Source organism: Arenibacter amylolyticus, from assembly GCF_002150785.1.
Taxonomy (GTDB): domain Bacteria; phylum Bacteroidota; class Bacteroidia; order Flavobacteriales; family Flavobacteriaceae; genus Arenibacter; species Arenibacter amylolyticus.
In genome coordinates, this window is the sequence record NZ_MTAZ01000045.1 from 1 (window position 1) to 57671 (window position 57671).

Annotated in this window: 49 protein-coding genes (1 of these 49 running past the window's edge); 22 read left to right on the forward strand and 27 right to left on the reverse strand. The window is 40.0% G+C overall.

The genetic code is table 11. The features are described 5' to 3' along the window. Window positions 1-166: 166 nt before the first annotated feature. The 4 genes from BV214_RS13770 to mnmE form a co-directional block, all read right to left on the reverse strand. A complete protein-coding gene (locus BV214_RS13770; RefSeq protein WP_176328520.1) occupies window positions 167-586 on the reverse strand; it encodes a lipocalin family protein in 420 nt (139 codons plus the stop codon). Window positions 587-598: 12 nt separating this feature from the next. Beyond that, window positions 599-2236 (reverse strand): T9SS type A sorting domain-containing protein, encoded by a 1638-nt coding sequence (locus BV214_RS13775; RefSeq protein WP_086478092.1) that lies wholly within the window; start codon window positions 2234-2236, stop codon window positions 599-601. 269 nt (window positions 2237-2505) lie between these two features. After that, window positions 2506-3660 (reverse strand): site-specific integrase, encoded by a 1155-nt coding sequence (locus BV214_RS13780; RefSeq protein WP_086478093.1) that lies wholly within the window; start codon window positions 3658-3660, stop codon window positions 2506-2508. Window positions 3661-3843: 183 nt separating this feature from the next. Further along, window positions 3844-5241: a tRNA uridine-5-carboxymethylaminomethyl(34) synthesis GTPase MnmE gene (gene mnmE / locus BV214_RS13785; RefSeq protein ID WP_086478094.1), complete on the reverse strand. Its 1398-nt coding sequence runs from the start codon at window positions 5239-5241 to the stop codon at window positions 3844-3846. A gap of 382 nt (window positions 5242-5623) precedes the next feature. On the opposite strand from mnmE, the gene BV214_RS13790 reads away from it, so the two are divergent. Together BV214_RS13790 and BV214_RS13795 are read left to right on the forward strand one after the other, a co-directional pair. Beyond that, window positions 5624-6076: a hypothetical protein gene (locus BV214_RS13790; protein ID WP_086478095.1), complete on the forward strand. Its 453-nt coding sequence runs from the start codon at window positions 5624-5626 to the stop codon at window positions 6074-6076. A gap of 203 nt (window positions 6077-6279) precedes the next feature. After that, window positions 6280-6618, forward strand: a complete 339-nt coding sequence (locus BV214_RS13795; protein WP_086478096.1) for a DUF4870 domain-containing protein — start codon at window positions 6280-6282, stop codon at window positions 6616-6618. A 71-nt stretch (window positions 6619-6689) separates the two neighbouring features. Here BV214_RS13795 and dnaN read toward each other — a convergent pair whose 3' ends face one another. From dnaN to BV214_RS13815, 5 genes are all read right to left on the reverse strand, one after another. Then, the gene (gene dnaN / locus BV214_RS13800; RefSeq protein ID WP_086478097.1) at window positions 6690-7808 is read right to left on the reverse strand and encodes a DNA polymerase III subunit beta; all 1119 of its coding nucleotides are present in this window, start codon (window positions 7806-7808) and stop codon (window positions 6690-6692) included. A gap of 143 nt (window positions 7809-7951) precedes the next feature. Continuing rightward, window positions 7952-9616, reverse strand: coding sequence for a gliding motility-associated ABC transporter substrate-binding protein GldG (gldG, locus tag BV214_RS13805; protein ID WP_176328521.1), 1665 nt, complete (start codon window positions 9614-9616; stop codon window positions 7952-7954). After that, window positions 9616-10347 carry a gliding motility-associated ABC transporter permease subunit GldF gene (gene gldF / locus BV214_RS16830; RefSeq protein ID WP_176328522.1) on the reverse strand — a complete coding sequence of 244 codons (732 nt, stop codon included), beginning with the start codon at window positions 10345-10347 and terminating at the stop codon, window positions 9616-9618. The genes gldG and gldF overlap by 1 nt, the downstream gene beginning before the upstream one ends. 20 nt (window positions 10348-10367) lie before the next feature. Beyond that, complete coding sequence (locus BV214_RS13810; RefSeq protein ID WP_086478098.1) at window positions 10368-10652, reverse strand: putative quinol monooxygenase; 285 nt, start codon at window positions 10650-10652, stop codon at window positions 10368-10370. An 11-nt stretch (window positions 10653-10663) separates the two neighbouring features. Beyond that, a complete protein-coding gene (locus BV214_RS13815; RefSeq protein ID WP_086478099.1) occupies window positions 10664-11494 on the reverse strand; it encodes an SAM hydrolase/SAM-dependent halogenase family protein in 831 nt (276 codons plus the stop codon). A 128-nt stretch (window positions 11495-11622) separates the two neighbouring features. Between BV214_RS13815 and BV214_RS13820 the strand changes: the two genes are divergently transcribed. Both BV214_RS13820 and BV214_RS13825 read left to right on the forward strand, forming a co-directional pair. Beyond that, window positions 11623-12576 carry a PhoH family protein gene (locus BV214_RS13820; protein WP_086478100.1) on the forward strand — a complete coding sequence of 318 codons (954 nt, stop codon included), beginning with the start codon at window positions 11623-11625 and terminating at the stop codon, window positions 12574-12576. Between the two features lie 9 nt (window positions 12577-12585). Beyond that, on the forward strand, window positions 12586-13542 hold the full coding sequence (locus BV214_RS13825) for a phosphoribosylaminoimidazolesuccinocarboxamide synthase (RefSeq protein WP_086478101.1): 957 nt from the start codon (window positions 12586-12588) through the stop codon (window positions 13540-13542). Between the two features lie 6 nt (window positions 13543-13548). Here BV214_RS13825 and BV214_RS13830 read toward each other — a convergent pair whose 3' ends face one another. Together BV214_RS13830 and BV214_RS13835 are read right to left on the reverse strand one after the other, a co-directional pair. Next, on the reverse strand, window positions 13549-14214 hold the full coding sequence (locus BV214_RS13830) for a 3'-5' exonuclease (RefSeq protein ID WP_086478102.1): 666 nt from the start codon (window positions 14212-14214) through the stop codon (window positions 13549-13551). Continuing rightward, window positions 14211-16127 (reverse strand): DUF294 nucleotidyltransferase-like domain-containing protein, encoded by a 1917-nt coding sequence (locus BV214_RS13835; RefSeq protein ID WP_086478103.1) that lies wholly within the window; start codon window positions 16125-16127, stop codon window positions 14211-14213. Before BV214_RS13835 ends, BV214_RS13830 begins: the two co-directional genes overlap by 4 nt. Before the next feature lie 296 nt (window positions 16128-16423). Between BV214_RS13835 and BV214_RS13840 the strand changes: the two genes are divergently transcribed. The 4 genes from BV214_RS13840 to BV214_RS13855 all read left to right on the forward strand — a co-directional run bounded on the left by BV214_RS13840 (window position 16424) and on the right by BV214_RS13855 (window position 21218). Continuing rightward, window positions 16424-16744: a four-helix bundle copper-binding protein gene (locus tag BV214_RS13840; protein WP_086478104.1), complete on the forward strand. Its 321-nt coding sequence runs from the start codon at window positions 16424-16426 to the stop codon at window positions 16742-16744. A gap of 134 nt (window positions 16745-16878) precedes the next feature. Further along, entirely contained in the window at window positions 16879-18699 is a 1821-nt protein-coding gene (locus BV214_RS13845; protein ID WP_086478105.1) for an SLC13 family permease, read from the forward strand. Between the two features lie 204 nt (window positions 18700-18903). Then, on the forward strand, window positions 18904-20484 hold the full coding sequence (locus BV214_RS13850) for an FG-GAP repeat domain-containing protein (protein WP_086478106.1): 1581 nt from the start codon (window positions 18904-18906) through the stop codon (window positions 20482-20484). 104 nt (window positions 20485-20588) lie between these two features. After that, window positions 20589-21218 (forward strand): LysE family translocator, encoded by a 630-nt coding sequence (locus BV214_RS13855; protein ID WP_086478107.1) that lies wholly within the window; start codon window positions 20589-20591, stop codon window positions 21216-21218. A 53-nt stretch (window positions 21219-21271) separates the two neighbouring features. Here the strand turns inward: BV214_RS13855 and BV214_RS13860 are convergent, their stop codons facing one another. Beyond that, window positions 21272-22138: a DUF808 domain-containing protein gene (locus tag BV214_RS13860; RefSeq protein WP_086478108.1), complete on the reverse strand. Its 867-nt coding sequence runs from the start codon at window positions 22136-22138 to the stop codon at window positions 21272-21274. A 327-nt stretch (window positions 22139-22465) separates the two neighbouring features. Here BV214_RS13860 and BV214_RS13865 point away from each other — a divergent pair, with 327 nt between their 5' ends. The 5 genes from BV214_RS13865 (at window position 22466) to cls (ending at window position 26254) form a co-directional block, all read left to right on the forward strand. Continuing rightward, window positions 22466-23002: a lipid-binding SYLF domain-containing protein gene (locus BV214_RS13865; RefSeq protein WP_086478149.1), complete on the forward strand. Its 537-nt coding sequence runs from the start codon at window positions 22466-22468 to the stop codon at window positions 23000-23002. A 214-nt stretch (window positions 23003-23216) separates the two neighbouring features. After that, the gene (locus tag BV214_RS13870; RefSeq protein WP_086478109.1) at window positions 23217-24035 is read left to right on the forward strand and encodes an SDR family oxidoreductase; all 819 of its coding nucleotides are present in this window, start codon (window positions 23217-23219) and stop codon (window positions 24033-24035) included. 53 nt (window positions 24036-24088) lie between these two features. Further along, window positions 24089-24550 carry a hypothetical protein gene (locus BV214_RS13875; protein ID WP_086478110.1) on the forward strand — a complete coding sequence of 154 codons (462 nt, stop codon included), beginning with the start codon at window positions 24089-24091 and terminating at the stop codon, window positions 24548-24550. Window positions 24551-24576: 26 nt separating this feature from the next. Beyond that, window positions 24577-24708 (forward strand): hypothetical protein, encoded by a 132-nt coding sequence (locus BV214_RS17080; RefSeq protein WP_262483080.1) that lies wholly within the window; start codon window positions 24577-24579, stop codon window positions 24706-24708. A 139-nt stretch (window positions 24709-24847) separates the two neighbouring features. Then, entirely contained in the window at window positions 24848-26254 is a 1407-nt protein-coding gene (cls, locus tag BV214_RS13880) for a cardiolipin synthase (protein ID WP_086478111.1), read from the forward strand. On the opposite strand, the gene BV214_RS13885 is transcribed toward cls, so the two are convergent. The 7 genes from BV214_RS13885 to BV214_RS13915 all read right to left on the reverse strand — a co-directional run bounded on the left by BV214_RS13885 (window position 26249) and on the right by BV214_RS13915 (window position 32271). Then, on the reverse strand, window positions 26249-27256 hold the full coding sequence (locus tag BV214_RS13885) for a 2-hydroxyacid dehydrogenase (protein WP_086478112.1): 1008 nt from the start codon (window positions 27254-27256) through the stop codon (window positions 26249-26251). The genes cls and BV214_RS13885 overlap by 6 nt on opposite strands. A 38-nt stretch (window positions 27257-27294) precedes the next feature. After that, a complete protein-coding gene (locus tag BV214_RS13890) occupies window positions 27295-28194 on the reverse strand; it encodes a mechanosensitive ion channel family protein (protein WP_086478113.1) in 900 nt (299 codons plus the stop codon). 59 nt (window positions 28195-28253) lie between these two features. Next, window positions 28254-28667, reverse strand: coding sequence for a hypothetical protein (locus BV214_RS13895; protein ID WP_086478114.1), 414 nt, complete (start codon window positions 28665-28667; stop codon window positions 28254-28256). Window positions 28668-28679: 12 nt separating this feature from the next. After that, window positions 28680-29519: a universal stress protein gene (locus tag BV214_RS13900; protein ID WP_086478115.1), complete on the reverse strand. Its 840-nt coding sequence runs from the start codon at window positions 29517-29519 to the stop codon at window positions 28680-28682. Between the two features lie 69 nt (window positions 29520-29588). Next, the gene (locus BV214_RS13905; RefSeq protein WP_086478116.1) at window positions 29589-30437 is read right to left on the reverse strand and encodes a universal stress protein; all 849 of its coding nucleotides are present in this window, start codon (window positions 30435-30437) and stop codon (window positions 29589-29591) included. A gap of 9 nt (window positions 30438-30446) precedes the next feature. Next, window positions 30447-31277, reverse strand: coding sequence for a universal stress protein (locus tag BV214_RS13910; protein ID WP_086478117.1), 831 nt, complete (start codon window positions 31275-31277; stop codon window positions 30447-30449). 142 nt (window positions 31278-31419) lie between these two features. Then, a complete protein-coding gene (locus tag BV214_RS13915; protein WP_086478118.1) occupies window positions 31420-32271 on the reverse strand; it encodes a universal stress protein in 852 nt (283 codons plus the stop codon). Between the two features lie 146 nt (window positions 32272-32417). Between BV214_RS13915 and BV214_RS13920 the strand changes: the two genes are divergently transcribed. From BV214_RS13920 to BV214_RS13935, 4 genes are all read left to right on the forward strand, one after another. Next, entirely contained in the window at window positions 32418-32651 is a 234-nt protein-coding gene (locus BV214_RS13920) for an SDR family oxidoreductase (protein WP_245806803.1), read from the forward strand. Window positions 32652-33087: 436 nt separating this feature from the next. Beyond that, window positions 33088-34170, forward strand: a complete 1083-nt coding sequence (locus tag BV214_RS13925; protein ID WP_086478119.1) for an efflux RND transporter periplasmic adaptor subunit — start codon at window positions 33088-33090, stop codon at window positions 34168-34170. Next, entirely contained in the window at window positions 34167-35429 is a 1263-nt protein-coding gene (locus BV214_RS13930) for an ABC transporter permease (RefSeq protein ID WP_086478120.1), read from the forward strand. Before BV214_RS13925 ends, BV214_RS13930 begins: the two co-directional genes overlap by 4 nt. Window positions 35430-35440: 11 nt before the next feature. Beyond that, window positions 35441-36115, forward strand: coding sequence for an ABC transporter ATP-binding protein (locus tag BV214_RS13935; RefSeq protein ID WP_086478121.1), 675 nt, complete (start codon window positions 35441-35443; stop codon window positions 36113-36115). Window positions 36116-36205: 90 nt separating this feature from the next. Here BV214_RS13935 and BV214_RS13940 read toward each other — a convergent pair whose 3' ends face one another. Both BV214_RS13940 and BV214_RS13945 read right to left on the reverse strand, forming a co-directional pair. Beyond that, complete coding sequence (locus tag BV214_RS13940; protein ID WP_086478122.1) at window positions 36206-37966, reverse strand: beta-N-acetylhexosaminidase; 1761 nt, start codon at window positions 37964-37966, stop codon at window positions 36206-36208. Between the two features lie 255 nt (window positions 37967-38221). Further along, entirely contained in the window at window positions 38222-38635 is a 414-nt protein-coding gene (locus BV214_RS13945; RefSeq protein WP_086478123.1) for a magnesium transporter CorA family protein, read from the reverse strand. A 508-nt stretch (window positions 38636-39143) separates the two neighbouring features. Here BV214_RS13945 and BV214_RS13950 point away from each other — a divergent pair. Then, window positions 39144-41429: a glycoside hydrolase family 20 protein gene (locus BV214_RS13950; RefSeq protein ID WP_086478124.1), complete on the forward strand. Its 2286-nt coding sequence runs from the start codon at window positions 39144-39146 to the stop codon at window positions 41427-41429. A 107-nt stretch (window positions 41430-41536) separates the two neighbouring features. On the opposite strand, the gene BV214_RS13955 is transcribed toward BV214_RS13950, so the two are convergent. Beyond that, window positions 41537-43939, reverse strand: a complete 2403-nt coding sequence (locus BV214_RS13955) for an outer membrane beta-barrel family protein (RefSeq protein ID WP_086478125.1) — start codon at window positions 43937-43939, stop codon at window positions 41537-41539. 114 nt (window positions 43940-44053) lie between these two features. Continuing rightward, on the reverse strand, window positions 44054-45745 hold the full coding sequence (locus BV214_RS13960; RefSeq protein WP_086478126.1) for a serine hydrolase domain-containing protein: 1692 nt from the start codon (window positions 45743-45745) through the stop codon (window positions 44054-44056). 278 nt (window positions 45746-46023) lie between these two features. Between BV214_RS13960 and BV214_RS13965 the strand changes: the two genes are divergently transcribed. Both BV214_RS13965 and BV214_RS13970 read left to right on the forward strand, forming a co-directional pair. Continuing rightward, on the forward strand, window positions 46024-47097 hold the full coding sequence (locus tag BV214_RS13965) for a sensor histidine kinase (RefSeq protein ID WP_176328523.1): 1074 nt from the start codon (window positions 46024-46026) through the stop codon (window positions 47095-47097). Then, window positions 47090-47803, forward strand: coding sequence for a LytR/AlgR family response regulator transcription factor (locus BV214_RS13970; protein ID WP_086478128.1), 714 nt, complete (start codon window positions 47090-47092; stop codon window positions 47801-47803). The genes BV214_RS13965 and BV214_RS13970 overlap by 8 nt, the downstream gene beginning before the upstream one ends. 101 nt (window positions 47804-47904) lie before the next feature. Here the strand turns inward: BV214_RS13970 and BV214_RS13975 are convergent, their stop codons facing one another. The 4 genes from BV214_RS13975 to BV214_RS13990 all read right to left on the reverse strand — a co-directional run bounded on the left by BV214_RS13975 (window position 47905) and on the right by BV214_RS13990 (window position 54033). Then, the gene (locus tag BV214_RS13975) at window positions 47905-48876 is read right to left on the reverse strand and encodes a hypothetical protein (protein ID WP_086478129.1); all 972 of its coding nucleotides are present in this window, start codon (window positions 48874-48876) and stop codon (window positions 47905-47907) included. Between the two features lie 332 nt (window positions 48877-49208). After that, window positions 49209-50117, reverse strand: coding sequence for an amidohydrolase family protein (locus BV214_RS13980; RefSeq protein ID WP_086478130.1), 909 nt, complete (start codon window positions 50115-50117; stop codon window positions 49209-49211). Between the two features lie 418 nt (window positions 50118-50535). After that, a complete protein-coding gene (locus BV214_RS13985; RefSeq protein ID WP_086478131.1) occupies window positions 50536-52008 on the reverse strand; it encodes a vanadium-dependent haloperoxidase in 1473 nt (490 codons plus the stop codon). 501 nt (window positions 52009-52509) lie between these two features. Next, window positions 52510-54033 carry a M20/M25/M40 family metallo-hydrolase gene (locus tag BV214_RS13990; RefSeq protein ID WP_086478132.1) on the reverse strand — a complete coding sequence of 508 codons (1524 nt, stop codon included), beginning with the start codon at window positions 54031-54033 and terminating at the stop codon, window positions 52510-52512. Between the two features lie 581 nt (window positions 54034-54614). Here BV214_RS13990 and BV214_RS13995 point away from each other — a divergent pair. Continuing rightward, window positions 54615-56996, forward strand: coding sequence for an outer membrane beta-barrel family protein (locus BV214_RS13995; RefSeq protein ID WP_086478133.1), 2382 nt, complete (start codon window positions 54615-54617; stop codon window positions 56994-56996). Between the two features lie 78 nt (window positions 56997-57074). Beyond that, window positions 57075-57671: the 5' portion of a dienelactone hydrolase family protein gene (locus tag BV214_RS14000; RefSeq protein ID WP_086478134.1), read on the forward strand. The gene runs 288 nt beyond the window's last position; only the first 597 of its 885 coding nucleotides appear in the window; it begins with the start codon at window positions 57075-57077; the stop codon falls past the right edge of the window.

A 57671-nucleotide genomic window follows, 5' to 3' on the forward strand; every position in this document is an offset into this window, starting at 1 on the left:
CAACAGAGTTGTCAAGTTTTGAGACAGTCTGACGGTCTCGTATAACCGTCAGTTACGGGTTAATATGCGTTAATTTTCGGTTTGGCACAGACGTTAGCAATTCCGAGTGGATTCGGACGTAGTCGAATCCGCCGTAATTGCGGTTATACATGGTTGTAAACAGTTTTTATTCCACTTTTTCGAACTTATAAGAACAACCTTCATCACAATTTAAATAGGTCGGTGTTAAAATTAGATGGTTACTTTCAAAGACATAATTTTCCACAAATGAACCAGGAGGATTTTCAATACCAGTATTAAAGCCATCACAATTATACTTTAAGGTTAAATTGGAAGAAGTTAATTCATACATTCCAGTTGAACACTCAGAAAATCTATTTGATGCAAATGAATTATCAGAGTTAAATGTATAAGTGTAACCATTGTTAACAGGATTCCATTGTGGACTATTACCTCCATCACTTCCGTATATTTCTACTAATTTCCAAGTTCCATATATAGAGTTTTCATTTTTTTGATTTTCATCATTTTGACTACAGGAACTAAATGATATAATAATAGTGAATAATAAGATTATGTTTTTCATGACCATAAATTTTTAGTTAATGATAATTTGATGTGTTTCTACATTTTCACCAATATAGATTTTAAGAATATACATTCCTTTTCTTAGGGATGAAACATTAATGGAATTTTTTTGTTTATCCAAGTTCCCTTGTAGAACGAGATTGGAATGAAAATCATACAATTTATAATTGGATTTTAGTTCGGTTTCGCTAAAAGTAGTATTTGCTTGGTTTGGATTTTTAAACTCAATATTCAGAGTTTCTGAACTTGGGTTTGGCGAAACAGTAAAATAACCTCCGAAGCAATAATTGTCCTTTTTAAAATATATTGTGTGCACACCATTACTACAGATACCTGTATAATCTATATCTATGGCATAAGTGTTGCCGTAGTTCATATTATTGGGTGTAAAGGCAATCTCATAAATGCCATATGAATAGGATGTCCAACCACTCGGGATAGTAGTATAGTTTATACTATTTACATAATTTGAATACATATTGATTACATATTCCTCACCGTCACAAATTAAATATGGGTCTAGCGAAGTGCCACTTCCAGTTAAATTGTTATAATTACTGTCCCGGACAAATACCTCGCTATTTGTTAAACTGGGATTATTGATTTGAACTTCTGTTGTTAAACCTGCACCAGAGCTTAGGTTTGCAGTTATCTGTCCAATACTTCCGCTACTGTACTTTGGTTTGACTGTAATCGAAGTGTCGTTGCTGCTTACAACCAATAAATTTGATGATACTTGCCAAGTTACGGGCGTCCCTCCATTTTGAAGGGTGAATGTTGAATTTGAAGGACTACAGATTGTATTTGGACCATTTAACGACGGGCAAGAATTGGCGGTTATATTTTGTAAAACAGATTCGTTTTGTATGGCATATCGCATTCTGTTACCTTGGCCATTTGTGAAATGGTCCCTATTATTGTAGTATGACATAATGTTTGTTAAATCAGGTGTGTAACCTCCTGAATTTCCAGCGTTTGAATCAGCAGGTGTATCACATACAACATCTCCGCAAGTACTACAATTTGACCCATTAATTGCTTCTGCACACCCAGAAGTATTTGGAGCAGTACCTTGAAAGGTATGGTAAAGATTTAAACAATGACCCAATTCGTGATGTGAAGTAGGTAGAAGAACTCTATCACTTCTTATGACTAAACTGTTTGATGGAATACTATCTGCTACACCAGTTACAAACCCTTGGTATACACCATTGATGTAAACATCCCATAATTCTTCAACTATATAGTAATTAATAGCATTCGGGACATCATAACCAGAATTCATTAATACTGTGTGTTCACCTTCATCTACTTGAATGAAGTCAGAATTATCAATAAAGTTAGTTCCTATATTATTAATTATGATATTATGTGGACTATAAAATTCGTTAAGTTCCACCGTTATATCATTTGTATCTGGCAATGGGAACGCATTCGTTCCATTTGTATTTCTTACAATATGGAAAAACACATTGATACAAGTATATGAACTAGAACTTTTGTAAGAGTTCGACTCTTTGCCTTTTGTGTTATTGTCCTCTTGGGGGTAAATTATTGGAGTAGTTGGAGGAGGTGTTCCACAAATTTGTCCAAATATTGAGTTGAAATTCCAAATTAAGAGTAGGATTAAAAGTAGTTTTCTTTTCATAATTTCTATTGTTTTTTATGGTTAATGTTTGTGTAAAAATTGTTTACAACATATATATATAACAACAAGTTACTATACCCTCATTTTATCGGTAACTAACATAGCTCTTATTTCCCAAAACATCCAGTGGATTATTGGAAAGCAATTAACAATCAGATGTTTATAAACAAGCGATATTGCGGAAAATATTGAATAGATGAGATCGAAAAGCGCATGGACTTGAAAAACCCTAAACTATGAGCACGTGATATTGTAACCTTAAACGAGTGTTACATCAAATCCAAATTCAACTTAGGAAGTAAGTTCGCGGCTTCCTTCATCTTCTTGTCAATGATTTTGGCATAGATTTCCGTAGTTCGTATTTCACGGTGACCAAGACGTTTGGAGACGGTATAGATATCCGCACCATTTTCCAGTAATAGCACCGCATTGGTATGCCTGGCGGAATGGAAGGTGATGTGCTTGTGGATGCCGGCAAACATACACCAACGGAGGAGTTGGAGGTTCATATGGGCACTATATTTTAGACCTTTGAATACGCGGTCATTGGGGCCTCTGCGTTCCCCTAAAAGCTCCCTAGCCTGTTGTGAGATATATAAGTATTCCACCCCTTCGGTTTTCTTTTGCTGAAAGACAATGCGGAATATAAAATTCCCGGAATTGTCCACCCCCTCATCGCGGACCTCGGACCACTTTAGCTTATTAATATCAGACCAACGTATCCCCGATAAGGTGGAAAAGAGAAAAGCGCGTTTTAATAAAGGAATAGGGCAGGGGGTCTTGGATAGTTTTTGGAGTTCATCGGAGGTGAGGTATTCTCGTGTGGACTCAGCGGCTGAAAAACCTTTGACTTTCTTAATGTAATTCTCATTGAGATATCCCTCTTCAAAAGCGGCATTTAAACAAGCCTTAAATTTATTGTAGTACGCATTCTTGGTGTTTTGGGATAACTTCTTATTACTCTGGGTAACAGCAACGGTATCTAGGTATTTCTTGTACCCTTTTATAAAATCAAGATCAATATCGTCTAAGGTAATAGAAGGGGAGCAATAGGCCTCCAAATGTTTCTGGGCAGCATCCCAATTGTCATAATTTCCTTTGGACTGGTAGCGTTCCTCTTTCTTCTGGACATAAAAGTCTAATAAACCAACTTTTCCTTTGGTGTCGTTTTTAAGGTTATACCTTCCTTGATAGACTTCGGCTTTTCTAATGGCCAATATTTGTTCGGCCAATTCAAGTTGTTCTTGATTCTTTTTCTTTTCAGCCGTCGTTTTAGGATCCTCTATTAAATAGAGTTGTAAGTATTCGTAATTCCTTAGGTGCTTAACCTTTCCATTGCTAAGAGTTTTAACTCCTTTATAAAACTCTAAATAAAGGCTCTGTCTCCCAGTTTTTAATTTCTTCTTCCTTAAGTGAACTTTCATCATAGCGACACATTTTTTTGTGTCTCGTCTTATAAATAGAAGAAGCGACACACATGAGACACAATAAAAGTACAATTATTACATAAGTATAGGAAAATAAAATCTATCGATTTATTAACAATCTTTTGATTTCCAGCTATTTGCAGTCAAATGATATTATATGATATCAAATAAAATGAATGTCTATTTGCCGATACAGAAATTAGCAAAAATGTTGCCCAACAATTCGTCGTTGGTCACTTGTCCGGTGATTTCCCCTAAATGGTAAAGGGCTTCCCTTATATCAATGGCTAACAAATCGCTAGGGGTTTCCTCGTCCATTCCAAACTGAACCTTCTCTATCTCTTCCAAAGCTTTTATAAGGGCGTTGTAGTGCCTAGTATTGGTGACGATGGTTTCACTGTTTCGCAACGCACCGGTGTTTACAAACTCCAATAAGCGTTCTTTCAATTCCTCAACACCCAATCCGGTTTTGGCCGATAAAAGGTAAAGCTCGGAAATTTGTGCTTTTAAAGCCTCTATTTCTTCCGCCTTCAGCCTGTCTACCTTATTGGCAATGACCAACAATGGTTTTTGGGGATACCTGTTTTTTATTTTTTCCAATTCTACCGTGCTAGATCTTAGTTTGTCTGGATCGGACGCCATTTCATAGGCATCTACCAACAACACTACTACCTGGGCCTGGGCAATTTTCTCAAAAGTTTTCTGGATACCTATACTCTCCACAACATCCTTAGTATCCCTAATTCCCGCAGTATCTATAAAACGGAATCCAACACCTCCAATATTAATTTCGTCTTCTATGGTGTCCCTAGTAGTACCTGCAATATCACTTACAATGGCGCGTTCCTCATTCAACAGCGCATTTAAGAGGGTAGACTTTCCTACGTTGGGCTCTCCTACAATAGCGATGGGAATTCCATTTTTTATGACGTTCCCCACGGCAAAGGAATCAATTAATCGCTTTAATACCTCCTGGATCTTGCTAAGCAATTCTTTAAACTCACTCCGGTCCGCAAACTCCACATCCTCCTCTGCAAAATCGAGTTCCAATTCTATAAGGGAAGCAAAATTGAGTAACTCTTGTCGTAGTTTTTCTATTTCGTTGCTAAATCCGCCCCGCATCTGTTGCATAGCTATCTGATGACTGGCCTCATTATCGGAAGCGATTAGGTCTGCCACGGCCTCTGCCTGACTCAAATCCATTTTTCCGTGTAGGAAGGCACGCAGGGTAAATTCCCCGGCCTGGGCAGATCGGCAACCATTCCGTAGAAATAGCTGAATGATCTGTTGCTGAATATAAGGGGAACCGTGACAGGAGATTTCTATAACGTCCTCGCCCGTATAGGAATTAGGGCCTTTGAATACCGATACCAACACCTCGTCCAATACCTTTCCCTTATCCACAATATGCCCCAAATGAATAGTGTGACTCCTTTGCTTTTTTAAATCCTTACCGTGAATGGATCTAAAAAGGGGGTTGGTTATGGAAATGGCATCCTTTCCAGAAATACGGATAACCGCAATGGCACCCGCTCCGGAGGCAGTGGCCAAGGCAATAATATTGTCGTTGTTCGTCATGAATCAGATTCTAAGTGTCCCTATTGGGCTCATAATACAGGGAGCTTGTTATACCCCTTTAATTTGTTGCAAAAATACAATTTATTGGGACAACCCAAGCGAATGAAGTGGGGGCTATACAAGTAGGTGTTTTTATTGAATAAATGTTGCCTCCCACATATAAAAAATAGGACTACGGATAGCTATCAGTGCATTTGTAAAAAATGAATTTAGAGGGAGTGTTAATTATGGGTTTTTTCACTAAAGGCAGGGAATAAATGGGTAAATTTACTATAATAGAATACTTGATGATTATCCCTTATTATTGGTATGCCGTCCATTTATTCTGGTACTATAAATACGAGGTATGTTTCCTTAAACTGCCCTGATAAAAAAATAGAACATGAGAACTATAAAATTCCTCGGTTTCCTCTTATTACTGGCTTGTTTTAATTTCTCCTTTGCACAAGAGCCTAAAACGCTTCCTGTACCCACTGCTGAGGAAATAAAGTTGAAACAGAAATTGGAAAAGGAGCGGCTAAAAGAAGCAAAGAGTATAGAACAGCGTATAGCAAAAGCAGAAAGGGACACCAAGAAAGCGGAAAAAGCTAGGCGTAAGGCAGAAAAGTCCATAAAGAGCAAAGAGAAAATTGTTTCCCAAATAGAATCTAGAAAAAAGGCGATTGCAAAGGACCTTAAAAAAATCGAAAAAATAGAAGCCAGCATTAGCAAGGGGGAAAGGAAAGGGAAATTGTCTCCCGTGGATATTAAGAACCTGAACAATAAGATAGCAAAGCTCCATAACAATATACGTGTAAATGAATTGAAATTGGAGAAACTATATAAAAAACAATAAGTACCCTGACGTATAAAATTTCCGATCCATATTTGTAACATTAAGTAGCACTCCTCGTCTTACCATTACTAGAGGTCGTTACTAGGAAGTACAGCTTGTGTTGGTTATTACAAATTATGAGGTTTTGGAACCCATTTTCAATACCTAACACTTTCCTTTAGGCTTTATGTATATGTTTAGTGTTCCATTAAGAATTATATTGAATGAAAGTAGAGAATAAACAATTATTGATCATCACCCATTTAAGTCAGCTATTAGATCTTGTAACCGGCTTTGGCGGATTTATTGTCCCCTTGGTGTTATGGCTTACAAAACGGGACAGTGTAATAGATATGGACGAGCATGGCAAGGCCATTGTAAACTTTCAGATTAGTATGATCCTATATGCCTTGGCATGTATTCCTCTAATCTTATTATGTGGATTGGGATTCCTGGGTATTATTGCAGTAGGACTCCTTTGCCTTATATTTCCCATTGTCAATGCCATTAAAGTTTCTAATGGGGAGGATCCTTATTACCCGTTGAGTATTAAGTTTGTTTAAGAAATGAACCATAAAAAAATCCGCATTGAGAACAATGCGGTTTTTTTTATGGTGATATTCGGTGTAATGTATTAGCTATTCAGCATTACCGGCATCACTAACATAGTGACCATTTCGCCTTCATCCAAACCGTCTATAGGGGTAAGGATACCTGCTCTATTAGGTAGGCTCATTTCTAACTGTACATCATCGGAAGTGAGGTTGTTCAACATTTCTACCAAGAAACGGGAGTTGAATCCAATTTGCATATCGTCTCCTTGGTAGGAGCAAGTTAAACGCTCTTCCGCCTTGTTGCTGTAATCTATATCCTCGGCAGAAATATTTAATTCCGCTCCTGCTATTTTTAATCGAATTTGATGCGTGGTCTTGTTAGAGAAAATAGATACCCTTCTAACCGAACTCAAAATCTGGGTTCTAGAGATAGATAGTTTGTTTGGATTTTCCTTTGGAATTACCGCCTCGTAATTGGGGTATTTCCCATCGATTAGCCTACAGATCAAAACCGTATTTTCAAAGCTGAACTTGGCGTTGCTCTCGTTGTATTCTATCAATACATCGGTCTCGCTACCAGCCAAGATCCCTTTTAAAAGATTCAATGGTTTTTTCGGCATAATAAACTCGGCCACCTTGGAAGCCGTAATATCGGTACGTTGGTATTTTACCAATTTATGAGCATCCGTAGCTACAAAAGTTAGGCTTTCCGGAGAAAATTGAAAAAACACCCCGCTCATTACCGGCCTAAGGTCGTCATTGCCCGCAGCAAAAATGGTTTTGTTGATGGCAGTGGCCAACACATCACCCATAATAGTGGTAGAAGAAGGATTAGTCAGTTCTACGGATTTTGGAAATTCTGATCCATCCGCATAGGCCAACGCATATTTACCGTGGTTAGAGCTGATTTCTACCGTGTTGTTGTCTTCCACAACAAAAGTTAAAGGTTGCTCTGGAAAGGTCCTTAAAATCTCTAACAATAGTTTTGCTGGTACCGCAATGGTTCCCTCATTGTCCGAGTCTACCTCCAAAACGGAACTCATGGTGGTTTCTAGATCTGAGGCGGAAACGGTAAGTTCGCTTTGTTTTAGATCAAAAAGAAAATTGTCCAGAATAGGTAGGGTATTACTGTTGTTGATAACCCCTCCTAAAATTTGGAGCTGTTTTAGTAAATAGGTACTAGATACTATAAATTTCATGTGTCTCTTATTTATTTTTAAGGAACCTTTAGTTCATATTTTCCATTAGGATAATAAGGCTAATATCAGCAGAATTCCTTGCATCTCACTCAAAAACAAAGATATTTTAAATGTCCTTTTTATGGAAAGAAACTTATTAACACTTATCGGCTGTATTTTTTGCGTCTAAAAGCGTTAATTGCCCATCCAAACAAAAGGGTCAAAACCAGTGGCAGGCCAATATTAATCAGCTGCCATTTGGTTTTTTGCTCACTAATTTTCACCTCGTCCAAAAATGGTATCGCTACTTTCTTTGTACGAATGTTTATAAGTCCATTATCGTCTAAAAGGTAATTAAGGCAATTAATCAGGAATTCTTTGTTGCCATAATAGTTATTTGTCCACTTGTCATACCCCAATTCCAACGGTCTTCCGTTGCGAATTTGGTTCTTAATTAGGTCACCATCCGAAATAACGATCATCTTATTTTGGGGTCCCTTGTCCAACACCTTCTCTAGGGCAATAGGTTTTACCCTATTGGTAAAAGTGGAGTTAAATTCCCCTTCTACCAAAACCGCCAAGGGTATATGGCCCGTTTCATAGTTTTCTATACTGGGAATACTATTAATTATTTCCAAGCTAATTTGTCTAGGAGCACCCTCTGCCTTGGAATAGGGGGAGCTTTCCAGTAATATATGCTTGTTATACGAACTGGAAAGGGTATCTATAGATCCTGCAAACTGGAACCGTAGCGCTTCCAAATTGGTGTTGATGGGATGATCGTTTTTGGAGATAACCATGGGGTGGTAGTGCCAAGGTACCGGGTTGTACTGGGAGTCATTTCCTTCTCCGGTGGCCATTACTATCTGGGTGGCATAGAAATCATTAATTAGATTGGCATTCAACCTAAGTCCATATCGAAAGAAAAAATCGTCCAAATTCAATTGTCGGGGAAAGGCCAGGGCCGTGCCCTGTTCATTGTAAAGGCTATCCATTTCCATGGCTACCTGATCTATAAGCCATAGGGATTTTCCTCCTCCGGTAATATATTGGTCTAAAATAAACTTCTCTTCCTCGGTGAAGGCTTCCGTAGGTTTAGCAATTAGTGCCAGGTCAAAGTCGCGCAACTGATCTAATACTCCTTGTGGATTGCTGGCAACAGAATCTAAGGTAATGGCCCCAATATTGTAATAGTCCCGGATAGTGGTGAGGTAATCTGCCATGAAAATATCCTCTAGCTGTCCATTGCCCTTAATAACGGCAACCCGCTTTTTATCGGTCAAATTTAATTGGGTAAAGGCGTTGGCAAAGGCATATTCCAAGTGCTGAACGGAATTGTTAACCCGCTCCTCGGAACTAGCTCCCAATTTATTTTTTAGAAGGGGAACTTTTACGGATTTAGTTCCGTAAGTAACAATGGCCCATGGAAATATAATTTCTTGCGAGACCTTTCCACCCTGTTCCACGGTTACCTGAGTGGGAGTAAGTCCCAAACCTTGTAGTTCCCCAATCATCGCTTCCGTAGAGGGGGCATCCTCCATAGGGTCTACAAACGCAAATTTTAGGTGCTTGTTCTTAGAAACATATTCTCCCAGTAATTGTCGGGTTTCGTCCCGTAACCTCAAGAACTCCGGGGGTAAATTCCCCTCTAGTAGAATGTCTATAATCACCGGGGCATTAAATTTTTCCACGGCTTCTATGGCAGGTTGAGATAGGGTATACCTTTTGTCTTCCGTAAGATCTGCCCGGGTGTAGAAAATATTCCCTAGGACATTAAACAAAATCAGCACTAACAATGCCTTTAAAATGGATAGCAAGCTGTTTCCCATTATCTAGTTTGATTTTTTAGCTGATTCATGGTTAGGAATAAAAAGAACGCGCAAAGACCTATAAAGTATACAATATCCCGAGTGTCTAGCACCCCGCGCGCGATACTATCAAAATGGGCTTTCATCCCTATTTTTTTTATCAATAAGTGCCAATTCCCTGAAGGGATGGTTTCCGCGATTCCTTCAAAGCCGTAAAAAATTAAAAAACTTAGTACCATGGCTAAGATAAAAGCCACAATCTGATTTTCCGATAGGGTAGAGGCAAATAATCCTATTGCCGTATAGCTGGCGATAAGGAATAACAACCCAAAATAGGATCCCAAAACCATTCCTAGATCCAAATTACCCACGGTGGTACCCAATTCTGAAATGGTATATACGTAGAGGAGGGTGGGAATGATAGCGATCACGGACAATAAAAAGGTCCCTAGAAATTTTCCCATCACTAAATTCATCAGGGATATTGGCTTTATAAAAAGCAATTCTAAGGTGCCCATTTTCTTTTCTTCGGAAAAGCTCTTCATGGTAATTGCGGGAATTAGGAATAAAAATACCCAAGGAGCAAGGAGGAAAAATAGTCCCATATCTGCAAACCCGTAATCAAAGAGGTTATAAGGGCTTTTAAAAACCCAAAGGAATAGTCCATTTAGTACCAAGAACAGTCCAATCACCAAATACCCTATGGGAGAGGTGAAGAACGACTGGATTTCTCTTTTAAAAATTGCGATCATGCGGTTCAATTAGGGTTTTGTTATTGTTTTTCCAAAGACCATGCTTCCGGTTTTTCCTCAAAAAGCAACTTGGTCTTTTTCCAAATTTGGCCAAAATATTCCGATTTTCTATACGCCTCCAAATGGGCCTTGCTTTTCCAATGGCTATGAGTGAAAAAAACACGTGGGTCTTCTATGTCTTGTAGCAACTCCAAAAACGTACATCCATCCACCTTTTGCATAGCTATCCGGTGCTTTTCAAAGAGGGATTTAAAACTAGTAATGTTTTCGGACTTAAAGGTTAATTTTACGATTCTCACCATCATAGGGCAGGGGCTTATTCAAAATCAATGGCTATGGTATCCCTATAATCCAACCCTAATAGGGTAGAGGCGCCACCCACGGTATTGAGGTCGCTCTTATAGATCGCAATTTCCAAATATCCAGCGGTATTAAACAAGGCGAGAAGCTCCCCCGGGGTTTTGCGTTTTTCCCTTTCTTGATTGTAATCCACAATTTCACCATATTTACGGTGTATCTGTCTAATGCGTTTATTGCGGACAGACACAGTAAAAGGCCTCCCTTTTCCGTAGAGTAGAAAATCGTTTTGCTCTATATTAGTAACTATATTGCCGTAGTTGTCTATATAGATTACACTTCCAGAGAGGGTATTGCCATCGGCAGATAGCCTAGGCTTAACATCCCTAAGGTCTTTTAAATTCTTAAAATCCCTTCCTATCACTTCCAATTTACCACCTCTTGCAATATGGCAGGCAGTCTTCACAAAAACGTCCAATACCGGAAACGGACCATCCACCGAGTTGGGTAACTGAATTTCCACTACCTTTTCTGGTACTATCTCGGAAGTTATCAGACCTATAACCCCATTGTTGGCCATGATAAAATAATGGTTGTCTACAAATGCCGCTATATGCTGATTTTCAGGGGATAGTTCAGAATCGATCCCTACAATATGGATACTTCCGTCAGGGAAATTTTTATAGGAGTTTTTAAGGATATAGGCACACTCCTGAATGTTAAAAGGGGATATGGCATGTGAGATATCAACAATCTTGGGATCTCCCAGTTCTTTGTAAATTGTTCCCTTAATGGCCCCTACAAAATGATCTTTATATCCAAAATCTGTAGTTAATGTAATTATAGGCATAGAGGACTGTTGATATGTTTTTGTTTGGTGAGTAGTTTTTTACTTAATTTTGTGTCACAAAATTACACAAATTATTATCGAACCAAAATATTAAATTTATTTCTAATCCTTTCTAATATACCTAATTTTTGAACGAACTTATCATAGAACTTACGGATATCGGCCCAAGGGAATTTTTTGGACAGAACAATGAGAATATTGATTTGTTGAAAAAGCATTTTCCGAAGCTGAAAATCGTTGCCCGTGGCAATAAGATCAAGGTGTACGGTGATGAGGCGCAATTGGATGAGTTTGATCGCAGATTTGATATGCTAACCTCACATTACGCCAAATTCAATAAGCTTGATGTAAATAGTATAGAACGATTACTCACTGCTAATGGCCAGGAGGAAGTGGAATCTTCCAAGGCTAGTGGGGAGGTATTGGTGCACGGTACCCAAGGCCGACTAATTCGTGCGGTGACCTCCAATCAGCGAAAATTGGTAGATGCCGTAAATGCAAACGATATGGTTTTTGCCGTAGGCCCCGCCGGAACCGGGAAAACCTATACTGGGGTAGCGCTTGCCGTAAGGGCATTGAAGGAGAAACAGGTGAAACGGATTATTTTGACCAGACCAGCGGTAGAGGCCGGAGAGAATTTAGGTTTCCTACCTGGAGATATGAAGGAGAAACTAGATCCGTATATGCAGCCGTTGTACGACGCCCTTAGGGATATGATAGCTCCTGAGAAATTGGCCCATTATTTGGAAAATGGCACCATACAGATAGCGCCCATGGCATTTATGAGGGGGCGTACCTTAGACCATGCCTTTGTAATTTTGGACGAGGCACAAAATACTACCCATGCTCAAATGAAAATGTTTCTTACTAGAATGGGGAAGCATGCCAAATTTCTGATTAATGGGGACCCAGGGCAAATAGATTTACCAAGGCGGTATGTTTCCGGACTAAAAGAGGCCTTGTTGGTCTTGCAGAACGTAGACGGAATAAAGGTGATTTATTTGGACGATAAGGATGTAATTAGACATAAATTGGTGAAAAAGGTGATAGATGCCTATAAAGGAATTGAGCACAATAATTGATTTTTCTTGATGAGCAATACAATAATTAATACAAATTTTAAATTCCCAGGTCAGAAGTCGGTCTATAAGGGAAAGGTGAGGGAAGTATATACCCTGGAAGACGATTTAATGGTGATGGTTGCTACGGACAGACTGTCTGCCTTTGATGTGGTGATGCCAAAAGGCATCCCCTATAAAGGGCAAATCCTAAACCAGATAGCCACCAAAATGATGGCCGATACGGCCGATATAGTACCCAATTGGCTAATGGCTACTCCAGATCCCAATGTGGCCGTAGGTCACGCCTGCGAGCCTTATAAAGTAGAGATGGTTATCCGTGGATACTTGTCCGGACACGCAGCTAGGGAATATGCAAAGGGAAAAAGGGATTTGTGCGGCGTTGCCATGCCCGATGGGATGAAGGAGAACGATAAATTCCCCACTCCTATACTTACCCCGGCCACCAAAGCAGAGATGGGCGACCACGATGAGGATATTTCTAGGGAAGAAATTCTGGAACGGGGAATTGTAAGTGAAGAAGAGTATGTACAATTGGAAAAATATACCCGTGCCCTTTTTGAAAGAGGGACGGAGATAGCTGCCAAAAGAGGGCTTATTCTTGTAGATACCAAATACGAATTTGGGAAGACCAAGGAAGGAGAAATTGTATTGATCGATGAAATCCATACACCGGATTCATCCCGTTATTTCTATGCGGATGGATATCAGGAAAGACAGGATAAGGGAGAAGTACAAAAACAATTGTCCAAAGAGTTTGTTAGGCAATGGTTAATCTCTAATAATTTCCAAGGCCTAGAAGGACAGGTAGTTCCCGAAATGTCTGATGCGTATATAGAATCGGTTTCCGAACGATATATAGAATTGTTCGAAAATATTACAGGTGAGAAATTTATAAAAGGGGATATCTCTAATATCCAGGAGCGGATAGAGCGCAACGTACTCAATTATCTATCTACGAGGTCTTAGGGAACCTTACCCAATTTTTAAAAGGTCTTTTAGTCTTAAAACGCCTTTTTCCTTGAGGCGCGATTTTATTTTTAAAAAGGCAATAGCGGTAATATAGGCATCCCCCATGGCGGTATGCCTATCTTTCCGCGATATATCAAATTTCTCTGCCAACTCGTCCAAGGAATAGTGTTCCTTTTTTTTGATGAGGTTGGAGGTTAACAGGGTGCTTTTATATAAATTGGAAGTGTCCATAACCAAGTTTTTTAGTTTAGGAAGTCCCATTCTCTCCAATGCCTTATTAATCATATTCATATCGAAAACCGCATGATGCGCTATGATTACCGCGTTCCCTAAATACCCCAATAGTTGTTGCATGGCCTCCTCCTCACTTATCCGGTATATATTCTCACTTTTTAAAATACCATGGATTTTGATGCTATCAGTATTGTAATGCTCCTGCTCCAAGTAGAGTTCCAAGCCTTCCGATACCAAGATAGATTGATTTTGAAGGGTAAGTGCCCCTATGGAAAGGATACGGTCATGGATATAATCAAAGCCCGTAGTTTCCGTATCCAAAACTACAAATCGGATTTCATGTAGCTCCGTGGGCAGCTTTTGCTCAAAACTCTGCACATATTCCTCCCAATACTTAGGGTGCGAAACCGGTTTTTTTCTAAAGAAATTAATCATCGCATTAAATTTGAGACTTTGAAACGTACACTGATCAACTCCTGAATATCCCTAATGGTCTTAAAGGTCCGCTTCAGTTTTATCCGCTCCTCCTTGTTTAGTTGCTCTATGGCAATATACCTTCCAGAATCGTTATGCATCAGCCCCTGTTTGGTCCTAAATTTTAGTAGGGCCTTGGTAGCGTGGGAACAGGCCAAAAAGGTTTCCTTATTATTGGGTTCCAACTGGGCCAATTTATCAAATCGTTCAAAAGTATTGTTTACGTTTTTTACGGAATGGGATAGGATAAGTACTCTGGCTGCATCGGTCAGCGGCATTAGGGCTCTCCGTTTTAAATCGAAGGTGTCCTTGTGTTCTCCATCGGCTTCCAATAATACCTGCCTAAAAAAACCGGTAGGAGAAGGGTTCTGGAGGGCTCCACTGGCCAAATGAAGATAGAAAAGGGGATATTTCTGGGTGATTTCAAAAATATGCTCAGACAATTCGTCGGCCAAGGCCTTATTTCCGTAGGTAACATTGTAATCAAAAAATATAGAGGAAAGCAACACCTCATCAGATCCGGGATTAGTGATCCATTGGGTTACTTTCGCCTTCCATTCATCAAGGCTATGGCACCAATTGGGATTGGAGGCCATCATCTCTGCGGGACAATAATCATATCCAATATCGAACAGCCCCTTGTTAATTATTTTAGCCAGTTTTAGAAAATAATCGGTGGTTTCCTGAAGGTCTTCCTCAGGGACATTTTCAAATACCAGGGCATTATCCTGATCGGTTTGTAGTAATTGCTCACTACGTCCCTGACTTCCTAGCGAGAGCCAGGTAAATTTAACCGGGGGCTTGCTGGGCATTTCTTTCAAAGAAAGCTTTATAACCTGCTTAATGCATACATCGTTTAGTTCGGTAATGATTTTTGAGGTGAGGGTCATTGGGATATTCTGTTCCAAATATCCAGATAGTAAATGGTCAATACTTTTCCGTAGGCGCTTAATGGACTTTATTTTCTTGGCCCGCTTAATGGCTTTAATCAATACCACAGGATTATTCCCCATGGCCACCATAATGTCGTGCTTAGACAATATCCCAACAGCCTTGGTATTTGGCGTGCCGTCCTTAGTGATACATAAATGACTAATATTATCTTTCATCATAGCCATTTGTGCCTGCGTGATGGTAAGGTGTTTGGTGAAGGTGGTGACAGGGGACACCATTATTTTGGAGGCTTCAACCGTAATAGGATATTTTCCCGTAACAATATTGTTGCGCAGGTCCCTGTCTGTGATGATCCCAATGGGCAATTTGTTTTTTAAGACTACCATGGCCCCCACCTTGTTTTTAGTCATTTTTTCTGCCACCTCATTCACGGGGGTGTCTTCACGACAACTGATCAGTTTTTTGGAATAGGTCACCGTCTGTAAGTCCATTAAGGGGGTATGAGGTGCAACCGGGTCTAATAACTCTTCATATAGTCTGCCACGATGACTTTCCGAATAGGGATTCCTAGTATTTGATGCAAAGCTGGCTATCAAATAATCGCCCACCTTATGATTCTGGAGGGCATAGGGTTTAAAAATATCTATGGGAATAGCATATATAATACTTTCCTCCTTCGCCCTGGCCTCCATTTTATAATTTTCCGAAGCCATTAAGGGTCTAAGCCCAAAAATATCGCCTTCGTCACAGAGGTCAACCATGCTTTTTTCACTGCTTACTCTCAACGCAATAGCGCCTTTGTTTACAACGTAAAAGTGCGGGTGTGGCTTATCGTTCTCCAAAAAAACCGGACTATCCTTATCCTTATAGATAATGATAATTTGCTCCGATAAGGCCAAAAGGTCGGATTTTCCCAAAAGATTGAACGGTGGATAACTTTTTAGAAAATCGGCCACCCTATGGGAAATGGTATTTTTCATAACTGGTATTTGGGGTAAATTTACTTAATACGGTTTATCCTTAAAAGGATAAAGATACTGAAATCATAATTATTTAACAGGCTACAACGGCTATGATTGGGAGGGCCCTAAACAGGGGTAAAAGGGGCATGGACAGCTTTAAAGTGGCCGTCTAGGGAGTGCGTTTAGGCGTTGGGGCCCATGGCCAAAACCCTAAGGAAAGCGGAGGACCATTTGCGTCTATAAATTAGGTGATAGAGAACTTAATGGAATAGAAGATTCTATAACTTTAAGCTAAACTCTAAAAACATGTACGTATGAAAAAAGATTATTCAGATTGTTTGGAAGCCTGTTATAAGTGTATTCAGGATTGTGAGTATTGCTTGCTCCAAATGGCCGGACTGGAAAGTAAAAACGATTGTCCTAAATGCTGTATCCTCTGTATAGAAGCTTGTTCAGCCGTGGTGAAGTTCTTAACGGCAGACAGCAGATTCTCCAAGGAGTATTGTAGATTATGTGCAGAGGTATGTGAATGGTGTGCGGAGCAGTGTGGGCAACATAAGCATTCCCATTGCCAAGAATGTGCCAATTCCTGTTTAGAGTGTATGGAGGAGTGTAAAAAGCTTATAGCTGCTTAATCTAAAGCCCGTTGCATGCCCATAGGCAAACTAAGGGGACAATTTCATAATTTAAGAGAGGTGGGTATTAAATCATAAACATATTTTATGTAATTTATTAATTGAGTTTGCTCCCCTTGCTAATTTTATTTGGGATGACAGTAGAAATTATACAAGTGTTTCTAGTACTGGTGACGGTAATTTTGTTATTCGCCCTAGAGATATTCCCCGTAGATAAAATAGCCTTTTTTATTATTGTTTCCCTAGCCCTCTTAGGAATAATAACTCCTGAGGAAGCCGTTAGCGGATTTTCAAATAGCGCTACCATTGCCGTGTTGGCCTTAATGATATTGGCTATTGCTATGGAGGAAAATGGCGTGGTTGCTTGGCTTACATCGGGCCTGGTAAGGATCAAGGGACTTTCCGTTTACGTGATGGCACCTTTGTTTATGGTGGTGACCGCTAGTATATCGGCCTTTATCAGTACTACGGCGGTAGTGATTGTTTTTATAAAGATACTTAATCAGTTGTCTCAACGGTTTAAGGTACCCAAATCCAAATTGTTGTTGCCTATTTCATTTGCCGGTATCTTGGGGGGATCCTGTACCCTTATGGGCACCTCCACAAATTTAATCGTTAATTCGGTAGCAAAGGATTTAGGGGCACCTTCCTTGGGATTTTTCGAGTTTAGCATACTGGGGTTAATATTTTTGGGCGTTTCTGTTCTTTACCTTACAATAGCGTTACGGTGGTTGCCATGGGATAAGGATTTAAATTTAAATGAGGAATACAGCATTGGAGAATATATTACCAGCGTCCGAATTAATAGTGAATCCAATTTGGTAGATAAAAAGATTGAAGACACATTCCTCTACGACAACCCAGAAATATCCCTACTGCAGTTAATACGTGACAACCGTATGCATAATGCTCCAGGAAAATATATTACACTTAAAGCGAACGATGAACTCCTGCTGATGTGCGATATAAATAACCTTTCTAAACTGAATGAATCACAGCACCTAGGAATAAATGAGGATCCCCATTGGATGCCCTCAGAAGAGCCTAAGCAGGAGGAGGATGATGAGACCCCACAGTTGGACGAACGCATTTTTGTGGAGCTGCTGATGTTGCCAGGGGCGGCGTTGTTGGGGAAAACCTTGGGGAATTTAAGGGGATTTATGCAGCAAGATGTGTTGCCCATTGCTATTAGGAAAGGAAAATCACTTACCCATATTAGAGATAGGACCGTACGGAGTAGCGATGATAAACTGGTACTTAAAGCAGGAGATAGGTTGTTGGTAGATGTAAGTAGACAAAATATACAGGCCTTGGATTCCATAGAAAATATTGTGCTACTTCAGCAGCTTGACAGACCGGAGGAACCTGCTCCCAAAAAGAAATACTTCTCTTTAGCGGTGCTTCTTATGGTAGTGGTTTTGGCCGGAACGGGAATATTGTCCATATTAATGAGCGCGCTATTTGGAGTGGGACTGTTGCTACTGACCAATAATCTCGACTTAGATCGGGTTTATAAAAAAGTGAATTGGCAAATATTCTTTTTGCTCGCCGGAATGATTCCGTTGGGGATTGCCATGAATAATAGTGGGGCAGATTTATGGATATCCCAACAACTTTTAGGATTCCTAGGGGGGCAATCCGAAATGGTGAGTATTGGAACCCTGTTTTTTGTAACCATGGTGATGAGTGGGGTAATTAGCAACAATGCCACCGCCATTATAATGACACCCATTGCCATAGCTGTAGCTCAAGGCCTACAACTAGACTATAAACCTTTTATTATGGCCGTTTTATTCGCGGCTAACTTTAGCTTTTTTACTCCCGTTGGATATCAAACCAATACCCTGATATACGGAGTTGGAAACTATAAGTTTAGACATTTCTTTATTGTAGGGGGAATTCTAAGCCTTATTTTATGGGGGCTTGCCACGGTACTTCTTAGTAGAATGGTGTAGCTTCTACCATAACCACAAGGCAAATTAGGGTTTTGATTTGCAAACCCTTCTCCATAAAAGGCCTTCTTTTCACCATCAATAGCAAAAATTAAACGAGATAAAGTATTTCATCCCTTCCGAGTGGAGGTATTCATTTTTAAATACTATTTTGGTTCTGTCCAATGGTTCCTAACTGCCTAATTGGATGGTTAAATAGGTTCGGGTATGAAGGAATATGTGTTTTTAGGTCTTATGCTCCTTTTCCTTATTTCTTGTTCGGAAAGGAAGAAAGGGGTACTAGAAATAGAAAACCCTGAGATACCTGTTTCCCAGCTATCGGGGAAGGAATTGGCACATATTCATTGCGCCAGTTGCCATCTTTTGGTGCCTCCGGATAGTTTGCCAAAATTCAGTTGGAAAGAGGATGTACTTCCCGCTATGGCATTCCGACTGGGAATTTATCAAGGGGCGCATCAGCGCGATAGCCTATTGGCAATGGACAACGGAGGCGAACGGGTAGAGAGGGCCGGAGTTTTTCCCGATACCCCCATGATGGCGAAGGCCGACTGGGATAGGATTGTGGATTATTATTTAGAGAATGCTCCAGATGAAATGCCTTCCCTTTCCTATTCCAAGGAAATTAGCATGGGATTGCCACATTTTAAATTTCGAGAAGTAGCGTTTGCACAACGCCCCCCCTTAACAACAATGGTGAAAATTAGATCTAAGGGGAGGGGCATAGTCTATGCCGATGGTAAACAACACACCAACAACCTCACTTTTCTTAACTCCAAATTGGAAAAAGACTATGTGGTAGGGCTAAAAGCAAGTACCGTACAATATCATGAAAAAGACGATGCCCTATATGTGACCACTGCAGGGAAAAGTATTTTTCCAAATGATGCGGCAGAGGGAAGCTTGCTGCGGATATCTTCTACTAAACCAGGGGAACATTTCAATAGATCGGAAAAAGTCTTGGATAGCATGCAACGTCCCGTATACATGGCCTTTGGGGATTTAAATAACAATGGCTTGGAAGATATAGTAGCCTGTGAGTTTGGGAACCATACTGGTAAATTGGTCACTTACATCAATGAGGGGAAAAAGGGATATAGAAAACAGCTTTTGAATTCGAGACCAGGAGCTATAAAAGCCGTAATAAAAGATATGAATGGGGACGGTTTTAATGATATAATGGTTCTTATGGCACAGGGCGATGAGGGGGTATTCTATTATGAGAATCATGGGGACGGAACGTTTTTGGAAAAAAGACTCTTGTCCTTTATGCCCTTATTTGGTTCACAGTATATGGAGGTGGTCGATTTCAATAATGATGGATTAGATGATATCCTCTACGTCTGCGGAGATAACGCAGACAAGACCCCCTTCCTTAAAAATTATCACGGAATTTACATATTTCTCAACCAGGGAGACCTTCAGTTTAAACAAGCTTACTTTTATCCCTTAAATGGGGCTTATAAGGCCTTGGCACGGGATTTTGACCTTGATGGTGATCTCGATATAGCGGCCATATCGTTCTTTCCGGATTATTCTGGTACCCCCGAGGAGAGCTTTGTTTATTTGGAGAACAAGGGGAATTTGGAATTTAAGGACTATTCCTTCCCCCAAGCCACCAAGGGGCGGTGGATTGTTATGGATGCAGAGGATATGGATGGGGATGGGGATTTGGATTTGGCTTTGGGATCCTTTGTGTACTTTACCCCAGCAGGGGATACTACAGGTTTAGGAAAAAAATGGCTTACAAGTGGCCCGTCGATCATAATTTTGGAAAATACGATTAGATAGGGGGCAGATTTTCCATAAATAAACCCTGCTGACTAGAGGGTGTTAGGAAGCTAAATTTCAATACTTTTGCCAGTTCATTTTATGGACCTGCAAAATTGATTGGTATGGGAATCGAAAATTTCTTGGCATTTTTGCTCACCGCTTTATTTTTTGTGATGACCCCAGGCTTGGATACGGTCTTTATTTTGAATAAGTCCATTACCCAAGGGAGAAAAGCAGGCTTCTATGCCTCACTCGGAATAAATTCTGGGGTGTTGGTACATACTGTGTTAGCAGCCCTGGGACTTTCTATTTTAATTGCACAATCGGCCATGGCCTTTTCCTTGATAAAGTACTTGGGGGCTGCTTACCTGATTTATCTTGGAATTTCCAATTTCATTTCCAAAAAAGAAAAGTCAATGGGGAAGCCTTCTGTGGTAGGTAAGCCTAGCAAAAAACAGAGTTTTATCGCTGGCTTGGTTACTAATACCTTTAATCCGAAAGTCGCCCTATTTTTTTTAGCATTTTTTCCGCAGTTCATAAATCCCAATGAGTTAAATAATCCCATTCCGTTTGTATTGTTGGGCGTATCTTATGCCATTATTGGGATAGTATGGTGCCTAACCCTTACCTATTTTTCTGGCACCTTTTCCAAAAAATTAATGGCCAATCCAAAAGCCAATGGGTGGATAGATATAATCGCCGGAGTGGTCTTTATTGCAATGGGGCTGACGGTGGCGTTGGATAAATCTTGATAATATATGGATTAGGAGAGCTTTTGGCTAAGAGAAACTAATGATCTAATTCTCTATCCCTTCACCAGTTTTTTTATTGGTATAACAACTAGGAGGCAGAGTGTGCCTACGATCAACCCCACAATAAATTCGCCCAGAAGGGAGGGGATGCCAGAAAACCAATGGTGCAGGAACTCCAAATTGTGCATAAAGATGCCTCCAGAAACCAATAATAGGGCTATGGTGCCAATTACGGATAGGCTCCTAATCACAATGGGAAGGGCGTTTACCAAAAACTGCCCTATCTTATCAGAAATACTGTCATCCTCCTCGGTCATAGCAATGAGTTTAAACCCAAAATCGTCCATTCTAACAATCAGGGCTACAATACCATACACGCCTACCGTGGCTATTAAAGCAATGATGGAGACTACCATGATCTGGATGGTGATGGTCTGATTTACTACCGTTCCCAGGGCGATAATTACAATTTCTACGGAGAGAATAAAGTCGGTAAGGATGGCCGATTTAATCTTGTCCTTTTCCAATGCTAGGATTTCTTCTTTGGTGAGTTTCTGTTCTACCGCTACTTTTTTCCCATGTTCCCGATGAAAGAGGTATTCATGAATTTTTTCTGCTCCCTCATAGGCTAAATAGAGTCCGCCTAATAGTAATATTACGGTTACCGCAACAGGTAAAAAAGCACTTAAAGCAAAGGCAACCGGTAAAATAATCACTTTATTTATTAAGGAACCTTTGGTTATGGCCCATAATACAGGAATTTCCCTAGAGGAAACAAAACCTGAAGCTTTTTCGGCGTTTACCGCCAGATCATCTCCCAAAATGCCGGCGGTTTTCTTACCGGCTATTTTGCTCATTGCTCCTACATCGTCCATTAAACTCGCAATATCATCTAGTAAAGCAAAAAAACCTGAAGCCATATATATACAATTATAGAGGTGGATTAGATTTCAAGTTTACGTAAATAATATTTTTCTCAATGCTTTTAAAACAGTTTTTCTTGATCCTTTTGATTTTTTTGCTGATGAGGCATCATTTAATTTTTATCAGGCTGCAGTTTTGAAAGGAAATAAAGTTTATTGGGTATTTAGAATAAGAAGGGTTTCCAAAAACATTAAAACTTTAACTGTTTGGGTTAATGGATTGTTTTTCAACTCTTTAAGTTTGAATAGTGAAGAGGTGAATTGAAAGTAGTAAGAGAACACTTACCACCCTTTTAAATGAATATTAATTTAAATCTATATGATATGAAAGTTTTAAAATCAGCTATCACTTTGGTGATCATCATGATGACCTTTGGGGTCTTTGCACAGAATGAAAAAGATCAAAAAGTTATAGATGCCGCGGAAAAAGCAAAAATGCACGCGGAAAAAATGAATATAGGCATAGATCAATATTTCAAAAATGCCTCAGGCTACGTAATCTTCCCAAATGTTGGGGAAGGGGCCTTTATTGTGGGAGGAGCTTCCGGAAATGGGGCAGTGTATGAAAATGGTACCCTGATTGGAATGGCTAACCTTAAAAAATTGGATGTAGGTCTACAAGCAGGCGGACAGACTTTTACGGAAATAATCTTTTTTGAAACCGAGGAGGCCCTGAAACACTTTAAGGAGGGAAAGTATGAATTTTCCGCGGAAGCCAAAGCAATTGCCTTAGAAAAAGGCGTTGCGGCTAATGCCAATTATAAAAATGGTGTGGTGGTGTTTGTACTGCCCAAAAAAGGCCTAATGGCCGATGTTTCGGTAGGCGGACAACGACTGGCCTATGTTCCAATGAATCAATAAAAAGTGCTGCCATAATCAAAAATACCCCCTTGCTTGCATCGGGGTATTTTTTATCGGTACCTTAAGGGATAACTAACTATTGAGGCCCACTGCTTTTAATCCCAATCCTTTTTTTAGCTGTGATTTTTACCTCTATCGGTTTAATCATTCCCTCAAAGGTAATAGGTGGTCTTATTTTAAGAGTATTTTCTTTAAATTTATATAAAACATAGTCATGCAAAAGCCAAATGGACGCTTAGTGAATCAGACCTGTATTTTTACAGGTGCTAGTTCGGGTATTGGGAAAGCAGTTGCGATGGCCATGGGGATGGAAGGTGGGAATGTTGTAGTTAACTATCATTCGGGTAAAAAAGAAGCCGAGGAATTGGCTCACTGGATAAATGATAATTCCGATTGCGGAGAAGCAATCGTTTTTAAATGCGACGTAAGTGAGGAAAAGGAGGTGAAGGCTATGTTTAAAAAGACAGTTTCCCATTTTGGAACGGTAGATGTTTGTGTTGCCAATGCGGGAATCCAACTAGATCACCCCCTCCACGAAATGCCCTTAACCGATTGGAAAAAAGTGTTGGATGTTAATCTTACCGGACAATTCCTCTGTGCTAGAGAGTCTATCATCGAATTTAAAAGAAGGGGCTTTAGAAAAGAGGTTTCCAAATCCCTGGGCAAAATTATACACATGAGTTCCGTACACGAGGTTATCCCTTGGGCGGGGCATGCCAATTATGCCGCTTCCAAAGGCGGATTATTAATGTTGATGGAGAGTATCTGTCAAGAATATGGACCAGAAAAAATTCGATGTAATAGTATTGCTCCTGGAGGTATTAAAACGGATATCAACAAGGACGTATGGAGTTCTAAGGAGGGTGCAGAGACCATGCTGAAACTTATACCCTATAAGAGAATTGGGATTCCAGAGGATATTGGAAGTGTTGCAAGTTGGTTGGCTTCCGATGAATCCGAATATATCAATGGTACCACCATTTTTGTAGATGGGGGCATGACGTGTTATCCAGGGTTTACTACCAATGGCTAAGAAATACATTCCTGTAATACGGATATAAATAATAACCTTTTAATCGATACACAATGGAAACGGATAGCGCACACTGGGTTACCACATTGGAAGAGCTCCTATGTGAGATAGTTGCCTCCAAGGAAGCATATGAAGAGATGTCCCTTACAGAGGAACTGGAACGTAAACGTATTTTCTTCATGCAGCAGGCGGCACAAAGAAAGGAGTTCGAAAAAAACTTGAGGGAAGAGATTGTAGCGGTTAAGGAAGGAGGCGTATATAAACTTAAAAAAGATTCACCTTGTATTTATGATGGGGTTGCCGCCACCGTGGGCAGTAGAAATCTTACTGCTATAGAAGTAGACCGATTGATACTACAACGGGAAAAAGATCTAATAAAGAAGTACCAAGAGGTGTTGAATCACAAAAACATTCCAGATACTACCAGCGCAATTTTGCAGGCACAGGCCGAAGATATTAATGATATTATCCAGAAACTCACACTGGATTTAAATTTGGAAGAAAACAACTTTTAAAGGAACACTAAAAACACCCGAATAAAATGAAAAATATCATAAGAGCTTTGTTGGCAGGTTGGGGCGCAAAAAAACTTGGGGGAGGTAAATGCGGTTGTATAGGGGCTATCGTAGTATTTATTATTCTCTATTGGTTGCTGGGCTATGTGTTTAATTGAATCCTGCCCAATTAAAGGAATCCTTTATTTAGAGGTTGCCTTTGCCACCAAAACGTAGAACGCCATTTGAAGCAAATAGCAGCCGTATTTATCTGATTTTTATGGTAATATATTTTACCTTGAATAAATAACTAGTGCTATGTGGTTTTTGCTCCTTATTGTAGGCTACCTCTTTTTTGCCGTCATCATTGTAATAAGTGTTTTGTTACATGGGGCTAGGCCTTCCAGAACTTTGGCATGGCTCTTGGCCATTTTTACTGTTCCTGTGGGTGGTATTTTACTATACCTTTTATTGGGAAGGAATAGACGAAAGAATAAGCTCTTCAAACTAAGAAAAAAGGCCTTTTTAAACCTGCCCAAACCTTCCACGGCACAGATGGAGTCCTTTGATGGCGAGTATAAAAAAATGATGATGTTGGTGTATAAAAACTCCCAATTTCCTCCAACCCCTCATAATCGCTTACAGCTTTTAAAGGATGGGAAAACGACTTTTGAAGCTATTTTTCAGGCACTTGAGCTTGCCAAAAAACAGATACACCTACAATATTATATTTTTGAGGATGGGGAACTTGCCAATCAGTTGTTAGCACTCTTTGAGAAGAAAATTGCCCAAGGGGTTAAAATAAGACTGATTTATGACGGAATAGGCAGTTTTTCATTGAGTAAGGCATATCGGAAAAAATTAATAGCCATTGGTGTTGAGGTGATTCCCTTTTTGCCTTTTAAATTTGGACGATTCCTATCGTCCCTCAATTATAGAAACCATCGTAAAATTATAGTGGTAGATGGAAAGGTTGCCTTTACGGGAGGAATTAATATTTCCGACAAATACTTAAAAGGAGATTTAGCCTTGGGCAATTGGCACGATATGCATCTTAAAATAGAAGGGGAGGCGGCAAGCCACTTAAATTATCTTTTTTCGATGGATTGGTACCTGGTAAGTCAGACTACCATTGAACCCATTCCTAGGCTTCCATCGGAGGCCACTACTGGGGAAAATACTATGGTGCAAATTGTTTCTGGGGGGCCCGATGACGATTTCCCTGCGATGGAACAAGCCATTTTTGCGATGATCAATATGGCTAAAGACTATCTCTACATAACCAATCCCTATATTATTCCGGGGCAAGCAATTATGCAGGCTTTGCAGACTGCAGCCCGAAGCGGGGTAGATGTTCGTCTTATGCTATCGGAAAAGGTTGATGGCAAAATTGTTGGTTGGAGCGTGCGTTCCTATTTTGAGGCCATGCTAAAATCCGGTATTAAAATCTATCTTTTTCCGGAGGGATTCCTGCACAGTAAAATCATGGTAAGTGACGATACTGTTTCTACTGTTGGGACAGCTAATCTGGACGTGCGAAGCTTTGAACAAAACTATGAGGTAAATGCCATTATCTATGATCGTGAATTTGCAAAGATGCTTCGTAACGATTTTCTTAAAGATGCCAATATAAGTAGAATGCTTTCTTACCAAGAATATGTGAGCAGGCCTTGGACCGAAAAGTTAAAAGAAGGGTTTGGAAAGGTTTTTAGTCCCGTTTTATAAGATACTGGCCTCCCATCCCAATTCGTTTTCACTGTTTACTCCCTTGGCCCAGCAGTCCAAATTATAAAAGGTAGTTTCGGCAATATTACTCAGTGCCTCCCTAGTTATAAAGCCCTGATGTGGGGTAAGCAATACATTGGAAAAGGAAAGCAGTTTTTTAAGTTGTTCATCCTTAATTCCGGTTTTGGAATTGTCCCTATAGAAAGTGCCTTTTTCCTTTTCGTACACATCGGCACCGTAGGCTCCAATTAAGTGATTTTCTAAGGCGTGTATCAATGCATTGGTCTTTACTACTGCGCCTCGAGCGGTATTGAGTAACACCACCCCGTTTTTCATGATGTTTAAGGCAGCTTCATCAATTAGATAGTGGGTCTCTTGGGTAAGTGGTACATGTAAACTGATGATATCCGAATTGGAATATAGCTCCTCTAAACCCACATAGCGTACGCCGTAGGTAGCAACTAGGTTAGAATTAGGACTTAGATCGTTGGCTAAAATATGACAGCCAAATCCGTTCATAATCTTTACCATAATACTCCCAATATTCCCCGTACCAATAATTCCCATCGTTTTACCATGAAGATCAAAGCCCATTAAATCCTGTTGAGCAAAATTGTAGATTTTGGTCCTGGAATTTGCCAAAAAAATTTTTCTATTCAATGCCAAAAGCAAGGTAGTAGCATGTTCTGCAATGGCGTAGGGAGAATAGCTTGGAACATTGGCCACTTTAAACCCTAAGCGTTTTGCGGTGTGGATTTGGATGTTGTTATGCCCAGTAGAACGGAGGGTAATATGGCGCACACCTAAATCCCACAATTTCTCCAATACAACAAGGGAAGGGCTATCCCCAGAAAATATAGAGATTGTTTTATAACCAACAGCTTTAATGGCGGTGTTTATATCCAAAGCTTCCCTACAATAGAATACCTTATAGGTACCCTTGTTGGCAGCTTCCAAAAATGGAATCTCAAATTCTTTAGCACTATATACCAGTAATTTCATGCTGTTACTTCTTGATATTTTATATTAGGTTTATCAAACTATTTTTTCAGATTCACTTCCAATTCGGGTATTTTCAGCAATTGTAAGGTGGTCGATGCTAGGTTGACCTTGCCGTCTGTGGCCGAAACGGCTTGTGATATTTGGTGAAATAGTTTGTTTTTTGTGACTCTCCTCAATTTATAATCGGTAATGTACCTTAGGTTTAATGCAATCCAATTATCGGTTATGCGTAATGCCAAGGTGGGTTCTAGGGTAGCGTTTTCAATATAATAGTGGGCTACCATTTCCTCCCATTTGGCCATTGAGCTTGCTGTATATTCCGAAAGCAAACTGGTTGCAGTATCTAACATTATTTTTTTCGCCAATTCCACATCGGAATCAAAGGTTATTAGTATATCCAGTTCATCCCAAATAAAGGGGAAATCCATGGAGTAGTTCTTTATGGGGCCTTTAAAAACAAAAGCATTGCTTATTTTTATAATTCTACCAGAATAATTATCACTACTTACCCATTCGCCCATTTCCATTAGGGTGGTATAAATACTATCTATGTCAATAACATCGCCTTTAATCCCATTGATTTCTATACGATCCCCGGGTTTATAGACACGCACAAAAAAGATATAAAAAGAACCTGCTATACTCAGTATAAGCTCCTGCAAGGTAAAGGTGATTCCCGCGGTAAAAAGACCAATAATAACAGTGTAATTCTCTATGTTATCTACCGTAAAGGATATCAATACCAAGATGCCGATTAGTAGATATCCAATTACCTCCACTCCTTTTTGGGCTTTGTACCGTATGGATAGGTCGCTTATTCGCTTTTTTAAAAGTTTCCTTAAAAAACCTATTACCAGCACAATGAAGAGTACCCATAGGAGTAGCTTAGTGACTCTAACCACAATGGGATTATCAAAAAAGTCGAGGAGTTCTATCATATAGCATTCATATATTACTACCTAAAAACAGAATAGGTTAGGCGCTATTTTTTTATCGACTATTTTCCGTTTTTAAAATAATCCCGTACCAAGGCTTTTACCTGATTTTCGGTCATACTATCCGACTTAATTACTCCCTTTAGTTTACTGGCCAACGCCTTGTAATTCTCTGTCAATTCCTTCTTAAACTTTTCATTCGTATCGGCAGGGCCGAAAAGAGCAATCGCATCGGCATCCGCTATGGCATGGGCCAGGTTGCTGAAATACGCTTTTAATTGATGCTTTTCGCGCTCTAGAAATTTACTGTCTTGTATTACATCTTGTGGCCCCCATTTTGCCGACCTTGTACCAGATCCGCCATGCGGTCTATAAAACTCTAAATCCGACATGATAGTTTCAAATCCTTCTTCATTTCCCGAAAGCCTCACAATGTGAGCTTTTTCTTTGTCCATCCAAATCCCAAAATTTTTCATAGTATTTATTTTTTAGTGTAAAGCCAAAATCGGAACCGTAGCGTTATATCCTATTTCCTTTACCAAGGGCCTAGAAAATATGCTGCCAAAGAAAAAATGTTTCCGATTTATAAAAGCGATCATATCGCTATTTCTCCTATTCGCGAAGGATGTAATCCCGTGGGCCACATCTTTCTCGGGTAGTGTATGAAAACTGTGATCTACAGTCTCCAGAATCTCCTGTAATAAGTCTTTGTTGTTTATCTGCAAGTCTGTTAGTTCTTCCTTCTTGCTAATGTAGATAACCCGAATATACGCTTGGTGTATTTGGGCAATTTCTATGAGATAATTCAATTCCTTTCTCTTGTAGCTGGTTTTAAAGTCGGATGGAAAAACTATTTCCTTAGGCGGCTTAAAACTGACATTTTCGGGGATGGCCAATACGGGGCACTCCGTAATTACCTCCATGGTATTTACCGTATTGCTTCCAAATATGACCCCTTTGATGCCCGAAGCACCTTGGGTGCCCATCACCACCAAATCGATATCCTTTTGGTCTATGGTCTGCTTTATAGCCTCCGATAGAAAATTATAGGAAGCTATGGTATGGTAGGTATGTTTAGGATTATCTCGATGCAAGGCAATTATCTCTAACAGTTTTTGAAATTTTTCCTCCGATTTCGCCCTTGCCTCTTCGTACTCTCCGCTTCCTGGTTCTGGTACCAATAAATTACTGGTAGTGTAACTATCTAGCCTAAAAACATTTAAAAAATAGAAGGTACAGTTTAGTTTTTCATAAAGATCCAAGGCATATCTAACCGCGTTTAGGGCATTTTTGGAGAAATCCGTAGGTATTAAAATTCTTTTGTCCATAGGTTCCACTTCTTTTGGAGTTAATAGCGTAAATATAGCGTACAGGGGGGAGTAAAAATATGACAACCGTCAGTCGGCAAGTGGAAGGATTAGCAAGGGGATCTTTGCATACATACTTATATCCTGCACAATAGGTTCGCGTACCATCAGCTCCAGAAATCGGTGCTTGTGGTGTACCATGGTCAAAATATCTATAGGTCTACGCTCAATAAAATAATTGATGACTAGGGCCTTATCTTCAAATTGGGGTATCCAATGAAAATTATAATCAATTTCTCTGAGGTAGCTTTGAAGTAATTTTCTATTGGCTTCCTGCACCTTGTTGAGTATATTGTCCTGTGGGATGTGCAATATTCGTAGGGATGCTTTTAAAAGTGCCGTTATCCATAGTAATGGGGCGATTGTTTTTTGGGAACAGCCTTTTTTAAAATCGGTTACTAAAGCAATTTCCTTAGGAGGTTTAAAATCCGCTTCCCTAGGAATGGCCAATAAAGGACACTTTTTTAAAGCATTGGCCATTTTTATGGTATGGCCCCCAAAAAACAACTCTTTGGCCGCCGTTTCCCCTTTGCTCCCCATCACCATTAGATCTATGTTGTACGCTTTAATGAGCTGTTTACTAATTTTGGGTAGAACCCCTCGCTTGGACAAAGACTTAAATTGATGCTGGGGGTTCTGGTCATCCAACCCTATTTTATAGAGAGTTTGGGCCAATTTTTCTTCCGACTCCCTTTGGTTGGAACCCAAAGTTTTTTTACTCCCTATAAGGGGCAGAAGTCCTCCTTTTAATGGGGGGTACTGGTTATAGACATGGAGAATATAAAACGTACAGCCTTGGGAGGACAACAGCTGCGTGGCATAGAACAAGGCTGCGTATGCATCGTTGGAAAAATCGGTAGCTATTAAGATATTCTTCATGGGTCACTATTAAAGAGGAGGGAACACCATAAAGGGAATAGTGATATGGAATCCTATTTTTTTGATCACCGGCTCCAAGAACATTCGCTCTATAAAACTGTGCTTGTTCTGCATCATAACAAGGAGGTTGGTGCGATTTTTACCCTGAAATTGGTTAATTGCCGTGATAATTTCACTGTCGGGAACTTCATGAAAAAGGGCAGTATCTTTCAATAACCCCTCTAGTTGCGCCTTATTTTTTTCCTGTAGGGGATTTAGCTCATAGCTAGCCCGTACATGTAATACGTTTATTCTGGAGTTATACTTTTGGACAAGGGCAAGCAGGGGTTCCATTCGTTCCATATCATAGGAAATTTCATAATCGGTGGGAAACAGGATTTCTTTGGGTGCCTCGTATTCAAAGTTGGGTGGGACTGCAATTACGGGACACTTAGCCTGTTTTATTACGTGTACGGTATTAGTGCCTAACAGAATTTCTTGCAACCCTGTGGCTCCTTGGGTACCCATTACAATAAGGTCTATATTTTCGGCATCTATCATATCCGATATTTCACCCACTAGGGTATTAAATGCCGAATGGACAATAAAGTGGTGCTTGGGATTCTTGTTATCCAGTTTCATCTTTAATTCTTCCAGTTGCGACATGCTACTTTCCTGTAATACATCACCCAGGCCTATTTGTCCTGGACTTCCCAACAAGTATTCGGTTTGGTATACTGCTGGGGTATAGGTGTGTAATAGAAAAAATGTACACTCCGCTTCCTTATAAAGCTTAAGGGCATATTGAATTGCTTGAAATGAATTATCTGAAAAGTCCGTGGGTAATAGAATACGTACCATAGCCTTGTGTTTTTTATTAATTATTAAAACTAACCGAAAAGTTAGCAGCACACCATGATAACAATCACCTTAGTCCGGATTATAAACACTACCTACCATTGTTACTTTTTACTTGTTATGGATTGTAAAACATCCCGTACCGTTAGACTTGTATGGACAGAAGAGGGATTTTGGTATTAAAGCTTACCTCCTCTACGGTAGTGTCCATAAATAGTTTATGAAAGGGCCCATATTCCTTGGAGATCATGACGATGAGGTCTGCCGAAATTTCATCGGTATAGGACTGAATGCCATCCTCCACTTTTTTTGATATAACTCTATGAAATTTAACCGGTTTATTTAGAGTTTCAGAGATGCGTTTAACCCATTGGCGTTGCAGGGCCTCCACTTCCTTAAAAAGAGGAATATCTGATTTAGTGACGTATAGTAAGTGAATTTGGGTGGGTTGTAAACCAACCAGGTTATCCATCTTTTTTAGGAGGGTGTCATTTATGGGCAACTCAAAATCCACAGGAAAGACCAGCTGCTTAAAACCTTTGTATCGGGCTTTATGGGGTACCACCAAAACATCACATCCTACCTTGGTAATGACATCGCCAGCATGCGAGCCCGTAAAAAACTCCTTAAGGGCCGTTGCTCCTTTAGTACCCATAATTATAAGATCTACGTTCTTATCATGAATAAGTTTTTGAATGGCCTTAACAAAGAACCCTTCCTCACAAATAAGGCTACACAAATGCTGAGTGCCTTTTGAGGAGGTGGAGTAAACAAGCTTCTTAAGGTCCTCTAATTTCTCCTGAATACCCTTAGGAGCTCTTTCTACCAAAATGTTGGTCCCAAAATTATAGATGGGCCTTTCCTTATAGTCCGTGCCATCCAAATTAATATAGCTGATAATAAAATGACAAGGGGTATGCCTAAATAGGTCTAGCGCATACAAGAGTGCGTTTTTTGAGTTTTTGGAAAAATCTGTAGGTATTAAGATGGTGTTCATTGGTCTTTCATTTAGTGCTTTTGCATAAAAATAGTCCACCTTACTTCCAATTGCTATGATTTTGGTCAGGGATAAACTGTATTTGTAAGGATATAAAGGAAGTAGGGTGGGGATATGACGGGCGTCATAACTATTTATAAATAAGGGTGAATACCATTCTTCCCGGTCCCGTAAACAATGAAATGATGCGACGTATAGAAAAATCCATATCTCCAAATAGTCCGCTTGATGTACAAAAGGGATTCCAGTCTACAGTTCCCTTAGATAGGTATGCAGAATCGAAAGAAATTGCTGAAATGGCCCTTTTTCTTGGCTCAGATCAGAGTAGCTATATAACGGGATGCACCCTTGTAGTAGATGGAGGAATGATGATCGCTTAAATTGAATGGCAATTTTGATTAATTGTTGATCCTAAATGGATAATGGGGCTGTTGTAACGATATGCTGTCACCTAAAGATTTTAGTCTGTTTGCTTGTATCGGATGATTAACAACAGTGGGGCTTGGTAGTACACCAGAAGCTTAAACCTTATTCAATGTGAAGAGGTTATTTATAAAGTAGTGGTCTTATAAGCTACTTTATGAGTAGCCTTTTTAGTAGGCATACTACTCAAGCCCGGGCAAATAATAGCGATGGTGTTCACAACTCGTTAGAAGGCTATTTATTCAGAAAACAATATTTCAACATTTAAGATCGGTTGATCTTGGCCATTAAGAGGAATGAGCAATAAGCTTTCAAATTAGTTGGACTAATGACTTTGCTCATGTTCTTAAAGCTCAAATTAATGTTATTTTGAATGAAGATAATTATTCTATTATGCGTTATTTGATACTCTTGGTAACCGTTTTGTTCTTAACCTCATGCGAAGGGCCACAAGAGCGGGTTTTTCCGAAAATATCGTCGTTGACAGAATCTGTTTATGCTTCTGCCACTATACAACCAGATAGTTTGTATAGGGTATATGCGGCAGTGGGTGGTATATTGGATCAAAACTTGGTAGAGGAGGGCGACTTAGTACAACCGGGTACCCCCCTGATGCAGATAATTAATAAAACCCCAAAACTCAATACCGAAAATGCAAAGCTTGCCCTGCAATTAGCAGAGGAGAATTATAATGGTAGTGCAGCCTTGTTAAAGGATTTGGAAGAACAAATACAGGCGGCAAGCCTGAATTTTAGAAATGATTCCATCAATTTTTTTCGTCAAAAACGGTTGTGGGATCAACAGATAGGGTCCAAAACGGAACTAGATAACCGCCAATTGGCCTATGAACTTTCCCTAAACAACCGCAACATTTTAAAAAGTAGGTACGCCCGCACCAAAAACGAGCTAAAAACCCAATTGCAGCAGGCTAGCAACAACTATGAGGCAGCAAGGATAAATAGCAAGGACTTTACCGTTAGTAGTAAGATTAACGGAAAGGTGTACGCACTTTTTAAGGAACCTGGAGAAGTGGTAAGCATTTTGGAGCCCCTAGCAGTGGTAGGTAGTGCTTCCGTCTTTGTAATTGAAATGCTGGTAGATGAGATGGATATTGTTAAGCTGACTCTAGGTCAAAAAGCCTTAATAAGCTTGGATGCCTATCCCTCACAGGTATTCACGGCAACGGTAACGAAAATATATCCAAGAAAGGACGAACGATCGCAAACCTTTACGGTCGAGGCCACTTTTAATGATCCGCCCAAAACCTTGTACCCTGGATTGGCAGGGGAGGGGAACATAATTATTGCGGAGAAGGAAAATGCCTTAACCATCCCCAAAACTTATCTTACCGATGGGAATAAAGTACATACTCCAGATGGGGTGTTGGAGGTTACTCTGGGATTGCAAAATCTGGAACGCGTAGAAATATTGGCCGGAATTAATGAAGAAACCGAGTTATTAAAGCCCAAACAATGATTAATTGGAAAGTGATATTGAACATAGCCAAGACCCATTTGATTACCAAAAGGAAATCTACGGTCACTGCTGCCCTAGGGGTAACTTTCGGGATTGCGGCCTATATCACTTTGGTTAGTTTTATGACCGGACTGAATCAAATGTTAGACAGCCTTATTTTAAACCAGACGCCCCATATACATCTTTACAACGAAATTAAACCGAGTGTAGAACAGCCAGTAGCGCTATACGAACCGTTTAAGAATTCGGTAAATATGGTGCATTCCATAAAGCCTAAGCAGGGGCAGCAAAAAATTCACAATGCACTTCCCATTTTACATTATTTGAAAAATAACAAGGAGGTAAAAGGTGCCACTCCTCAATTGCGTGCTCAGATCTTTTATCTCTCTGGATCCATAGAACTGGGAGGAAACTTGATAGGAGTGGATGTTATGGAAGAAGCCCGACTCTCCAATATGGGTGATTATATTGTTGGAGGGAGTCCGGAAGCGCTTAAGAATACAGACAATGGGATACTGCTGGGAGCTGGCCTTGCTTCTAAAATGTCCCTCGCCGTGGGGGATAGAGTACAGGTAAGCACGGTAAGGGGCGATGTTTTTCCCTTAAAAATAGTAGGGATCTATCAAAGCGGGATTGCCGATATAGACAATGTACAGAGCTATGCCAACCTAAAGACGGTACAACGTATATTGGGAGAAGCACAAAATTATATAACGGATATCAAGATAAAACTTTTCGATATAGAAAAGGCACCTACCATGGCAGAGAACCTGGTAAGTCAATTTAAAGTTACCGCTACGGATATCAATCAGGCCAATGCCCAATTTGAGACCGGATCCAACATCAGAAATCTTATTACCTATGCGGTTTCTATTACCCTTCTGATTGTAGCAGGATTTGGGATTTACAATATTCTAAACATGCTTATTTATGAGAAAATGAAGGATATCGCCATTTTAAAAGCCACGGGATTCTCCGGTACGGACGTACAATTGATATTTATGAGCCAAGCGATGATTATAGGTGTTTCTGGGGGTACTCTCGGATTAATTATTGGCTATGTCTTTTCCAGGCTGATAGATAGGGTGCCTTTTGAAACCGAGGCCTTACCCACAATAACTACCTATCCCATTAATTACAATATAGCCTATTATGTTATAGGGATATCCTTTGCCTTACTTTCTACATTTATCGCAGGATGGCTGCCAGCAAGCAAGGCGAAACGAATTGATCCCGTACGTATTATCCGTGGCACTTAAAGGTAGAAACAATGACGCTTGTACTAGAGACTAAAAATATTGATAAGTATTTTCATAAGCCCAAGGAATTTCATGTGCTGAAAGATATCTCCTTTGGGGTAGAACAGGGAGAGTTTGCTGCGATTATGGGGAAGTCTGGATGTGGTAAATCAACCTTGCTCTATATCCTCTCTACCATGGACACGGACTATACCGGAGAACTTTATTTAGATGGGAAATTGGTGACCGGACAACCCAAAACTAATCTTTCGCGCATACGAAATAAACATATTGGCTTTGTGTTTCAGTTCCATTATCTATTATCGGAATTCAGCGTGTTGGAAAATGTGATGCTTCCCGCAAAAAAACTAGCAGAGAAATCCACAGCAGAAATAGAGCACGACGCAATGGAAAAGCTCAAAATGCTTCATATAGATCAATTGGCCAAACAGAAAGCGTCTAGGATCTCTGGGGGTGAAAAACAGCGGGTAGCCATTGCCAGAGCTTTAATTAATAACCCCACTATACTTATGGGCGATGAGCCTACCGGAAATTTGGATAGTCATAATTCGGAAAATGTTTTCCATATTTTTAAACGCCTAAAGGAAGAAGAAGGCTTGGCGCTCCTGGTAGTAACCCATGATAAGGATTTTGCCAAACGTACGGATAGAATTATTCTAATGGAAGACGGGCGGGTAATTCGTTAAAAGGGAGACATCTTAAGGTAAGAAAGGGAGATAAGTCTTGTAACATCCTTACCTCCCTAATCCTGTACCAATCCTAGTTGCGCATTCCCTCTATTTAGGCATGGCTTCCTCTAAGGGAGCATAATAAATCTCTTTGTCTTTCCATATTTCCATTAGCTTGGGAAGTACTTTAATATATCGATCAAAATCCTTTTGCTGGGGCTGTGTCCAACCTACTTCTGCATAGGCCGCTATACGGGGAAAGGTCATAAAATCCATATAACCACTAGTAGGAATCCATTCTCCCCACATCTGGGTACCCGTCCCAATAATTCTGTTGTGGTACTTGGAGTCTAGATCCTTCGGTACGGGGTTAAAATCATAGGCCCGCTTTAAGGGAATACTGCTATAAGAATAATCCAAATAGGTTTCCGTGTGTAAAGAGTTCACAATGGTATACCCAGCTTCGGCAGCTTCCGTCATCAATTTAATATCTCCTCTCCAGAAATGGATTACTGCATTTTTGGATAGTTCGGTTTCTGCTTCGCCATCTTTTTCCGCTTGGTACTCATGAACGTTTTTCCCTAGAATTTCGTTCCATCCCATCATTTTTCTTCCTTTACTTTCAATATAATTAGATATTCTATTGGTGAAATCCACTTGTAAATCTGCAAAGGTCGGTAAGTTGTGCTTTTTCATATACGCTCTAATCTCCTCAGAATTCTCCCAATGGTCGTACTTTGCTTCATCACCCCCAATATGGATAACTTTGGAAGGGAATAAGGCCATCACCTCATCCAATACATCGGTAAGGAAATCGTAGACTTTTGGGTCGGCTACATTAAAGATATCTTCACTTACCCCGAAGTTGATAGGGACTTCTATCTGTTTTCCAGACGAACCTAACCAAGGGTAGGCGGCTATTGCGGCAGATGAATGACCTGGCATTTCTATCTCCGGTACTATCGTTATATATCGCTCCTCTGCATAGGCTATAATCTCCTTAATTTCTTCCTGTGTATAATAACCTTCATGGGGCTCCCCGGATTGTATGGGACTGTCCCATTTTCTAGGACCTACTTGAGTGCTTTTTCTTTTAGATCCAACTTCGGTCAATAAAGGATATTTCTTTATTTCTATCCTCCAGCCTTGATCGTCTACCAAATGCCAATGGAAGACGTTCATTTTTAGTCGGGCCATTTCGTCTAGTAATTTCTTAACCTGGTCCATCCCTTGGAAATAGCGTCCTTCATCTAACATATAAGCCCTCCAACCAAATCGGGGAGCGTCTGTGATACTAACATATGCCAAATTTATTCCTTGCTGTTGGGATACTAACTGCCGTAGGGTCTGCAGACCATAGAATATACCTTGTTCATTGGCAGCGGAGATAAGGATTCCCTTTTTGTTGACCTCCAATCGGTAGGCGCCCTCGGCCTGATCTTCCTTTTGGTTTAGTTCTAGTCTTAGGTCTGACTTCCTATGGTTTTGGCCCTTTTCGGTACGCCAATTGTTTTCCTCGGTGAAGATGTTAGACGCATATTGTACTAAGGCATCAAGTCGTTCATTATTTCCTGAAATCTGGACGACCTCCCCAAAAGTGTAGGTGCCAGATTTGCTTTCTAGGTGATTTGGTTGTGGGATAACACCAAAATTTGACGCTTGGCCCATTAAAAGCGTAGGGATAAGAAGGAGTAAACTCCATGTAAACACTTTACTCACTAAGTGAGATTTGAACCTGACTGCCGTCAGGCAAGTTGCTCCGACCCTTGGGTGGATTTGTAATCGGCATTTTCCTTCCGATGCCTCATGGGCCTGCCCGTTTCCGTTTAGGCGGGCCTGCCCTGAGGTAATTTGATTTCTCTTTTGCATTTTAAACTAGTTGGATTAATTATTAGAAACGGTTTTATGGAAGCAAAGAAGATCTAATAGGGTTTTAAAGGCTATAAGTTCTCTGGCTCCTTGACATAAATTTTTTGGCCAAGGGATAAAACTAAGGAAAAAAACAAAAATGTATGGGTTGATTTTAGGGCAATAACCATGGAACTATAATAGTTTTTCTATCTATGTGGTTATAGTTCAAAGTTGGGGATTCCCAATTTTTCAATGGGAATCCCCAAGTGTGACTTAGGATTTTTTAATAGTGCTGCTTAGAAAGTTGAAGATTTCGGCCTTTAATTCCTTAAAGTTGTCCGTGCAATGCAAAACCTCCATTTCCAAATCATCGTGTTTGTGACCAACGGAAGATTCTATTGTTTCTTGGTCGGACTTCGAAATGTTTTCAAGAAGGGTTTGGTGTTCCGATATTAGTTGTCGAAGCCTTGTTTTTCGGGCCTCAAATTCCCCCAGCCTAGCTGCATATTTCTGAAGTTTTTCAAAAAGATTAGGGGTGTTGGGTTTATAAATATCGGCCTTTAATAGCTGTTCAACAAAACTGACTTCGTCTTCCATATACCGAAGATCGGATTCCCAATGCTGGGCATGCCATTGTAATTTTTTAATTTTTGGAAGGGTGCTATAGGCTTTTCTATTGTCATTCATATAGGTACATTTTTTACGATTAACTATTTTTAAAATTCCATGGGAAAACGGTTTGCACCGCTCGGATGTAGGGGTAGGTGCCAAGGGTTCAGGTACTAAGGTTTTTTACTCTCTACGCGTAGTTTCAGTCTCCTCTTATTCTGTTCGGGCCATCGTGGAAATAACATCGATAGTTTTCGTCCCATGCTTCGTGGATTTTCCCTGGGGTAATTACCCTTTAACCTAAGCTAATAATAGCACTTTTTTACTTGAAAAGCAAGGTTGATGGTGTGCTTCCATAGTAGCGGTTATAACTGAGGGTTTATCAAATGTCCTAAAGCGCAATGGATCCGATTTTAAGCCTTGGTGTAATCAAATAAATAAAGGAGCATACTATGTCTAAAATTAGCTAATAAATAAATGATTGAGGATCACACTGTTTGATGAACCCTATATGTCATGGAAAATCAAAAAATTGGTGCGCTGTTGGATTTGATTATTTTTACCAAATAACAAAACGGGACCACCAATGAAAGCTTACCAATTTATTCTTCCTATACTCTACATACTAGTTGCCTCCTGCAATAAGAAAGCACCGGTCATCACAGGCATCATTCCGCAACCCAACCAGATTGCTTACCACGATGGGGCATTTAAAATCAGTGAAAATACCGTCATTGTAATAGATGCTACCCAAGAGGCGAAGAAGCTCGCAGAAGAAATAAACTCTTTTCTGGAGAGCAATTTTAATTTGAATTTAAAAGTAACCAACACCGGTCAATCCAACGCCATTAGTTTGGTGCGCTCTGAGGAAGATAATCCCGTAGGTTCCTATAGTCTCACCGTAGATAAAACGGGGGTGTTGATACAAGGTGCGACTTACCAAGGGATATTTTATGGGGTAGCGTCTTTAAAACAATTATTATCTCCAAGGGCTTCCATAAAGGAGCCTCTTTTAAATTATATAACTATTAATGATGCCCCCGCCTTTGGTTGGCGGGGAATGATGTTGGATGTATCCCGTCATTTTATGCCCAAGGATTCCGTTAAGAAGGTTATAGATATTTTGGCCATGCACAAGATGAATAAATTTCATTGGCATTTGGTAGATGGTATTGGATGGCGTATCCAGATCGATGCCTACCCAGAACTTACCAATAAAGGGGCATGGCGAAAAGTAAAGAAAAATAAAAAGCCTTGGGAAGACTTTGAAGTAACCGAAAAAGATGCTTCCGGAACGGTATATGGAGGATACTATACCAAAGATGATATCCGAGAAATTGTTGCCTATGCTAAGGACCGGTATATAGATGTAATTCCTGAAATTGAAATGCCGGGACATTCCGAGGCTGCGCTACAGTGTTATCCGGAATTTTCTTGTGACAGTAAGAACATTACCGGGGTGTACTGTGCAGGGAATGATGGCAGCTTCCAATTTTTACAAAATATCATCAGTGAGGTGGTAGCACTCTTCCCTTACGAATACCTGCATATTGGAGGGGATGAGGTAGGGAAGGAGTCCTGGTTGAATTGTGATAAATGTACATTGAGAATGCAAGAGGAAAATCTACAAAACGGCGAGGAATTGCAGAGTTACTTTGTAAAGAGAATGGAGAAATTTATTCATTCCAAAAACCGAAAACTTATTGGATGGGACGAAATTTTGGAAGGTGGCTTGCCCGAAAGGGCCACCGTAATGTCTTGGAGAGGCATTGCTGGTGGAATAGAGGCTGCCAATACCGGACACGACGTGGTAATGTCACCCGGAGACCCATTGTACTTTGACCATGGCCAGGGGAAAAGTGAATTTGAACCTCCTTCCTGGGGCGGTTATAATAATTTGTTGAAGGTGTACGATTTCAATCCCATTCCTACGGATATCCTAGCGGATAAAAGACACCATATATTGGGGGGACAAGCCAATCTTTGGACAGAACAGATAGAAACTTTGAGTCACGCACAATATATGATGCTCCCTAGGCTAAGTGCACTTTCGGAGGCACTCTGGACTAGATCTGAAAATAAGGATAAGGAGTATTTTATAAAGAAGTTAGATCATCAGTTGGATCGGTTTCAGGAATTGGGTTATAATTTTGCAGGTAGTGCTATGACCCCTAACTACGAGGTGAATTATGACAAGGAAAATAAGGTGTTTACACTGCAGCTGTTTAACGAACTAGATCAATATGATATAAGATACACCTTGGACGGTTCCGAGCCTACTAGGGACGCTGAGCGTTATACTGAGCCCATAACTTATACCTCTTCCATTGATCTAAGGGCACAAACCTTTAGAAAAGGAGAACCCATCGGATTCCCATTGATAAAGATGTTTTCTACCGGATTGTTGGAGCAGGCCTCCGTACGCTACACCAATGCCTATAACGAAACTTATAGTGGTGGTGGGGATAGGGCCCTTATCAATAATAAGTTTGCTACTGTTCGGGGGGACGATCCCAACTGGCAGGGGATTCCAAAAGAGGATTTTGAAGTGGTGGTAGAATTGGGCAATGCTAAGGAGTTATCTTTTGTAGGGCTTAACTACTACCAAGACATAGGAGCTACCTCCGTAATGCTCCCCACCCAGGTTACTATCTCCGTATCAGGGGATGGGGAAACTTTTACTACCGTTTTGGACCAAAGTTTGGAAACTGAGGAGAAAAGGGAACCCATAATTAAACGAATTGAGGCCAGTTTTGAGAAACAAGCCGTTTCCCATATTAAAATTTCCGCCAAAAATAGGGAGACCTTACCGGAATGGCACGTGAGAGAAGGGGATGCCTGGATATTCATGGATGAAATATCTATTAAATAATGCTGTATAAACGCTCATTCATGCTTGTAATACACCAATGATTAAGTTGGTGATTGCAGGAGGAGCGAGAAAACTAAGTACACTGCTATACGTAACCGGTATTGCAGTTAGGTTCTTTCTTTTTCTTCTTTGGCCCCTCCTTCATTTTTATTGACCTTTACTTTCTTATTGCCAAAATTATAAGTGAGGGATAGGGTAGCTACGCGTGTATCGCGAAGGCTTCTAAAATCTTCGTTGATATTCCCAAAATCTGTATACCCTCTGGGATAGTACTTCCAAAATATATCGGTGATGGCAAATTTTATTTTTCCATTCTCCTTGAAGATAGATTTTTGGATGCCGAAATCTACCTTCCAGCGCGATTCAAAGCTGCTGATTCCAAAGTTATAAAGGGGCTGGTAAAATCCGCTGAGTTCTGTGGACCATCCCTTGCCAAACCTATAGGTATTATAAGACCTAATTCTAAAAGATGACCCTTTTTCGCTGAGATTAAAGCCATTTACAACTCCTAGGAACTCGTTATAGAAAAACTCCAAATCCCACCTGCTTGTGAGTGATTTAAGCGGTTTTAAGGAAACACTGGCATTTAGACCTAGGTAGTTGTAATCATCAATATTTACTAATTGCACAGCGGTAGATTGGTTGGCATCATCCTGGATAAGTACGGGTAGTATTCTATCCGAGGTATTACTATAAGCCAAACTTAGATCTAACCAATTGTCGTAATTATATATAACCTCTACGTTGTTGGCAATTTCTGGCATCAATTCAGGATTCCCTACTCTGGAAGTAGTGATATCTACAAAGGCCCTAAATGGACTAAGCTGATTGTAATTGGGTCTATTTATTCTCCTATTGGCATTAAACCCAAAGGTGTTTTTTTCCGAAGGTTTGTATTCCAAAAAGAAGCTGGGAAATAGTTGTACATAATCCCGCTTAAATTTAAGAGGGCCGTCTAACTGTGTTCCCTCTATATGGGTATGTTCTGTACGTAGCCCTATTTGGTAGGTCCATTTTTCCTTGGATAGTTTCCAATTTACATAAGCTGCATTAATATTCTCGCTGTATTTAAAATGGTTGCTGTAGAGATTATTAGGGGTGGTACTACTATTAACAACATCAAAATAGTCTAAATCACTATCGTTGGTTACGAAACTCGATTTTAGTCCCAACCCAAGGTCTCCCCATTGGTTTTCAGTTACATTAAAGTCTGCTTTTAGAACAAATAAATTCAAATCCCCCTCAATTTCCCCGGTTAATATATCCGTAGACCGATTACCACTTTCAGTGAGATCTGTGATAAAATGTTGGTCGGCATCCGTACCGTACGAAGCATAATCCATATTGAGGATAAAACTTCCCTTATCCTCCCTAAAATCGGTCCTGAAGTTTGTGTTGATGGAAAAATTAAATCGGTTAGTTCTAGAGGTTGTTTCAGTAAGGAAAGAGCTAGTTTGTGTATTGGTATCATCCAAGATTATAGAATTCCCATTGGCATCTTGGTTTGCTCTGGACCAGTTGGTAGTAAGGTCGGCCCCAAGTGTGGAACGCTCCCCAATGCTATAATCCATCCCTATATTTGCGAGGTAAGCATGGGTGGGGGTTTTGGATTTTGAATTTTGATCGAAGGTTTCTTTAACCGCTCCATTTTCAGAGAACCTCCTGATGGTGAATAATTGGTTGTACCCTTGATTTAGGTTGTGGTTGAGACCTAAATAGAAGGAGGTTTTTCTACTCCGGTGATTTAAGGACAGCCCCTCAGAATTCCTATCATAAATTCCTTGTCCATAGGAGGCGTTTACACTCCCATTAGTCCCTAAATTACCGTCCCTTTTTAAGACAATATTTACCAGTCCGGCAGAACCTTCGGCATCGAAAGCAGCAGATGGATTGTGGATGATTTCTATTTTCTCTATTTGGGAGGAGGGAATGGACTGTAAATAAGTGTTTAATTCTGAGGCAGACAATCGTTGTTGCCGCCCGTTTATCTGGATATTTACTCCTGTTCGTCCTCGTAGCGATATGCCGCCGTCTTCAATAAAAAGACCTGGGGATCTTTCCAAAAGTTCCAATCCGTTGCTGCCTGTTGCTAGAATGCTGTTACTCACATTAACGATTAATCTATCGGACCGGCGTTCTATAAGGGGTTTTTCTGCGGTAAGCACCACCTCATCCAATACCACCTCATCATTTTCTAGAGTGATGGTACCTAATTGAATGTTGGATGTTGCTGAGGTAATAGGTGTTAGTACCTCTTTAAATCCCAAGGATTGCAGTTTTAGATAGGCGACTGTAGCTTGGGGATTATTTAAGCTAAAAACCCCATTGGCATCGGTCACAGTGCCTTTTATAAAAGAACTGTCTGCCTTATAGAGCATGGCGTTCACAAATTCTAGGGGAGAATTGTTGCCATCTACCACCTTCCCTGTGATTGTATGCTCTTGGGATTGAGATATGAGGGGCAATAGCACTATTAGAATCAGTTGAAGGAGGTTAGACTTTATTTTCATGCTATTAGTTTTTATTATAGAATTCTGCTATGGATTAGGGTTATAGGGTTAGTTACCGTATAGGGCAGCTAAAGGAGTAGTTACATCCCTAATATTTTACAATAGTTACCGAGCCTACTTTACCTTCTTAACATTAGGGATATCCATATTGTTTACCCGTAAGAGGTGGCGGTCATTTTGGGGTAGTAGGGATAGAATGGCACCCATTTTAAGGTCTAGGTTGTAAGCCTGTAATTTATTCTCCCCAATGGGGTATAGGGATAGCTCCATGGGTCCAATTACATCAAAATTCACCGCTAGCCCTTTAAAGTTGCCGTTTTCGGTTACGATACTTAATAGTAGGCATTCATCGTTAAAATTAGTATCGTCACTCAAAGCGACTTGGGTGATGTAGGCATTTTTATTGTTTTGGGACAAAAATGATTTCAACACTTTGTATTTGGGATTTTGCAGGCCTTCCATTTTAATTTCATTCTTAATTTCCCTTTCCAATAGATCCTTCGCATTGGTAAAGGAGAACCCACTATAATCATTCTCTTTGAAGGCTTTGTTAAAGGCTTTATGGAACTTTTCGTTTAACTGCATGGCTGGACTATTAGGACTGTAATTATCGGGATCCGAAATTAAATCCAACATTTCCTGATTGTCTACCATTAATGCTAAGGTTCCAGTGTTGTCTTCAATTTTAAATTGCTGACCAGATGGTAATTGGTAGGTTCCTATCAACGTTTCGGTATTGACTTCTACCTTATTAAACTTTGGAGGAAGCGGAACTTGCTCTCCCATTGCCAATGCTTCTAAATCGCCCCGCACCACATAAAAGGCTAATTTTCCGTTGATGGTGGCGTTGGTAAATAGCATGGTAATGATGTTGTCTTTTACAAACCATCGTAATTCTGCACTTAGACCCAATGTACTACCGCCATCGTGCTGTCTTAATGCGCCATCATCCAACACATCCCAGCCATAACCATAATCGTTCTTGTAAGGTGTCCACATTTTATTCTTGGCCTCAGAAGAAAGTATTTTTTCCGTTTCTAAGGCCTTTACCCATTTAAGCATATCGCTGGTGGTAGACAAGATGCCCCCGTTGCCTTTAAGGTGCCATGTTGGATTTGTAAATTGTTTGGTGGAACCATTGTTCTTAGTACCATTATAAATGTGAACAAAATTAGTGGTATCCCATTTGGGAAGTCGATAGCCTGTGTGATCCATTCCGGCTGGAGTAAATAGGTGGGTATTGAGGAATTCCTCATAATCTACTCTGCTCAGCTTTTCTATAATTATTGCCAGTAAAGAGTAGCCAACGTTGGAATAGTTAAAATTCTCTCCGGGATTAAATTTTAAATCCGAGTTTAGGGCTTGTTTTAGATAGGCTTCTTTGGAGATTTCCTCAAAATCGTCACCAATGGCTCCTGGTAATCCGGAGGTATGGGTGAGTAGGTGGTGAATGCTAATATTGGTCTTATCTTGGGGTACCTCCTCTAAATAAACAGTAATTTTATCGGTGGTTTTTAATTTTCCCATCATTTCCAACTTCATAATAGCCGCTGCCGTAAATTGTTTGGTAACGGATCCTGTTGAAAAAATAGCATTGGGCGTGTTTTTTTTCTTGTTTTCCCTATCTGCATAGCCATAGCCTTTATTTAATAGGGTTTCACCATCTTTGGATAGGAGTACTGCTCCGGAGAAACCTAAAGATTCCGTTCGCTGCAGATACTCGTCCATCCGGGTTCCTAAATTTTGCTGTCCATGAACTAGGAAGCTAACCATAATGCATAGGATAAGAAGAATAGAGTGTTTCATGATAGTTGTATTTAAAGATTATTAGGTGGCTGGCAAGAGGATCCGCAAATGGGCTTTAATAGGTAGGGAGTGTCTTGCTTAAAACAAGATTAAGAACAGATCTTAAATTGTGAAAATGTTTGTTATGTAGGGTAGGTAAGTGGGACCAAAGAACCCCTCTCTGTTATTTAGTCGTAAATTTCCAATCTAGGTTGTTGATCACTTTATTGAGGTTGTTTGTAAAACAGCCCTAGTCATATTCACTATAAATGCTAATTTTATGGAGAAACCCATTACACATGCTTAGAAAAACCTTGATCATAATTTTACACATGCTCTTTTGGACCCTTAGTTATTACTTCATTACTAGGGTTTTTGGGGTGTCTACTGTAGAGATTATTGAAGAGGAAATTAATGGTTTGGAAGAAAAGGTTTTAATAACCTTTGACCACAGATTTACCCTGGCTACTGCTATTACTGTGGGCTTGTGTGCCTTGGTTTTTTATACCAATATATTTGCGTTTTTAAAAACCTATTTTCAAGATAAAAAGACTAGATCGTACCTGCTTAAATTAGGTGTTACTATTTTCTTGGCAATGGGCTTAAGTATAATCTTAAATAAATACGTGAACTATTACGACGACCCACGAAAGGAGGTATTCCTTTTCCCATCCTTCGGTTTACATATGGCGCTTTTCGTTTTTTATACGGTGATATCCTTTGCCTATGCATTTACTTTGGAATGGTTTAAAAATGAAAAACTACGGAACCAGATTACCCAGGAAAAGCTAAAGACGGAATTAAATTTTTTGAAGGCGCAGATTAATCCACATTTCCTGTTCAATACCCTAAACAACTTGTTCTCCATCTCCCAAAAACATAAGATAGACGAGCTTTCTACCGGAATAAGCGAATTGTCTAACCTAATGCGGTATATGTTATACGAGAGCAATTCGTCCTTTGTGTCTTTAAAAAAAGAGGTAGATTACATTGAGAGTTTTATAGAAATTCAGAAGTTGCGATATGATGAGAATGATTTTATAATCAATTTTGATAAAAAGGGAAATTTAAATCAAGTAGCGGTTGCTCCCATGATTTTATTGCCCTTTGTGGAAAATGCTTTTAAACACGGGTTTAGTATGGACCAAAGTTCCATTATCAATATGATGGTAGACGCAAGTGATGGAAATATTCGCTTTAAGGTAGTAAATAAAACGTTTAACAATAAGGGGGGATCAGAGAGTGCTTCTGGGATAGGATTGGAGAATGTAAAACGACGATTAGATTTAATTTACCCTAAAAACCATACCTTAGATATTTCGGAAACAGCGGATAGGTTTACGGTAGCATTGAATATTAAGACAGATGGGTAGTATTAAAACCATAATCATAGATGATGAGCCCAAAGCTATACAGGTGCTGCAGCGCTATGCAGAGGAAACAGACCTGCTACAAGTGGAAGCTAGTTTTAGGGACCCGGTGAAAGCGTTAGATTATTTACAGCGAAATAAGATAGACCTGCTGTTTTTGGATATCAATATGCCTAAATTAACGGGAATGGAATTCCTAAATGTTTTGGAACAAAAACCCAAAGTAATTTTCACTACAGCGTATTCGGAATACGCCTTGGAGAGTTACGATCATAACACGGTAGATTATTTATTGAAACCCATAGGTTTTAAGCGCTTTTTAAAGGCGGTTGCCAAGGCTAAAAGTTTACTTGTGCCTGAGACTCCAGCGAGCAACCCATCAAGGGCAATAGAGCGAGATAAGACGATATATATTAAAAGCGGCCCGCAACTTCATAAAATCAATACTCAGGATATTTTATATTTGGAGAAGGATGGCAACTACCTAACCTTTCATACCAAAACCAAGAAAATACTTTCTAGGCAAAATATGAAGGATGTTTTTGAAATTGTGAGTCCAACCGAATTTATTAGGGTGCACAAGTCTTATATTGTTTCTAAAAGGCACATGGAAATTATTGAGAGCCATCAAATTGGGATGGGATCCATTAAAATTCCGGTAGGCAGAAGTTATAGGGAAGAGGTTATGAAAATGGTGGGGAACCTATAGTTCATCAAATGCTGCATCTTATGCTCCCAAGATAACCAGGGAACGGATGTTGCCGAACACAGGATCCCTCAAAAGTTGCTGATTGTAGCCTTTAGCTTAGGTTACTTAGCCACCTCAAATGTTTTCAGCATATTTTTACTGGACGCATTGGGCACCTCGGAAATGAGGGCATATTTACCAGGCTCTATAGTTGCCGTGAAATAGCCGGTATTGCCTGCAGGCATATCATTAACGCCTCCAATGAAGGTTACACCTTTGGGTGAAGGGTCTATTAAACCTTTAGGATCCGACCAATTCATCCATACTTCCAATTCCTCCAGATTGGCATCTTCCTCCAACTTTACAAGATGAATATCATGACCAACAAAATGTTCATGTGCAATTTGATCTTTATAGAATACAGAAAAAGTGTGTTTTCCAGCACTAACGGAGTCGTTAAAGACAATTCCCTCGGTACTGGAAATGCTAATGTCTACATCAGCAGTCAAGGGCTTATTACCCGAATCGGTATTGGAAACTACTAAATCTTTTGTCATTCCCATAGAGGTGTGGAAAATACCATTGCTCATTTTTACATAGCATTCAATAACGTATTTACCAGGCGCTAATTTAAGAGTTGTCTCCCCTATTTGGCCGGGTGAGACTAATCCAGAACCCCCAACAAATACTACTTCGCCAAACCATTCTGGGAGTTTTTCAAACTCGGCATACCCTTCTTCAACCTTTCCTTCCATAATTAATTTCATAGCACTATCGAACACGGGGGATACTAGATTTTCTGCATCGTTTGCGGTCTTTCCCTCTGGGTACTTATCTACCAGGAAAAAATGTGTTTGCGGTGATAGATTTTTATAGCGAAAGGTATTCCATCCTGAAGTAATAGTATCTGGCATTTGAAAATCCATGTTCTCTGTTATAATTTCTATAACATTCTCCTTAACTATTTTCTCGGTTTCCTGCTTTTTCTCCTTCGTTTCATTTTTGCAGGACTGAATTAATAAAAGGCTCATTGAGATAATAATTACAATTCCAACAAAGCCGGCTCTAGCTAGGTATTCTTCAAAAGTTTTCATAATATCGGGTATTTAGTTAATGGTCTTTTTAATGGTATATAGTGCTGACTAGCACTTAGTTAGCATAAAAATAAGTAATTTTATCCAATTTGCGAATGGTTACTACCGCATTAGGTAAGTGCTTTATTGTTTAAATATTTCTGTCTGCAAAAAATGTGCGTTACAGGGAGAATAATGTAATTTACGGATACTCATGTAACTAATTTTAATGGATGGTTTAGCCAGGGAGAGAAAAGGGCTAAGACTTCCATGAGAATATCAGGGTAAACGCTACAGTTTTAATCTTGTGTTTCACTGCTGTCCGGGGGTTGAAGCGCTAGGTGTATTGAAAATTATTGTAAAGAGTTTAAACGTATGCCATCTATTTCGTTGAAAGAAAAAACACCTTGCTCCATAAGACTTATATATTGGTCTGTTAGGCTAGCGTTAAAGAGTAGCAGATCGTCCGTATTGATGGTTAAATTAATTCCAGCGTCGTACAGCTTTCTAATGGGATGGGTATGTAGGTCTGCAACCGCTCCTAGGGCAATATTGCTTTGAGGACATATATTAAGCCTTATGCCCCTTTCTAGGATCATTTGAATGGTTTTGGCGGATTTTACTGCATGTATGCCGTGCTGAATTTCATCGGGCTCTAGATGCATAATAGCCTCTTCTATGGTTTCGGGTCCCCCAAATTCCCCTATATGGACCTTGGTTTTAAGGTTCTTGTATTTGGCATTCAGAAATAGTTGCCGAAAACCGCTTAAATCCCTTCCTTTTTCGTTTCCGTAAATGTCTAATCCGTAGAACACACCACTTTCAAAACAACACCTGGCTAATCCATTGATAAGGTCAATTGAACTGTCCTTATTAATACCGATTTCCGGCCTAAAATCGATTACCCCCACGTACTTTTGCTTTAAACCTTCCACTGCTTCGATGAATTCTTTTATCGAATTTCCAAAAAGCCTAATAAGGTTTAAGTCCACACTAGCTTCCAAGCGGGTTACACGGTCTGCTATACTACTCCTTATTCCCAGATCCATAAGGGCAATGGCCTTCTCCGAAGAACTCATAAAAGGTTTAATGTGTTGGTTAATAAACTCCATCATTCCCATAAAGCCGTCGTAATATTGGGGTAGGGGAAGGTCTAAGTGCGGATACTGAGCTTTAAGTAAGTCTAAGCGAGCACTTAGATGTAAATGGCTGTGTACATCGCCCTTGGGAAGAAGTTGAATCTTATGTCTTATGCTATCCATTCCACAATGATAAGGTCTTGATAAAAAAAATGATCCTCAATGCTTGGATTCTTATCACACCCCATAACGAATAAGCCTTCTTTTACCAATATTTTTTTCATAAAGAGATTTTTATAGGAAGGGAGTATCTAAGTAAACATTCCGAATCATAGGAGGTTATTTTAAAATAAAAGTTTACTTCCGTAATTGAAAAAAAAGGGCAGGAACTGTGTCTAACTACCTTTAAAGATAAGTAATTTAGTCCTTTTTAGATGAAAAATGGACAAGAACATAAGAAGGGTTCCACCTCATTTTAAATTAAATATTGGAGTATTTTACTTGGAAAAGGAATTAAGGTTGCCATAATTTCTTCGCTTAGGGAATGAATCTCTATTGAAAAGTATATGTGCCCCGCCAATCGGCCGGGGCACATATTTAACTATTGTAGTTCGTTATCTTCACCTGTATGTTTCTTGTAAAACTGCCAAACCTCTTTAGCTACATCTCTTCCCAATTCTAGTCCAGCTATGTTGTCTGCCTGAATATGATAGCCTCCTAAAACTCTTGAAATACCAGCCATTTCCGCAGTTTCTGTGAATGTAGGAAATTCTAAAGTAATGGTGTCTCCCAAACTATTCGGTTCTGTCATTGCACCTGCTACCAATTGTGCATCGGAGCCAAACTCATCACTTCCAGTCCACATTTTTAAGGCTTCTGCACAACCTCCGCTAATGGTACTATGCCCGGAAACATAACTTGGAAACGGCGGACATAAAAAGGTTTCCGGGGAATAGGGTCTCCATTGGTTTCCGTCCAGTTCTATGATTCCCTTGTCCTCACCTCCCCAAGCTTTAATTTTTTGATCATCATAATAGGTATGTACCAATGCGTAGGGTCTAGCATAATCATAGAACATTTTTGAATCCCAAGATGCAATAAAAGCATCCATAGCAACAACTTGATTAAAAAAATACATTTTCACATCTTGGTCCAGTGTATGATTATCTCGAATCGATACCTCTTGAGCAAATTGCAACCAATGTCCGGCTTGTTGAACTGATTGTGGGCCATCTCGCATAAATTCTACTAATGCTTTTTGGTAATCGGTAAGGTTGGCCTGCATTTCTACAACCTCCTTAACCTCCTCTTCTAATTGCTTAGAACCCACCATGGGCGGTGGTCCTGGTCTAAATTGGTCGCCAGATTTTAGGGCTATGGGTTTTACTTTATCCCAAAAAGGAGTTAAACATCCTGGGGCAAATTTGCCTCCCATTCCATCCGAAAAATATTTAGGTTGCCAACGATTTATATCCACATTATTATCCGCAGAATTGATAGGCTCATAACCTACGTAATTGTAATAGGGAACTCCATTTGAGCCTTCTTCCTCACCATATTGATTGGCACCGTCGCCAATTCTGGCCGCAATTACCGCCTTTGCAGCTAAGTTGCCAATTCCTTCTGGGGTAGTGGGATCTAAGCTTTCGTTATTTGGATCTAAACCTAGTTCCTTCATGAAATCAGCAAACAATTCTTTATCAGAATAATAATACTCACTCATCGCTCGAAATCCAGCATAACTAATTGCTATTTCCTTGTTTTTCAATGAATGTTCTTGGGCGGGTCTTCTCTCTACATCGTTAAGGTATACCGGAATTGCATTTTCATCAAAACGGGACCAGGCATCAAAAATAGCGACAAAAATCAACCCCAAGTAGCGGGAAGTAATCGTTGGTCTAGGTTGAAATCGATCTGTATCATAAGCGGTTGCGGTCAGCGCCATTTCGCCCCATTTATAGGCGATATTATCTATCCCTATAGGTTCCTTTTTAATCCTATGCTCTGTTTTCGCGCTGTTTTTGCATCCAATAGCAACAAATAGCATTAGTGCGAATAAGTAATTTTTCTTCATAATCTTAGTTGGTTGATTAGTTTTATTCCATAAGCCATTACCATAGGACAATGGAATAAGTTGGGTTTATTCAGGTTTCTCAGGGACTAATCTAATGTATTTATATTTTTTTATAAAATCTATTTAATCACCAATGTCTTATTTAAATTTTAAATAGCGGATTATTGACGTATTATGATCTTGAAGAGTTGGATAATCCGCTGACCTTAAGATTTGTATGAGGTTTCAGGTGTAGGTAATGTTGCCAAAGAAAAGGTTTACTCCTAAAAATCCTCAATGCGTTTGTAGAGAAAGGCACTTTTGATAAGTAAATTAGGTTAAAGAAAAGGACAGGATTGAAATTGTAATTAACAATAACAGTGAAGACACCGAAGAAAAATGGAATTTAATTTACGGATCATTTCACCGGTGCCGTACTATATGACAAAGGAATATTTATATTTTTTTGAGAATGGTGCTGGCACCGTTCAAGACAAAATACCTGTAGTATTTCTTCTAAATTTACTCAATCGGCTGATCCAATATTGCCAAACAGGTTTCCAGGCCTTCTAGAAAGTTACCCAATCTCAGGTTTTCGTTGGGAGCATGTATATTGTTATCCGGATTGGGAATACGGATTGATACTGCCGGAATACCCAGTGTTTTAATAAAAGGAGCAATGGGCTGGGAGCCGCCCGTAGTCCTCATAGTGACATAATCCGTTCCATATATTCTACTCAAGGCCTTATTTAGCATTACACCAACAGGACTTTCAAAATCCGTTCTGTATGCATTAGATCCCAGCTTATAGGTAAACGAGGCTAGTTTTTTAAAGTTTTGCCGTTCCAATTCTGTAGGGATAGCATCCACTAAGTGATACCCCTGTTGCTGAATGTGATTTTTTAAGAGTTCCATTAATCGATTTCCATCCGATTCGGGAACCAAACGCATATCGAACTCCACAATTACCTCTGAGGGAATTACGGTGCGGACCGCATTACCTACCCATGCAGCTCTAAGTCCCCTAATGTTGAGGGAGGGATACTGCAAGGATTCCTGATAACTATTCCCTACTGCATCTGCGATAGCGATTCCCAAAGTTTGCATAATACTGTCCTTGTTTTCTGGAAGGCTGTTCAGTAGTTGTTTTTCTTTGTCGCTAAGGGTGATGCCGTCATAGAATCCCGGTAGGGTAACCTTACCGTCCTCATCCTTTAAGCTGCCCAAGAGTTTTGCGGTATCAAATACGGGATTGGGGGCAAAATTACCGTATTGACCACTGTGTAGGTCGTATCTAGGGCCAAAGACCCTTAAGGTGGCCGTGGCAATACCCCTCGCACCATAAGTGAGGGTAGGGAGGTTAGATAGGTGTCTGGTGCCATCCATAATCAATACCATCTCTGCTTTTAATAATTCCTTGTTGTCCTCTACCGCTTTAGGAAGTTGGGGAGAACCCATTTCCTCCTGAAAGTCCATAATCACTTTTATATTATAAGCAGGAGTGATTTTTTTAAACTGCATTATTTGCAGGGCAGAAATAAAGGCCATGGCAGGACCTTTGGAATCGGAGGCCGATCTTGCAAAAATGCGCCAATCCAGGTCTAAAGAATCGAGCTTTGTGGGGAAGGCTATGGTTTCCCATAGGTTTAAACCGACGTTCTTTTTTAGCACCGGAACAAAAGGATTTGGTTGGAGCCATTTGGTGGTATCTACGGGTTGGCCATCGATCTGTAGATAAAACAATACAGTTTTAGCTTCCTGGTGAAATATTCGCTCTGCAAATAGCAGTGGTGCCCCGCTAGTAGTAATTCTTTGGGTGTTGAATTTTAAGCCGGTAAAAACCGAATCGCACCATACTAAGTTGTTTTCTATCTGGTCTGGAAAATGGCCGTCATTCGGAATCTGGAGAAATTGCCTAAGAGACTGAAGCGCCTCAGGGAATTTCTCATTGGCAAGATGGGTGATGTCGTTTTTGGACAGGGATTGCCCATTTAAAGAAGAAAAAATTAGGAGTAGGATAACTAGGCCAGTAAATTTTCTTTTCATATCGATGTCGGTTGGTTTATTCCTATTCTTGTAATGCTTAGATCCCGCTCCCTAATTTGTCTGCTTTCTCCGTGAACTTGCGCATGTTTTAGATCATAATATATGTGGTAGGATGAAACACATCAGCATAACTAACTCAAATAGCATTACAAGTTAAGTACAAAATCTAAGTTTTGGACCATGACAAAAAAGAAAAAACAATGGTACTGTTTTGAAGCGCCAAGCAGGCGCCTTTGCTTCTCAATGGACCTTCTAGGTCTTGTTTAGATATAACAAACTAAGATGCTTAAGTGGAGGTGTTAAAGGATAGCACTCAAAATTCCTGCATGTCTTGAAAATAGAATAAGTGGTTTGTAGTAAGTGGATCAGGCTAATAATTTTTAACTTTAATATTTCCAGTGGTACAAGCTGTTCACTTTCATCGGTTTTTATTGTCCGGAACAGATGTGAACGTAATTTTGTGCAAGCTGTGTTGTTTACATTCCCATTTATGTCGTTTACAGAAAATTGTTAATGGGGTTAACTTAAAAGTTGCAACTTAGGTTTACGCACAAACTGTAGGACACCTTAACAATCAGAATATGAAATACTATTGCATTCAATTATTATCTTTTTTCTTTTTGTCACTTAATTCCCAGGTATCATTTGCCCAAGAAAACACCTATACCATTACCGGAAAGGTGGTGGAAGAGGTCAGTGGACAGCCCATTGCCTTTGCTACCGTAATGGTAGCGGAAGTAGAGAGCAAAAAACCAATAGCAGGTACTACCACCTCGGATGATGGAAGGTTCCAATTAAAGACGGAGGCTTCCGATTTTTATATAGAAGTTAGTTTCCTTGGCTTTCAGAACAAGATTTTTGCTAAACCGCTTGGGCAAGCCCGAAAGATCGATTTAGGTACCATTGCCCTCTCCGAGAATGCCGAACAATTACGGGAGGTAGTAGTACAAGGTGAAATTTCGCGCACCGAATTTAAGTTGGACAAACGGGTGTTTAATGTGGGGAAAGATCTAAGTACCACTGGTGCCAGTGCCTTAGAAGTACTGAATAATGTCCCTTCGGTAAACGTCAATATAGAGGGACAGGTAAGTTTACGCGGTAGCCAGGGTGTTCAAATTTTGATTAATGGGAAGCCGTCTATTATCGCAAGTGAACAGGGAAATGCCCTAGGTACTATTACAGCTGATATGATAGATAGGATAGAGGTGATTACCAATCCGTCTGCAAAATACGATGCCGAGGGTACGTCGGGAATTATCAATATCGTTATTAAAAAGGAAGATCGAAAAGGGCTAAATGGCTCTATTTCTGTAAATACAGGTGCTCCCAATACCCATAGCGTGGGGGTAAGTCTAAATAGGCGGACGGAAAAATTCAATCTTTTCAGTCAGTTAGGAGTTGGCATTCGCGAATTGCCTAATGATATTGAAACTAGAAATGTGGATTTGACCAATAATCGCACCATCCTTAGCAAGGGTACCGAATATCGGAATGAAACCTATTACAATATTGTTTTGGGAACGGATTACCACATCAATGAAACCAATGTACTTACGCTTTCCGGAAATTTTGCAATGGAAATAGAGGAGCAACCATCGTCCACGGCCTTTGCAGCCATTGCTCCTAATGGGGATACGAGTGCCGAATGGGAAAGGAACGAGGTCACCGAGGCCAAAAACCCGAAATTGCAGTACGAATTGCAGTATAAGAAAGATTTTAAGGGGGATGAAGACCATACCTTGCTCTTTAGTGCCTTGGGTAATTTTTTTGGGAAGGACCAATCCTCCGAATTTGTAAACACCACTATTGCTGGAGATAATAATGATGCAACCCAACAAACGAGAACCGATTTTAAAGAAGCGGTATTTACGTATAAGTTAGACTACACCAATCCGTTTACGGACCAATGGACCTTGGAAACCGGCGCGCAATATGTTCTGAACGATGTGAGCAATGATTATGAGGTAAATAACTTAGTGAATGGTGTCTTTGAGAACGATCCTGGCCTGACCAATATTTTTGAGTACAATCAAAAAGTCTTAGGGCTCTATGGTACTGCCTCCTACGAAGGAGAAAAATGGGGTATAAAAGCAGGGCTACGCTTAGAACAAACAGATCTAAGCACCTTATTGGCAACATCCGGAGAAGCTAATGACCAGGATTACACCAACTTTTTCCCAAGTGTGCATACTTCCTATAAGTTTAACGAGAGGATTTCTTTGCAAGCAGGGTATTCCAAACGTATTTACAGGCCTAGATTATGGGATTTAAATCCCTTTTTTAACATTCGCAATAACTATAGCATCCGCCAAGGGAATCCGGATCTTTTGCCAGAATTTACAGATTCCTATGAGATTACCAGTATTTATATTTTGGGTAAGACCTCGTTAAATCTTGGCATCTACAGACGCTATACAACCGATGTTATAGAACGCGTATCTACCTTTGAGAATAATATCAGTACCTATAGACCAGAGAACATTGGAACCAACCAATCCAATGGGATTGAGTTTAATTCCAAATATAGTCCCGTAAAATGGTTTACTCTTACGGGCGACTTTAATTATAGTCAGTTTAAGCGGGAGGGCATGTTTGAAGACGCAGTGTTCGATTTTAAAGGAGATCAGTGGTCTGCCAAATTAATGGCAAAGTTGAAACTGCCAGAGGATATCGATCTGGAAATGACCGGTAATTATGAATCTAGTTACCAAACTGTTCAAAGTACTATAAACGATAATCTGTATATGGATTTAGGGCTAAGAAAAAGTATGTTTAAAGGCAAGGCGGTACTCAGCCTAAGTATACGGGATGTGTTTGAGTCTAGGATAGATGAGAGCCAGATTGCCCAGGCAGATTTTGAAATTTATAATACGCGACAAAGAGGCCGATTTGTTTCCTTCGGATTTAGTTATGGTTTTGGAAAAGGGGAGGCCATGGAATATTCCGGTCAAAGAAGACGGTAATGCACGTTCATAAGAGGGAAACCTTCCTAAGGGTAGTGCAACAAATTTTAGATTAACCCATACTTACATCTTGGAAAAATGAAAAAAATCACAAAGGAAGACATTAAACAAGAAGTGTTTGATCTCTATGACGATTATGCCCATAACCGGGTCAATAGAAGGTTGTTTATGGATAAGCTTGCTACCTATGCAGTAGGTGGACTCACGGTTGGTTCGTTGCTTAGCTTTATATCGCCCGATTATGTGAAGAAAATTCAGATTAAACAGGAGGATCCTAGGTTAAAATCGGAGTACATTACCTATAATTCCCCAAAAGGAGGAGGGGAGATGAAGGCTTTATTATCCAAGCCTGCCGAAACTAAAGGAAAAATATCTGGAATTGTGGTGGTGCATGAGAACCGTGGCCTAAATCCCCATATAGAGGATGTAGGACGAAGGGCAGCCCTTGAGGGCTTTATTTCTCTTGCTCCGGATGCCCTTACTCCCTTGGGAGGTTACCCTGGGAATGACGATGAGGGACGCGAGCTACAACAGAAAAGGGATAGGGAAGAGATGCTTCAAGATTTTATAGCCGCTTTTCACTATCTAAAATCACACCCGGATTGTAATGGAAAAGTAGGGGTGGTAGGCTTTTGTTTTGGGGGTTGGATTTCCAATATGATGGCCGTGAGGCTC

What these genes read in the sequence shown, in the direction of transcription:
- BV214_RS13945 (WP_086478123.1), bottom strand. Translation starts at nt 38,635, where the DNA reads ATGAATGACAATAGAAAAGCCTATAGCACCCTTCCAAAAATTAAAAAA.
- BV214_RS13810 (WP_086478098.1), bottom strand. Translation starts at nt 10,652, where the DNA reads ATGATGGTGAGAATCGTAAAATTAACCTTTAAGTCCGAAAACATTACT.
- BV214_RS13980 (WP_086478130.1), bottom strand. Translation starts at nt 50,117, where the DNA reads ATGGATAGCATAAGACATAAGATTCAACTTCTTCCCAAGGGCGATGTA.
- BV214_RS13905 (WP_086478116.1), bottom strand. Translation starts at nt 30,437, where the DNA reads ATGAAGAATATCTTAATAGCTACCGATTTTTCCAACGATGCATACGCA.
- BV214_RS13900 (WP_086478115.1), bottom strand. Translation starts at nt 29,519, where the DNA reads ATGGACAAAAGAATTTTAATACCTACGGATTTCTCCAAAAATGCCCTA.
- BV214_RS13825 (WP_086478101.1), top strand. Translation starts at nt 12,586, where the DNA reads ATGAGCAATACAATAATTAATACAAATTTTAAATTCCCAGGTCAGAAG.
- BV214_RS13815 (WP_086478099.1), bottom strand. Translation starts at nt 11,494, where the DNA reads ATGCCTATAATTACATTAACTACAGATTTTGGATATAAAGATCATTTT.
- BV214_RS13790 (WP_086478095.1), top strand. Translation starts at nt 5,624, where the DNA reads ATGAGAACTATAAAATTCCTCGGTTTCCTCTTATTACTGGCTTGTTTT.
- mnmE (WP_086478094.1), bottom strand. Translation starts at nt 5,241, where the DNA reads ATGACGAACAACGACAATATTATTGCCTTGGCCACTGCCTCCGGAGCG.
- BV214_RS17080 (WP_262483080.1), top strand. Translation starts at nt 24,577, where the DNA reads ATGAAAAATATCATAAGAGCTTTGTTGGCAGGTTGGGGCGCAAAAAAA.
- BV214_RS13860 (WP_086478108.1), bottom strand. Translation starts at nt 22,138, where the DNA reads ATGGCTTCAGGTTTTTTTGCTTTACTAGATGATATTGCGAGTTTAATG.
- BV214_RS13910 (WP_086478117.1), bottom strand. Translation starts at nt 31,277, where the DNA reads ATGGTACGTATTCTATTACCCACGGACTTTTCAGATAATTCATTTCAA.
- BV214_RS13940 (WP_086478122.1), bottom strand. Translation starts at nt 37,966, where the DNA reads ATGCAAAAGAGAAATCAAATTACCTCAGGGCAGGCCCGCCTAAACGGA.
- BV214_RS13775 (WP_086478092.1), bottom strand. Translation starts at nt 2,236, where the DNA reads ATGAAAAGAAAACTACTTTTAATCCTACTCTTAATTTGGAATTTCAAC.
- BV214_RS13855 (WP_086478107.1), top strand. Translation starts at nt 20,589, where the DNA reads ATGGGAATCGAAAATTTCTTGGCATTTTTGCTCACCGCTTTATTTTTT.
- BV214_RS13875 (WP_086478110.1), top strand. Translation starts at nt 24,089, where the DNA reads ATGGAAACGGATAGCGCACACTGGGTTACCACATTGGAAGAGCTCCTA.
- BV214_RS13955 (WP_086478125.1), bottom strand. Translation starts at nt 43,939, where the DNA reads ATGAAAATAAAGTCTAACCTCCTTCAACTGATTCTAATAGTGCTATTG.
- BV214_RS13840 (WP_086478104.1), top strand. Translation starts at nt 16,424, where the DNA reads ATGAAAAAAGATTATTCAGATTGTTTGGAAGCCTGTTATAAGTGTATT.
- BV214_RS13770 (WP_176328520.1), bottom strand. Translation starts at nt 586, where the DNA reads ATGAAAAACATAATCTTATTATTCACTATTATTATATCATTTAGTTCC.
- BV214_RS13795 (WP_086478096.1), top strand. Translation starts at nt 6,280, where the DNA reads ATGAAAGTAGAGAATAAACAATTATTGATCATCACCCATTTAAGTCAG.
- BV214_RS13985 (WP_086478131.1), bottom strand. Translation starts at nt 52,008, where the DNA reads ATGAAGAAAAATTACTTATTCGCACTAATGCTATTTGTTGCTATTGGA.
- BV214_RS13780 (WP_086478093.1), bottom strand. Translation starts at nt 3,660, where the DNA reads ATGAAAGTTCACTTAAGGAAGAAGAAATTAAAAACTGGGAGACAGAGC.
- BV214_RS13915 (WP_086478118.1), bottom strand. Translation starts at nt 32,271, where the DNA reads ATGAACACCATCTTAATACCTACAGATTTTTCCAAAAACTCAAAAAAC.
- BV214_RS13995 (WP_086478133.1), top strand. Translation starts at nt 54,615, where the DNA reads ATGAAATACTATTGCATTCAATTATTATCTTTTTTCTTTTTGTCACTT.
- BV214_RS13930 (WP_086478120.1), top strand. Translation starts at nt 34,167, where the DNA reads ATGATTAATTGGAAAGTGATATTGAACATAGCCAAGACCCATTTGATT.
- BV214_RS13975 (WP_086478129.1), bottom strand. Translation starts at nt 48,876, where the DNA reads ATGAAAACTTTTGAAGAATACCTAGCTAGAGCCGGCTTTGTTGGAATT.
- BV214_RS13870 (WP_086478109.1), top strand. Translation starts at nt 23,217, where the DNA reads ATGCAAAAGCCAAATGGACGCTTAGTGAATCAGACCTGTATTTTTACA.
- gldG (WP_176328521.1), bottom strand. Translation starts at nt 9,616, where the DNA reads ATGGGAAACAGCTTGCTATCCATTTTAAAGGCATTGTTAGTGCTGATT.
- BV214_RS13850 (WP_086478106.1), top strand. Translation starts at nt 18,904, where the DNA reads ATGAAGGAATATGTGTTTTTAGGTCTTATGCTCCTTTTCCTTATTTCT.
- BV214_RS13925 (WP_086478119.1), top strand. Translation starts at nt 33,088, where the DNA reads ATGCGTTATTTGATACTCTTGGTAACCGTTTTGTTCTTAACCTCATGC.
- BV214_RS13960 (WP_086478126.1), bottom strand. Translation starts at nt 45,745, where the DNA reads ATGAAACACTCTATTCTTCTTATCCTATGCATTATGGTTAGCTTCCTA.
- BV214_RS13885 (WP_086478112.1), bottom strand. Translation starts at nt 27,256, where the DNA reads ATGAAATTACTGGTATATAGTGCTAAAGAATTTGAGATTCCATTTTTG.
- gldF (WP_176328522.1), bottom strand. Translation starts at nt 10,347, where the DNA reads ATGATCGCAATTTTTAAAAGAGAAATCCAGTCGTTCTTCACCTCTCCC.
- BV214_RS13935 (WP_086478121.1), top strand. Translation starts at nt 35,441, where the DNA reads ATGACGCTTGTACTAGAGACTAAAAATATTGATAAGTATTTTCATAAG.
- BV214_RS13970 (WP_086478128.1), top strand. Translation starts at nt 47,090, where the DNA reads ATGGGTAGTATTAAAACCATAATCATAGATGATGAGCCCAAAGCTATA.
- BV214_RS13990 (WP_086478132.1), bottom strand. Translation starts at nt 54,033, where the DNA reads ATGAAAAGAAAATTTACTGGCCTAGTTATCCTACTCCTAATTTTTTCT.
- BV214_RS13890 (WP_086478113.1), bottom strand. Translation starts at nt 28,194, where the DNA reads ATGATAGAACTCCTCGACTTTTTTGATAATCCCATTGTGGTTAGAGTC.
- BV214_RS13895 (WP_086478114.1), bottom strand. Translation starts at nt 28,667, where the DNA reads ATGAAAAATTTTGGGATTTGGATGGACAAAGAAAAAGCTCACATTGTG.
- BV214_RS13950 (WP_086478124.1), top strand. Translation starts at nt 39,144, where the DNA reads ATGAAAGCTTACCAATTTATTCTTCCTATACTCTACATACTAGTTGCC.
- cls (WP_086478111.1), top strand. Translation starts at nt 24,848, where the DNA reads ATGTGGTTTTTGCTCCTTATTGTAGGCTACCTCTTTTTTGCCGTCATC.
- dnaN (WP_086478097.1), bottom strand. Translation starts at nt 7,808, where the DNA reads ATGAAATTTATAGTATCTAGTACCTATTTACTAAAACAGCTCCAAATT.
- BV214_RS13965 (WP_176328523.1), top strand. Translation starts at nt 46,024, where the DNA reads ATGCTTAGAAAAACCTTGATCATAATTTTACACATGCTCTTTTGGACC.
- BV214_RS13830 (WP_086478102.1), bottom strand. Translation starts at nt 14,214, where the DNA reads ATGATTAATTTCTTTAGAAAAAAACCGGTTTCGCACCCTAAGTATTGG.
- BV214_RS13845 (WP_086478105.1), top strand. Translation starts at nt 16,879, where the DNA reads ATGACAGTAGAAATTATACAAGTGTTTCTAGTACTGGTGACGGTAATT.
- BV214_RS13865 (WP_086478149.1), top strand. Translation starts at nt 22,466, where the DNA reads ATGAAAGTTTTAAAATCAGCTATCACTTTGGTGATCATCATGATGACC.
- BV214_RS13835 (WP_086478103.1), bottom strand. Translation starts at nt 16,127, where the DNA reads ATGAAAAATACCATTTCCCATAGGGTGGCCGATTTTCTAAAAAGTTAT.